This is a genomic window from Sphingomonas adhaesiva (assembly GCF_036946125.1).
Classification (GTDB): domain Bacteria; phylum Pseudomonadota; class Alphaproteobacteria; order Sphingomonadales; family Sphingomonadaceae; genus Sphingomonas; species Sphingomonas adhaesiva_A.
In genome coordinates, this window is sequence record NZ_JAQIJT010000002.1 from 836,273 (window position 1) to 891,459 (window position 55,187).

Here is a 55,187-nt window from a genome sequence, read left to right on the forward strand (position 1 = left end):
CGCGCGCGCGCCGGGGTAAACCGGGTGCACGGAGCAGGGGAGAGACATGGCGAGCGCCAGCGACACGCATATCGAGGAGCCGAGCGGCGCGGACATCAAGCTGGTGATCTCCGCCTCTGCGCTGGGCACCGTGTTCGAATGGTACGATTTCTTCATCTACGGCACGCTGGCCGCGTCCGGGATCATCGGGCGCGCCTTCTTTCCGGCGGGGAACGAGACGGTGCAGACGCTGCTCGCCTGGGCCGGCTTCGCGGTCGGCTTCGGGTTCCGGCCGCTGGGCGCGGTGCTGTTCGGCTATCTGGGCGACCGGCTGGGGCGCAAATACACGTTCCTGGTGACGATCACGCTGATGGGCATCGCCACCGCGGGCGTCGGGCTGACCCCGACCACGGCCACGATCGGCTTTGCCGCGCCGGCCATCGTGCTGCTGCTGCGCGTGGCGCAGGGGCTGGCGCTGGGCGGCGAGTATGGCGGCGCGGCGGTCTATGTCGCCGAACATTCGCCCAGGAAGCGCGCCGGCTTCTACACCAGCTTCATCCAGGCGGGGGTGGTCGGCGGCTTCCTGCTGAGCCTGGCGGTGATCCTGCTGGTGAAGGCGATCATGCCGGCGGACATGTGGGCGGCCTGGGGCTGGCGCGTGCCGTTCGTCTTCTCGATCGTGCTGCTCGCGATCTCGCTGTGGATGCGGCTCAAGCTGTCGGAAAGCCCGGTCTTCCAGAAGATGCGCGCCGCGGGCGAGCGCGAGGCGAACCCGATCAAGGCGAGCTTCACCTATCCCGGCAACCTGAAGCGGATGATCGTCGCGCTGTTCGGCATCGCCGCGGGGCTGACCGTGATCTGGTACACCGCGATGTTCACGGTGCTGTCTTTCCTGCAGACGACGATGCGGGTGGAGGAGACGCTGGCGCAGGTCATCACGGGCGTGGGCGTGGCGGCGGGCGTCGGCTGGTTCCTGCTGTTCGGGCACCTGTCGGACAAGGTCGGGCGAAAGAAGCCGATCGTGGTCGGCTATGTGCTGACGCTGGTCTTCCTCTTCCCGATCTTCTGGCTGATGGGCAGCGCGGCCAACCCCGGGCTGGCGCGCGCGGCGGAGACGCAGCCGGTCGTGGTGCACGGCACGGCGTGCACCTACAGCCCGTTCGACAAGGTTCAGGCGACGCCGTGCGGCCAGCTGCTCGATCATCTGTCGAAGAAGGGCGTGCCCTATTCGGTGGCGGCGGCGCCCGATACCTATGTGACGATCGGATCGGGCGGCGAGCGGGTCACCACGGCCGAGGCGCTGGACGCGGCGCTGGCGCGGGCGGGCTACGACCTGGCCCCGGTGGTGCCGCCGGCGCGCAACATCGCGCTGATCCTGGTCGCGATCGTCGCGATGTCGCTGCTGTCGGGGATCACCTATGGCCCCGTCGCGGCGCTGCTGAGCGAGATGTTTCCGCCCGCGATCCGCTATTCCTCGCTGTCGATCCCCTATCATCTGGGGACGGGGTATTTCGGCGGGTTCCTGCCCTTCATCAGCCAGTATATCGTGGCAAAGACGGGCGATCCCTATGCCGGGCTGTGGTACACGTGGTGGGTGGTGGTGCTGGCGCTGGTCGTGACGGCCATCGGGCTGACGGAGGATCGCTACGGCGCCGCGGTGGCGTGACGCCGCGTGACGCGCTAACCGCGGGGGCATGTACGACGCCCCCAACTGCCTTCGCCTTTCGACCGATGCGCTGACCGGGAACTGGCGCGCGCTTGCCGCGATGAGCGGGCGCGCGGCGTGCGGCGCGGCGGTGAAGGCCGACGGTTACGGACTGGGCGCGCGCGAGGTGGCGACGCGGCTGATCGCGGCGGGGTGTCGCGACCTGTTCGTCGCGACCTGGGCCGAGGCGGCGGTGGTGGCGGGGCTGGGCGCGCGGGTGTCGGTCTTGCACGGGGTGCGCGACGACGATGTGTCGCTGATCGGCGTGCCGGATGTGCGGCCGGTGCTTAATACGCCCGCGCAGGTGGCGCGGTGGCGCGGGGTGGGCGCGGGGCGCGCGTGCGATGTGATGGTCGATACCGGCATGAACCGGCTGGGCGTGGCGCCGCGGGACGTGGCGGCGGGGCTGCTCGACGGGCTGACGATCGACACGCTGATGAGCCATCTGGCCTGCGCGGACGAACCCGACAGCGCGATGAATGCGCGGCAATGCGCGGCGTTCGCGGCGCTGGCGGATCGCACCGCGGCGGCGCGGATGAGCCTCGCCAATTCCGCCGGGATCGCGCTGGGGGCGGACTATGCCTTCGACCTGACGCGGCCCGGGCTGGCGGTGTACGGCGGCGTGCCCGTGCCGGCGCTGGCGACCACGCTGCGCCCGGTCGTGACGATTGAGGCGGAGGTGCTGCAACGCCGCGTCGTGCCCGCGGGGGAGACGGTGGGATACAATGCGACGTGGCGCGCGCCGCGCGACACCGCGGTGGCGATCGTCAACCTGGGCTATGCCGACGGCTATTGGCGCGGCTTCTCCGACCGCGGGTGCGCGTTCGCGGGCGATACGGCGCTGCCGGTGATCGGACGCGTGTCGATGGACCTGATCGCGCTGGACGTGAGCAAGGCGGAGGTGGGCGAGGGCGACTGGGTCGCGCTCGACCCCGACCTGCCGCGCGCGTCGGCGGCGAGCGGGATGAGCCAGTACGAGCTGCTGACGGGGCTGGGTACGCGGTTCGCGCGGGTGTGGGGGTAAAAAAAGGGCGGCCGATCGATGACCGGCCGCCCATCGCTTTCGTCTAGCTCAGTATCAGCGCCAGTTGACCTTGAAGCCGGCGAAGAACTGACGTCCGAAGATGTCGTAGAACGCCGGGATAGTATCCAGCGCCTGCGTACCCGCGGTGCTCGTCGGGAAGAACGGCGGCTTGCTGTCCGCGATGTTGTTCACGCCGAAGTAGAACTGGTACTGCTTGTCGACATTATAGACGATCCGCGCATTGTGATAGAAGCGGTCGCCGATCGTCGGATAGGTCGCAGGCGCGAACGGGCTGGTCCGTGCCTTGCCGATGTAGCGCAGGTTGTAGTTGATGCCGAAGCCGTCCTCTTCCTGCCAGCCGACATTGGCCGCTCCGGTGAACTTGACGAAGCCCTGATCCGACGTCGAACCACCGGCGAAGCCGAGCAGGTCGGTCGACGGCTGGCCCGGCAGTGCGGTCTGCGTTGCCTTGTCGTACAGCGTGCCGATGCCCTGCAGCGAGAGGCGGCCGTTCAGCAGCGGACGGTTGTACCGCAGCTCGAAGTCGATGCCCCGGATGTCGAGGGCGGCGACGTTGATGAGCTGATCGTTGACCGCGGTCAGGACGTAGTTCGCGCCCGGCACGTTCGGGTTGGTGCTGCGCGTCAGGTCACCGCAGAACAGCCGCGACGTGGTGTCGTAGCACTGGTTCGCCTTCAGCTGACGGCCGACCGTGTTGATGACGTCGGTCAGCTTGATCTCGAACCGATCGACCGTGATCGACAGGCCTGGGATGAAGCTGGGCTCGAACGCCAGGCCATAGGTCAGCGTCGTCGCACGCTCCGGTGCCAGGTTCGGGTTGCCGCCGACGAAGCCGGCGACCGACTGCTGGACGTTTAGCGGCGGGTCGTACGTGGCCGGCACCCCATCCGCGGTGCAGTTCGCGGCGCGGGTCGCATTGGCGCTGCGATTGGTGACCGTGCAGGGATCGTTGACGGTACCGAACGTCTGGCCGACACCCGACAGCTCGCCCGGCGTGGGCGCACGAACCGCACGCGCGCGCATCACGCGGAAGCGCAGACCCCCCACCGGCTCCCAGGTGCCGCCGTAGCGCCACGTGCTGTAATTGCCACCGTTGCTGGGATCGGAGATGCGATATGCGCCCTCCAGCGTAAGGCGACGGATGAACGGCAGGTCGGCCAAGACCGGCGCGATCAACTCGCCATAGGCTTCCTTTGTGATGGTCTTGCTCAGCGTCACGTCGCCGATCTGGTTGCCCGTTACTTCGGCATTGTTGATCGGGGCATCATAGTCGAGGAAACCGGAGAACGTGCGGTACTCGCCACCGACCGCGAAGGCCAACGGGCCGCCCGGAAGGTTGAACAGCTCACCCGAGACGAACGCCTGCGCGTCGTTCAGGATGCTCTCGCCGCTCTGACCCGCATCGATGCTGAGCGCGCGACGCTGCGCATCGGTATAGGGCAGAAACGGGTTGATCGGAACGCACCCGGTGGCGCGCGCACCCGCATCGGCGCACTGCAGCGTGCCATTCGCGGTCAGTTCGGTACGCAGACCATAGTACAACTGGCGCGTGCTCACCAGACCGCGCGTCAGGCTGTCCAGCTTCGTGCGGCCGTAGACGTAATTGACTTCCCAGTTCCAGTTCTTGTCGCCCATCACCGTGAAGTCGCCGCGCACACCGGCGACCGCACGGACGGTCGTGCGATCGTTGGTGGCACCGCGGCTGTCGAACGCGCTGAAACGCTGCTGCCAGTTGATCGTCGTCTGGCCGCGCGCCACCGCCGCATTGTAGACCGCGGTCGGGATGATCGGGTTCGCGACGCTCGTCGTCACACCACCGACCGTCTGGTTGATGTTGACCGGAATGCTCGCCTGCAGGCCGGTCACGCCGGGGCCGCCGCCGAACAGGCTGCCGGCCGCGGTCGACTGGAACGGATGACCCTCGAAATCGGCGTCGGTGCGCGACGAGCCGTAGTTCAGTTCGGTGAAGACGCTGACGCTATCCGAGATCGGATAGGAGGCGTCCACGGCGAATAGCAGGCGCTTCGTGGGCTGCGCCAGCGTGCGGGCGCCGTTGCGGTTGAAGCCGTCGCGCGAGGTGACGAACGGGATCAGGTTGCCGTTGGAGTCCGTGTAGCTGGTCGAGCTGCCGACGCGCGTGGCGGAAATCGCGCCCAGTCCGCTGCCGGTCGGGCCGGCGTTGAGGAAGAAGGTGCCGTTGACGCCGACGGCCGAATAGGCGGCCGGACCGCGGATGGCGGCGGCGGGCGGGAACCAGGCGAAGTCCTGCGAGCAGACGTCGCGCGTGGCGCAGGACACCTCGCCCTGGAAATCGGCCTGCACGGTCGCCATGATGTGACCGCCATCGCCGAACTTGCTGCCGAACATCAGGTAGCCGCTGGGGTTCTCGTTATCGCCCCGCTCGGAAATGCCGTAGCTTCCGCCGACTTCCAGCCCTTCGAAGTTCGTCTTGGTGATGATGTTCACCACGCCCGCGACCGCATCGGCGCCGTAGATCGCCGAGGCACCGCCGGTGACGACCTCGATCCGCTCGATATTGGCGGTCGGCACGGTGTTGAAGTCGACCGCGGTGCCGGTGGTGGTGCCGCCGGGCATGCGGCGACCGTTGGTCAGCGTCAGCGTGCGTCCGCCGCCCAGGTTGCGCAGGTTGATGAGGTTCAGACCGGAGGACGCGGCGCCCGAGAAGGTCGACTGCGTACGCGAGGTGCCGAACGACGGCGCGAACTGCGGCAGTTGCGTCGCCAGGTCCGCGACGTTGCGGAAGCCGCGCTGTTCCAGCGCCTCGACGCCGATCTGCAGCGTGGGCACGCTGGTATCGACGCCCGTGCGCGCGATGCGCGACCCGGTGACGACGATGTCCTGCGGCGCGTCGGACGCGGCGTCGGTCGGGCCTTCCTGCGGCAGTTGCGGAGCCTCCACCTGAGCCGCGGCAGGCATGGAGAGCAGGCCCGCTCCCAGCATCATCGACGATGCGAGCAGACGAAGACGAACGGTAGATTTCATGTTTCAGACCCCCATACGAGCGCATGCTGTGCACGTTCGCCCGCGTTGCTACGGCGCTCCTCGACGCCATGGGGCAAGCCTACAATCGAGCCGCGCGTAGGCAACGGCCGACCTGATCCATGTGTGCGTTTATGACCAAAGTGTAATCAATACGCCACAGTTGAAACATTCCGTTGCAATCCGGACACGTTGATTCGTGCGTGCGTAGCGCTGACCCATTCCATCAGCGGATCCCACAGCTGCGCGCGCGCGCGGCCGCCGACGATCATGCCGACGTGCCCCGCGCCCAGGTCGCGGCGGTCGGGCAGGCCGATGGCGGTGGCGGCGGGGACGATGCGGTCGGTGAGGGAGACGTATTCGATCGTGGGGCAGGACAGCGCCGGCGGGTCAATCGTGCGGCCGGCCACCTGCCAGCGGCCGGCGCCGGGACGATCCTCCGCCAGCAGCGTGTCGAACATGTCGACGCCCGCGGCATAGGTCATCGGCGCGCCCGCGTTGGCCCAGTCCTCCAGCGCGACGAAGAGCGGGACCGCAGCGTCGGCGGCGGTCGCGAACGCCTCGTACTTGGCGATGGTGCGCGCGGGATCGAGGCGCCAGAAGGCGGTCTGGAGCACCTCCATCGGCAACATGCCCATCGCGCGGCAGGCGGGCTCGGCCTGCTCCCACAGCGATGCCATCGCGGCGCGCGCCTCGTCGCCGTACCCCGTGAAGCGCCAGGGCGCGGCGATGGTGGCGACGCCGGCGACCTTGTCGTCCAGCAACGTCGCGGCGGCGAGGGCGAGCGTCCCGCCGAGGCAATAGCCGACCAGCACGACGGGGCCGTCCAGCCTGCGCACCATCGGCACCAGGCGCTCGGCGACGTGGCCGGCGAGATCGAGCGCGGCGTCCTGTGCGCGCGGCGTGCCCCAGTCGACCAGCCAGGTGTGGAAGCCGGCCCGCGCCGCGTGCTCGACGAGCGAGCGCCCGGGGGCGAGGTCGAGCACGAACGGCGGGTTGATGAGCGAGGGGACGAAGACGATGTGGGGGCCGGTGCCGCCGTGATCGCGCAGCCGCGCCGCGCCCTTGCGGAAGCGCGCCGGCCTCATGCGGCGGGGCGGGCGGGTGGCCTCCTGATAGCGGCGCAGGCCGGCGAGCGCGGCGGCCTGCCGCTGCGGCGATGCTGCGGTTTCGCTGCGCAACATGTCCATGAAGAGGGGCAGCGGGCGGGGCCCGTGTTGCGGCGCGGAATTTTGTGCGATACCGCATGGATGATCGGTCATGGGGAACTCGCGCGATGAAGAAGCAGGCCAGTGGCGACGGGGCGGTGGTCATCAAGAAATACGCCAATCGCCGGCTCTATAACACCGAAAGCTCGTCCTACATCACGCTGGAGCATCTGGCCGCGATGACGCGCGAGGGGCGCGAGTTCCGCGTCGTGGACGCCAAGACCGACGAGGACATCACGCACAACGTCCTGACGCAGATCATCATGGAGGAGGAAAGCCGCGGGCAGACGATGCTGCCGGTCGGCTTCCTGCGCCAGCTGATCGCGCTGTACGGCGATTCGATGCAGGCGATGGTGCCGGGTTATCTCGACGCGTCGATGAACAGCTTTCGCGACAATCAGGCGCAGTTCAAGAATGCGGTCGAGGGGGCCTTTGCGGGCTCGCCGTTCGCGGAACTGGCGAAGCACAATATGGCGATGTTCGAGGCGGCGGCGGCTGCCTTCAAGACGGCGGCCCCCGGCGCAGGTGCTGCACCCGCCGCGCCGCCCGCGGCGACGGCCGGGGGGAGCAAGGACAGCGAGATCGCGGCGCTGAAGGCGGAGCTGGCGCGGCTGCGTGACAAGGTCGACAAGCTGGGGGAGTGACCCCGCGCGTCACCCCGGAGCACCTCCGGGGTGACGGAGCGTCGTGCCTTACCGCGGCTTGACGAAGCGCAGCGTCATGCGGTCGCTTTCACCGATCGCGGCATAGGTCGCGCGGTCCTGATCGCCCAGCGCATAGGTCGGGGGCAGGGTCCACACGCCCTTGGGATGGTCGTGCGTATCCCGGGGGTTGGCGTTGACGTCGCTGCCGGCGGCGAGCGTGAACCCGGCCTGTTCGGCGAGGCGGCGCACGGTGGAGGCTTTCAGATAACCGCTGTCCTTCTCTTTCGCGGTGTCCGCCGTCTCGGGCAGGCGATGCTCGACGATGCCGAGCGTGCCGCCGGGGCGCAGCATCGCGAACCACGCCGCGAACACCTTCGCCGCGGTGTCGCCGCCGCCCATCGTCAGATTGTGGATATTGCGGAAGGTGAGGACGACGTCCTGGCTGCCGGCGGGCACGTCGCTGGTGCCGGTCGCGGCGTCGATCGTGGCGACGGCGCCCTTCAGCCCCCTGTCGGTCAGCATCTTGCGCGCGCCCTCGGCACCCCTGGCCGGAACGAGCGCGGTGTAGCTGCCCTTGCCCGCGGGGATGCGCGCCAGGATCGCGGTGTACCAGCCGCCGCCGGGGGAGAATTCAACCACCCTCGACGCGGGCGTGACGCCGAAGAAGGCGAGCGTTTCGGCCGGGTGGCGATAGCGGTCGCGGGCGCGCTCCGCCGCCGTACGCTCGGGCGCGGCGATGGCGCGGGCGAGCGCCGGATCTCGGGCGGGCGCCGCCTGGACAAGCGTGGCGACGCCGAGCGACGCCACGGCGAGTGCGGAGAGGGGACGGAATAGCGACATGCGGAAAGGGACTCCTGTGGCGTGGTGGGACGAGGCTGGCGGAGCGATGAGCGCCGCGCAAGTGCTGTTGGCGGCGGGGGCGGTGCTGGCGCTGGCCGTGGCGGTGTTCGCCGGCTGGCGCGACGCGCGGCGGCGACGGCGCGCCGAGGTCGACGCGGTCGGCTGGATCGACTGGACGACGGTGCAGATAGCGGCGCTGATCGCGCTGGCGGTATTGGGGCTGCTGGCGGCGAAGGGTTAGGCCGGATCGACATTCAGCCCTGACGGCCTGCGAATTACCGTATTCGGCGCATCATCTTCTGATCCTAGTTCCCTGACTCAGAAGTTGGGCTCACCGATACCGTCACCCCGGGCTTGACCCGGGGTCCCGCTTCGTTCGCACGGTAGCGGAGCAAAAGCGGGATCCCGGGTCGAGCCCGGGATGACGGTAAGGAACCGAACCGAACCTCTGTTCCACCAGACCAGGCCGGAAGCTAGTAGAAGCGCTGGAGCGTCAGCGTCCGGTGCGTGCCGTCGCACATCCGCAGCGTCACCGTCGTGCCCGGGGTGCCGGTGGTCCAGCGGGCGGCGGGGGTGGCGAGCCAGGCGCGCGACACGGGCGTGCCGTCCACCGCGCAGATCGCCTCGTCCACCCGCCATCCGGCCGCCGCCGCGGGGCTGGCGCGCATGACGTGGAGCACCGACAGGCGGTCCCCGGTGAAGGCCAGCAGAAGCCCGCTGGTCGACCGCTCCTGCACCGTCGGGGGCAGTGCGCGCAGCAGCATGTGCCCGGCGCCGGGGTCCAGCAGGACGCGGAACCGCTGCAACAGCCCGGAGCCGATCCGCCCGGCGACGCCGATCGTGTCGGAAAAGCCGCCGGCGGCCTCGCGCCGTACCTCGACCTCGCTGGCGGTGGCGGTGCCGAGCGCCAGTTGCGGGACGATCGACAATTCGCTCTCCACCGCGCCGGCGAGGCCGTAGGAGATGGCGGTGGTGGCGGGCGTGCCGAGATTCGCGGTGCGCCAGCCGGCGGCGGACAGCGTGACCGCGGCCCCGTCGCCGGTATCGACCACGACCGGCGCGACCCGGTGGCCGGCGATGGTCAACGCGCTCATGTAGAGCTGGCGGTCGGGGGCGATCGACAGGGGGGCGGCGGCGCCGGTGAAGGGCATCCGCCCGCTGCGCAACAGGCGGAAGCGGCGCGCCTGATAGTCGATGTCGAGTGCCCATGGCGCGGTCAGGTCGCGCCCGACGAGCATGTCGACCCCGTTGCGGTCGCCGCTGTCGCCGCGGGTGGCGGCGGCGGGCAGGTCGGCCACGACGAGGCTGCCGCCGCGGCGCGTCAGCCCGCCGATGGCGAGCGTGCGCGTATCGGCGCGGCCGACGTCGAGCGAGCCGCCGATGACGTCGGCGCGCCCCTCCTGCCGGACGGGGACGCGGTGACGCTGCGCATAGTCGCGCGAGAGGACCGAGACGCTGACCCCGGTGTCGAGGATCGCGGTGACGGGGCGATCGTCGAGCGACATCGTGAAGCGGATCTGGTTGCCCGGCGTGAGGTCGAAGGGAACCCAGCGGGCCTCGGCATCGGGCGCGAGCGTGGCGACGGGCGCGGCGCGGGGCGTGGCGGGGGCGGCGGTGGCCACGGTGGCGAGGAGAAGGGCGAGGATCACGGAAAGGGGGTGTAGCGGGTTTGTGCCGCGGGAGTGAGGGGGCGCCGTGCGGGCGGCTTCCGCGATGCCGGGACCTTCGCAAAGTCTTCGTTCCCCGGCGAAGGCGGGACCTTTGCGAAAGGCTACGTCGTGCTCCTGCGCAGGCAGGAGCCCGGAGCCCAGCAGATCAACGCCTGATGGGACCTGCAACTCTGGGCTCCTGCCTGCGCAGGAGCACGGTATCGCCTTTTGCAAACGTCCCGCGAAGGCCGGAGCCGGTTGGGGCCCGGTTTCCAGCATCTTGCGAGCGTGCCGTTGCTGGGCCCCCGCCTTCGCCGGGGAACAGGGGAGTAACGTCTGGAGAGGTGTCGAGCGGTGCTGCGGGACGGGAAGCGGGCCGGTGGCCTTCTTACAGGCAGGCCTCCAGATACGCCTGGTCGAAGCCGAACTGCTTGGCCTTGTCGAGCGTGTAGGGGCGCAGGCCCATCGAGCGGTATTCGCCGATGATCTTGCCGTCGGCGCTTTCGTCGAGATACTCGAACTTGAAGAGCTCCTGCGTCACGATCACCGGGCCCTCCATCCCGATCACCTCGGTGATGTTGGTCACGCGGCGGCTGCCGTCGCGCAGGCGCTTGACCTGGATAATCATGTCGACCGAGTCGGCGATCTGGCGGCTGATCGCTTCCTTGGGCACCTTGATGTCGGACATCATGACCATGTTCTCCATCCGCGCCAGCGCCTCGCGCGGGGAGTTGGAGTGGAGCGTGCACATCGAGCCGTCGTGGCCGGTGTTCATCGCGGCGAGCATGTCGAAACACTCCGACCCGCGGATTTCGCCCAGGATGATCCGGTCCGGGCGCATACGCAGCGCGTTCTTGACCAGGTCGCGGATGCTGATCTCGCCCTGACCCTCCAGATTGGCGGGGCGCGTCTCCAGCGGCAGCCAGTGCGGCTGCTGGAGGCGCAGTTCCGCCGCGTCCTCGATCGTCAGCACGCGCTCGCCCGGGTCGATCATCTTCGACAGCGCGTTGAGCATCGTGGTCTTGCCCGAGCCGGTGCCGCCCGAGATGACGACGTTGAACCGGCACGCGCCCGCGATCTTCAGCGCGGTCGCCATCTTCTGCGACATGCTGCCGAAGCCGGCCATCATGTCGAGCGTGATCGGCTTGGCGGAGAATTTGCGGATCGAGATGGCGGTGCCGCGCAAGCTGAGCGGCGGGACGATGACGTTGACGCGGCTGCCGTCCTTCAGCCGGGCGTCGGCGAGCGGGGTCGTCTGGTCGACGCGGCGGCCGACCGAATTGCAGATGCGCTGCGCGATCTGGAACAGATGCTCCTCGTCGCGGAAGTTGATCTGCGCCAGCTCCAGCTTGCCCTTGCGCTCGACGAAGGTCTGGTCGGGGCCGTTGACCATGATGTCGGAGATGTCGGCATCGGCCAGCAGCTCCTCCAGCGGGCCCAGGCCGAGCAGCTCGTCGACCAGCACCTTTTCCAGCGCGAACTGTTCGCGGCGGTTGAGCGTCAGCTTCAGCTCGGCGAGCACCTCGCCGATGATCGGGCGGAATTCCTCCGCCAGCTCGTCCTTGCCCAGCGTCGCCGCGGCCTCGGGATCGACGCGCTCCAGCAGGCGGGGGAGCACCTGTTCCTTGATCTTGTGGATCGACGCCTCGAACCCCTCGACGCGGCTGTTGCCGGCCTCGCCGCTGGCGTTCTGGCGATCGGACAGGCGCTGCATCGCATCGACCTGCGACTGCGGCGTGGTGTTGGCGATGTCGATCGCCTCCGGATCGGCGACCGTGAGCGTGTCGAGCGGGGGGAATTGCTCGCCCGGCATCGGGCCGGCGTCGTTGCGCTGGACGCCGCCCTGAAACCCGGCGTGCATCGGCCGCGCCACGCCGAAGCCGCCGCCCCGCGCGCCGCCGCTGCCGCCCGCCATACCGTTGTTGCGACGCCCGAACGCGCTCATCGACTATCCCGTCCCTTCCTGGGTTCGGGTGTCGAAGTAGGCGAGAAGCCTTACAATTTGTCTAACCATCCGCGACCGAGCGCCGCGAGGAAGGCGATGCGCAGGATGGCGCGCGGGAGGGCGGTGTCGCGCGGCACCGCCTCCGCCGCGGCGACGGCGTCGCCCGGCACCGCGCCGGACAGGATCGTGGCGGCAGGGAAGCGGCAAGCGAGCGCGTCGGCATCCTCGTCGAAGGCGGCGTGGACCAGCCCGGTGCCGCGGGCGGCGATCATCAACGGGCCGAGCGAAGTGGGGACGATCATGAGGCGGATCGTGGCGCCCTCGCCGCCGCGCGCGCGCGCAGCCGGCGGCAGGGCGACCCGTTCCGCCGCGGCGTAGAAGCGGCTGGGGGCGGCATAACCGGCGGCGTAGATCGCCGCGGTCACGGTGCCGCCGTCGGCCAGCGCATCGGCGGCGCGCATCTCTCGCACCTGACGCGCGAACGCGGCGGGGGTGGTGCCGGTCGCGCGGACGAACAGGCGGTGGAAATGATGCGGCGCATAGCCGGCGTGCGCGGCCAGCGTCGCGAGCGGGATCGCGGCGTCGGCGCTCATGATCGCCTCCGCCGCCGCGGTCACCGCGGTGCGGTCGCGCGCGGCCGCATCGGGCAGGCAGCGACGGCAGGCGCGATAGCCAGCGGCGCGCGCGGCGGCATTGTCGGGCAGGATCTCGACATGGCTGCGCGACGGGCGGCGCGCGGCGCAGCTGGGCTTGCAGTAGATGCCGGTGGTGCGCACCGCGACGACGAAGCGGCCGTCATAGGCACGGTCGCGGCGGGCGAACGCCTGCCACGCCTGTTCGGGATCGATCATCTGGATGGCGTCGCGCATGCGGCTGTTCTACGCGCATCGCACGGCGCCGGCATCCCGCGGCTTGCGCTCAAACGGCAGGGGAGGGATTGGCGATGGACGACACGGTCCTGGTCGAGCGGCACGACGACGGCGTCGCGGTAGTGACGCTGAACCGCCCGCAGGCGATGAACGCGCTGTCGGTCGCGCTGCGCGCGCGGCTCTGCGAGGCGATGATCGAACTGGACGGCGACGATTCCATGCGCTGCGTCGTGCTGACCGGCGCAGGCGAGCGGGCGTTCACCGCCGGGCTCGACCTGAAGGAACTGGGGTCGCAGGCCGGCGCGCTGGGCGCGGCCAATGCCGAGGATGCGGCGCAAAATCCGGTCAAGGCGATCGAGACATGCCGCAAGCCGGTGATCGGGGCGATCAACGGCGTCGCGATCACCGGCGGGTTCGAGGTGGCACTGGCGTGTGACATATTGATCGCGTCCACCCACGCGCGCTTCGCCGATACGCATGCGCGCGTCGGGGTGGTGCCGGGCTGGGGGCTGAGCCAGAAGCTGTCGCGGATGATCGGCCCCTCGCGCGCGAAGGAACTGTCGCTGTCGGGCAACTTCCTGGATGCGGCGACGGCGGAACGCTGGGGACTGGTCAATCGCGTCGTCGCCCCCGACGAGCTGCTGCCGGCGGCGCGGCGGCTGGCGGCGGACATCGCGTCGGCGGATGCGGCGTTCATCGCGGGCTACAAGCGGCTGATCGACGACGGCTATGCGCTGCCGTTCGGGGAGGGGATGGCGCTGGAGCACCGGCGCTCGTCGGCGGCCAACCGCGCGGTCACTCCCGAATCGGTCGAGGCACGGCGCGCCGCGGTCCAGGCGCGCGGCCGCGCGCAATGAACGCGTCGATGAACGGGGGGCGAATGGAGTCAGCGCTGCGGTTGCATCCCCCGGTTCCCTTTGCTACGCGCCCGCCATCCCAAGCGAGGCGCGTGTCCCATGCGCCATCCTTTCGCATGGGCCGACACCTCTTGGGTATGATGCGAGGAAAGTGAATCGCGTGGAGAGTTCCAGCGGTAATCAAGGCAGCAGCATCCAGGCCAGCCTGGGCGGTCGCTATGCCAGTGCGCTGTTCGACCTGGCGGTCGAGGCGAAGGCGGTCGATCGCGTCGAGCAGAGCCTGGCGGCGGTGCGCGATGCGCTGGCCGAATCGGCCGATTTCCGTCAGCTGACGGCGTCGCCGGTGATCGCGCGCGGCGCGGCGGTGAAGGCGGTGCTGGCCACCGCCGACCAGCTGGGCGTGGACGCGACGACGAAGAGCTTCCTGGGCGTGCTGGCGGAGAACCGCCGGCTGTCGCAGCTGCCCGCGGTGATCCGCGCCTTCCGCCAGCTGGCCGCGCGCCACCGCGGCGAGACGACCGCCGAGGTGACGAGCGCGCATCCGCTGACCCCCGAGCAGGTCGACGAGCTGAAGCAGCAGCTGCGCCGCCGCGTCGGGCGCGAGGTGTCGGTCGACCTGTCGGTCGATCCGTCGATCCTGGGCGGGCTGGTCGTCCGCATCGGTTCCCAGATGATCGACTCGTCGATCCGTACCCGTTTGAATGCGCTTGCCAGCGCGATGAAGGGCTGAAGACAATGGACATTCGCGCCGCAGAAATCTCGAAGGTCATCAAGGACCAGATCGCCAATTTCGGCACCGAGGCCCAGGTTTCCGAAACCGGCCAGGTGCTGTCGGTCGGTGACGGCATCGCCCGCATCTATGGCCTCGACAACGTCCAGGCGGGCGAGATGGTCGAGTTCGCCAACGGCGTGCAGGGCATGGCGCTGAACCTGGAGGCCGACAATGTCGGCGTCGTGATCTTCGGCTCCGACGCGGAGATCAAGGAAGGCGACACCGTCAAGCGCACCGGCACCATCGTGGACGTGCCGGTCGGCAAGGGCCTGCTGGGGCGCGTGGTCGACGGCCTGGGCAACCCGATCGACGGCAAGGGCCCGATCGTCGCGGAGAAGCGCAGCCGTGTCGAGGTGAAGGCGCCGGGCATCATCCCGCGCAAGTCGGTGCACGAGCCGGTGCAGACCGGGCTGAAGGCGATCGACGCGCTGGTGCCGGTCGGCCGCGGCCAGCGCGAGCTCATCATCGGCGACCGCCAGACCGGCAAGACCGCCGTCGCGCTCGACACCTTCATCAACCAGAAGCAGGTCAACGCCGGCGACGACGAAAGCAAGAAGCTCTATTGCATCTATGTCGCGGTGGGCCAGAAGCGCTCGACCGTGGCGCAGATCGTGCGCCAGCTGGAAGAGAATGGCGCGATGGAATATTCCATCGTCGTCGCCGCGACCGCGTCCGAGCCGGCGCCGCTCCAGTTCCTGGCGCCCTACACCGGCTGCGCGATGGGCGAATATTTCCGCGACAACGGCATGCACGCGGTCATCGTCTACGACGATCTGTCGAAGCAGGCGGTCGCCTATCGCCAGATGTCGCTGCTGCTGCGCCGTCCGCCGGGCCGCGAGGCGTATCCGGGCGACGTGTTCTATCTCCACTCGCGCCTGCTGGAACGCGCGGCGAAGATGAACGAGGACAATGGCGCGGGCTCGCTGACCGCGCTGCCGATCATCGAGACGCAGGCGGGCGACGTGTCGGCCTATATCCCGACCAACGTGATCTCGATCACCGACGGCCAGATCTTCCTCGAGACCGACCTGTTCTTCGCGGGCATCCGCCCGGCGATCAACGTCGGCCTGTCGGTCAGCCGCGTCGGTGGCGCCGCGCAGACCAAGGCGATGAAGAAGGTGTCGGGCTCGATCAAGCTGGAGCTGGCGCAATACCGCGAGATGGCGGCGTTCGCGCAGTTCGGCTCGGACCTCGACGCCTCGACGCAGCGCCTGCTGAACCGCGGCGCGCGGCTGACCGAGCTGCTGAAGCAGGCCCAGTTTAACCCGATGCCGTTCGAGGAGCAGACCGCGTCGATCTACGCCGGCACCAACGGCTATATCGACAAGGTGCCGGTCGCCGATGTGACCCGCTACGAATCGGCGATGCTGGCGTTCCTGCGCGACAAGCACCCGGGCGTGCTGGGCACGATTCGCGACTCGCGCGAGCTGGGCAAGGACACCGAGGCGAAGCTGAAGGCGGCGCTGGACGAGTTCGCGAAGTCGTTCGCGTAAGATCATGGCGCTGACGTATCTGGCCACGATCCGGCTCAAGCCGGAGCATTTCCAGACCGCCTGCGAGGCGGTCGCGGGGATCGTCGCCAGGACGCGTCAGGAGGCAGGCTGCGAGCGTTTCGATCCGCATCCTGCTGCCGATGGCAGTCCCACGCTCTACATCTACGAGCGTTGGGCCGACCGGAGCGGCTATGACGAGCACCATGCGAAGGACTACACCCGCGCGGTGTTCAAGAGCTACGAGCAATGGCTGGCCGGGCCGGTAGAGATGACCGAGCTGGCGGACGGATTGGAATAGAATGGCTTCTCTCAAGGCCCTCAAGATCCGCATCGGCTCGGTGAAGTCGACGCAGAAGATCACCAAGGCGATGAAGATGGTCGCCGCCGCCAAGCTGCGCCGCGCGCAGGAGGCGGCGGTCGCCGGGCGTCCCTATGCCGAGCGGCTGGAGGCGGTGGTCGCCAGCCTGGCGAGGAACGTCGGCGTCGGCGCGTCGCCGCTGATGGCGGGAACCGGCAAGGACCAGGTCCATCTGCTGGTGGTCGCCACCTCCGAGCGCGGGCTGGCGGGCGCGTTCAACACCAACATCGTCCGCGCCGCGCGCCGCAAGGCGGAGGAGCTGGAGGCGCAGGGCAAGACCGTGCGCTTCTATCTGGCGGGCAAGAAGGGGCGCGTGCTGCGCCGCTTCTACCCGACGGGCGTGGTCGCGGACCATGACCTGTCGACGCTGAAGACCGCCTCGTTCGACGCCGCCAAGGAGATCGCGGACGACCTGATCCGCCGTTTCGAGGCGGGCGAGTTCGACGTGGCGCACCTGTTCTACGCCCGCTTCCAGTCGGCGCTGGTGCAGGAGCCGGTGGGCGCGCAGATCATCCCGGTCGCGATCCCCGTCAGCGCCGAGCCGAAGCTGGCGAACAGCGGCGATGCGACGGTGGAATACGAGCCGAGCGAGGAAGCGATCCTGAACGATCTGTTGCCGCGCAACGTCGCGATCCAGATCTTCCGCGCGATGCTGGAGAATGCCGCGTCGGAGCAGGGCAGCCGCATGACCGCGATGGACAATGCGACCCGCAACGCGGGCGACATGATCAAGCGGTTGAGCATCCAGTACAACCGCGCGCGCCAGGCGGCGATCACGACCGAGCTGGTCGAGATCATCTCGGGCGCGGAGGCGTTGTAAGACACAAATACCCCCGGCACGCCGCCGGGACCACGTAACGCAGGTCCGATGCTGGACCCCGGCCTTCGCCGGGGAACAAGAAGGAAGAAGAAATGGCAACCGCCGCTGAAGACATCCGCCCGGCCATCGTGTCCGGCAGCAACAATGTGGGCCGCATCAGCCAGGTGATCGGCGCGGTCGTCGACGTGCAGTTCGACACGCACCTGCCCGCGATCCTCTCCGCGCTGGAGACCGACAACAACGGCCAGCGGCTGGTACTCGAGGTCGCGCAGCATCTGGGCGAGAACACCGTCCGCACGATCGCGATGGACGCGACCGAGGGGCTGACCCGCGGGCAGAACGTGACCGACACAGGCGCGCAGATCCAGATGCCGGTCGGCCCGGCGACGCTGGGGCGCATCATGAACGTCATCGGCGAGCCGATCGACGAGCGCGGCCCGATCCAGACCGACCTGCGCGGCCCGATCCACGCCAAGGCGCCGGACTTCATCGACCAGTCGACCGAGAGCGCGATCCTCGTCACCGGCATCAAGGTCATCGACCTGCTCGCGCCCTATGCGAAGGGCGGCAAGATCGGCCTGTTCGGCGGCGCCGGCGTCGGCAAGACCGTGCTGATCCAGGAGCTCATCAACAACATCGCGAAGGGCCATGGCGGCACCTCGGTGTTCGCGGGCGTGGGTGAGCGCACGCGCGAGGGCAACGACCTGTATCACGAGTTCCTCGACGCGGGCGTCATCGCCAAGGACGCCGATGGCAATGCCATCAGCGAGGGGTCTAAGGTCGCGCTGGTCTATGGCCAGATGAACGAGCCGCCGGGCGCCCGCGCCCGCGTCGCTCTCTCCGGCCTTGCGATCGCGGAATATTTCCGCGACCAGGAAGGGCAGGACGTGCTGTTCTTCGTCGACAACATCTTCCGCTTCACGCAGGCGGGCGCGGAAGTGTCGGCGCTGCTGGGCCGTATTCCGTCGGCGGTGGGCTATCAGCCGACGCTGTCGACCGACATGGGCGCGCTGCAGGAGCGCATCACCTCCACCAACAAGGGGTCGATCACCTCGGTGCAGGCGGTGTACGTGCCCGCGGACGACCTGACCGATCCGGCGCCGGCGACCTCGTTCGCGCACCTGGACGCGACGACCGTGCTGAACCGCGCGATCTCCGAGCTGGGCATCTATCCGGCGGTCGATCCGCTCGATTCGACCAGCCGCGTGCTGGAGCCGCGCACGGTGGGTCAGGATCACTATGAGACGGCGCGTGCGGTGCAGGCGACGTTGCAGAAGTACAAGTCGCTGCAGGACATCATCGCGATCCTGGGGATGGACGAGCTGTCGGAAGAGGACAAGCTGACCGTCAGCCGCGCGCGCAAGATCCAGCGCTTCCTGTCGCAGCCGTTCCACGTCGCGGAGGTGTTCACCAACATCCCGGGCAAGTTCGTCCAGCTCGACGATACGATCCGCAGCTTCAAGGCGGTGGTGAACGGCGAATACGACCATCTGCCCGAGGCCGCCTTCTACATGGTCGGCGGGATCGACGAGGCGGTCGCCAAGGCCGAGAAGCTGGCGCAGGAGGCGTAAGCCTTCGCGCGTACAGGAGCCTCCTTCCGGGGTTGGTGCAAACGTCATGGCGCCCCCGGCGGAGGCCGGGGTCCAGTGGCGAACCGCGGCCGGGATAACGCGGCGTTGGTGTAACCGCATCCCGGCCTTCGCCGGGAAGCGGCTTCGCCAGGGGGCGTCGAACGCTTGCAACGATCCCTTCCGGAAGGGCTTTGAGGTAGAGATATGCTGCATTTCGAACTCGTCACGCCCGAGCGCCTGGTCCGCAGCGACGAGGTGTATATGGTGACCGTGCCCGGCACCGACGGCGATTTCGCGGTGCTGGAGGGCCATGCGCCGTTCATGTCGACGATCCGCGACGGCAACGTGCTGGTCCAGAAGAGCGAGAATGCCGCGCCCGAGACGATCGCGATCCGCGGCGGCTTCGCCGAGGTGAATGCGCGCGGGCTGACGGTGCTGGCCGAGCACGCGGGCTGAGGCGGACGTACCCGCGGGCGTCGCGCAGGGTGAGGGTGCGCGGTTGAAGCGGTGGCAGGACGCGTCGTCGCGATCCTGCCCGACGCGAGGTCTCGGCGGCGGCGCCTTTGGGCTTCCCGGCCTTTGCGCGACCTGCGGAACCGTGCCGCGGTCAGGACGTGCTCCTGCGCAGGCAGGAGCGCAGAGTCACGCAAAGCAACGCCTGATGAGACCGACAACCCTGGGCTCCTGCCTGCGCAGGAGCACCGGAACGCTTCGCTGGGGCCTTGCCCCAAGGCTTGGCGCCGTGCGTCGATCGCCATGGGCGAATCGGACGCGTTCCGGCGTCGGCGTCCGCCGGTGTATTGTCGCGGCTGGCGGATCGCCGCCTGGACCGCTTCGGCATAGGTAGGGCGACGGAACCGGGTGCCGCTGCGGGCCGCAATCGTTCACGACTGGTCGTCCGCTTCCTCCGTCGCGTCGGAAGCGTTGGTGAGTGCGGCGGCTGCGCCCTTCGCATCGTTCGCGTCGAGCAGCGCCAGCACCTTGGTCGCCGCCGCGGCCATCCCGCCGCCGTGCGGATCATAGGCGACGGTGCGCAGTGCCTTGCGCGCCTCCGCCAGGTCGTTGCGCTGTAACTGGATCATCGCCGCGGTCAGCGCGACGCCGCGATCGTAGCGCGCCGCCACATGCGCGGCGAGCAGGCCGTCCTCCGCGTTTCTGGGCGGCGCGATCCCCTGCGCGCGATAGTTGAAGTAGAAGGCGACCAACGGCCAGGGATCGTCATGGTCGACGGCATTGACACGGGTGAACCAGCGGCGGATCAGGCGCCAGCGCTCCGGATCGGCCACCTTGTCGCGCGCGGCCATCGCCTGCTGCGCCATGCCGCGGTACATCATCGCGCGCGTCATCTTCGGGTCGAGCGTCAGCGCGCGCGCGGCGGCGTCGTCCGCCTCCTGAAAGCGGCCGCAGTCGTATTCGGCCTCCGCCAGGACGACCTGCACGCGGGCGTCGTCGGGATAGCTTGCCGCGACCTTGCGCGCGGCGACCGCGACACCGGGCGCGCTCTTCGCATCGACGCCGCGGGTCGAGCGGATGCGGACCGGCATGCTCGCGGCCTCGCCGGCGGTCAGCGGACGCAGCGTCACCGGCTTGATGTCCAGCCTGTCGAGCGGGATGCCGGCCGCAGCGAGCCGGCGCTGCCTGACGTATCGATCGAGATCGTTGTCCAGCTTTCGCAGGTCGCCGAACACCGCGGCCGCTTCCGTCGCGCTCTTCCCGTTGTTCAGCGCCGCGAGATATCGGTCGAGCAGACCCGCGCGGTCGCGGTCGAACGACAGATAATGCGTCAGCAGCCAGGCGCGGCCGTAGAAGGTCTGCGTTTTCTGGTCGGTCATCCGGTCGTCGTCCGGGGAGCGGGTCAGCAGTTCCTTCATCGGCAGGGACGCGGTGTCGAGAATGCCGTAGGCGCGGTAGAGCGGCGGTGCGCCGACCGTCATCTTGTCGCCCGTCAGGCGGGTGGGTGCGTTGAACTCGGCGAAGCCCTCCACGAACCAGGTCGGCAGGACCGCGCCGCCCCACGTATCGAACATGAAATGATGCGCATATTCGTGCTGGAGAATCGCGGTGGCCGACAGTTCGGTCTGGCCGCCGTCCGATCCGGAACGGGGCACGAAGGCGACGGAGCCCTGCACGCGCGGCACGTAGAAGCCGGCGACGTTGGACGACCCGGCCAGCTTCGCCACCGCGCCGATGTTGCGCACGACATAGACCGTGACGCGTTGCGCGGGCGTCGTCACGTCGGGCACCTGCCGCAGATAGCGCATGGTGCGGTCGAACCGCTCCAGATTGGTGGTGAAGTCGGTCAGGCGCTCCACCGTATCGTCGGAATAGACGACGAAGTGGGTCGAGGTGGCTTCATGCCATTCCGCCGCCGCCGGGGACGCGGCGAATGCAGCGGCCAACGCCAATACCCAACCATGTTTCTTCACGACTCGGCCCCCGCCCCTTGATCCAGGTGAGGCTAGATCATGCGAGCCGGGTCGCGCCACCACGAACGCCGGCGACTGCCGTCAGCGCGGCGTGGGATGCGGCGGTCAGCGCCTGGCGATCGCGCTCAGCGTCGTGGCGGGGGTGATCTGCTCCACGTCGGTCTTGCAGTGGAGCAGGCGCACGCCGCTTTCCGCCATCGCGCGTTCGAGCGCCGGGGCGAATTGCGCGGTGGTCTCGACCGTCTCCGCCCAGCCGCCGAAAGCGCGGGCGAGCGCCGCGAAATCCGGATTGGCGAGGCGGGTGGCGGAGGGGCGGCCGGGAAACTCGCGTTCCTGATGCATGCGGATCGTGCCGTAGGTGCCGTTGTCCACCAGGATGACGAGCATGTCCGCGCCGTGCTGGACCGCGGTGGCGAGCTCCTGTCCGTTCATCAGGAAGTCGCCGTCGCCCGCCACCGCGACGACGCTGCGGCCGGGGCGGCGCAGCGCGGCGGCGACCGCGGCGGGGACGCCGTAGCCCATCGCGCCAGCGGTCGGGGCCAGCTGCGTCCCCGGTCCGGCGTACCGCCAGTAGCGGTGCCACCAGCCCGAGAAATTGCCCGCGCCGTTGCAGATGATGGTGTCTGCGGGCAGGCGCGCGCGCATCGCCGCGACGCACGGCCCCAGATCGAGCGCGACGCCGTCGCGCGGTCGCACGGTCGTCCAGTCGTGGTAAGCGGCGTTCGCCTCCGCGATCGAGGGCGTCACCGGGCCGTCGATCGGCAGCAGCGCCTCCGCGAATTCCGCCATGCCCGCGCAGATCGCGAGATCGGTGGCATAGGTGCGGTGGAGCTCGGCGGGGTCGGGATGAACGTGAACCAGCCGCTGGCCGGGATGGTCGGGCGTGATGAGCGTATAGCCATCGGTCGTCGCCTCGCCCAGTCGGGCGCCCACGACCAGCAGCAGGTCGGCCTGTCGCACGCGCTCCAGCAAGGCAGGGTTGGGGCCGTAGCCGAGATTGCCGGCATAGGCCGGGCAGTCGTTCGGCACTGCATCCTGGCGGCGGAAGGCGGCGACGATCGGCACGCCAGCTTGCGTCGCCCAGACGGCGAAGGCGCCCGACGCGGCCTCGTCCCAGCCGGCGCCGCCGATGATCGCGAGCGGGCGTTCCGCGGTGACGAGCAGGTCGCGCAGGTGATCGAGCGCATCGGCGTCCGCCGGCTGCGCCACCGGCTCGACACGGGCGCGGTCCTGCGCGGCGACCTGGTCGAGCAGCATGTCCTCCGGCAGCGCCAGCACGACCGGGCCGGGGCGGCCGTTCATCGCCACGGCATAGGCGCGCGCGACATATTCGGGGATGCGGCGCGCATCGTCGATCCGCGCCGCCCATTTGGCGAGGGGGGCGAACATCGCCTGGAAATCGACCTCCTGAAACGCCTCGCGGTCGCGGGTGCCGCGGTCGATGTCGCCGATGAAGAGGATCATCGGCTGCGAGTCCTGCATCGCCACGTGCACGCCGATCGACGCGTTGGTGGCGCCGGGGCCGCGGGTGACGAAGGCGACGCCGGGGCGGTGCGTCAGCGTGCCGTCGGCGCAGGCCATGAAGGTCACGCCGCCCTCCTGCCGGCACGTCACCACGTCGATCGCGGGGGTGTCGTGCAACGCGTCGAGCACCGCGAGGAAGCTCTCCCCCGGCACGGTGAAGATCCGGTCGCAGCCCTGTGCGACGAGGTTGTCGACCAGGATCCGGCCGCCGGTGCGTGTGCTCTCCATGCCCGGGGGTGTAGCGGCACGCACCGGACTTGCGAAGGCCTCGCGGTTCGTCGATCCTGGGGTGAGAAGAAGACGAAGAAGACGAAGGAGAGGATGATGGCGGAGTTCGAGCTGGTCGCCGATGGCCTGCGCTTTCCCGAAGGCCCGGTGGCGATGCCCGACGGCAGCATCGTGCTGGTGGAGATCGAGCCGGGCCGGATCACGCGGGTGTGGCCGAACGGGCGCAAGGAGACGGTGGCCGAGCCGGGTGGCGGCCCCAACGGACTCGCCATGGGTCCCGACGGGAAGCTGTACTGCTGCAACAACGGCGGGTTCGACTGGAACGAGAGCAACGGGATGCTGGCGCCGCACGGTATCGCCAGCGATTATACGGGCGGGCGGATCGAGCGGATCGATCCCGACACGGGCGCGGTCGAGATACTGTACCAGTCGGGCGACCACGGCGTGACGCTGCGCGGCCCCAACGACATCGTGTTCGATGCGCATGGCGGCTTCTGGTTCACCGATCACGGGAAGGTGGATTACGACAAGCGCTGCCACGACGTGGTCGGCATCTTCTACGCCAAGGCGGACGGCAGCTTCATCGAGGAGGTGGTGTTCCCGTCGAACAATCCCAACGGCGTCGGCCTGTCGCCGGACGGCAGCGCGCTCTATGCGGCCGAGACCTATACCTGCCGGCTGATGAAGTTCAACGTCACCGCGCCGGGCAAGGTGGCGCCGGATGCGGGACCGGGCGGGCCGGGCATCCCGCTGTATCGCCCGGCGGGATACAAATTCTTCGATTCGCTGGGGATGGAGGAAAGCGGCAACATCTGTGTCGCGACGATCGGCGAAAGCGGGATCAGCGTCATCTCGCCGACGGGCGAGCTGGTGGAGTTCGTGGCGACGCCGGACATCTTCACCACCAACATCTGCTTCGGGGGCGAGGACATGCGCGACGCGTACATCACGCTGTCGGGCACGGGGAAGCTGGTGAAGACGCGCTGGGCGCGACCGGGGCTGAAGCTGCAATATTGAGACACGCGTCACCCCGGGCTTGACCCGGGGTCCCGCTTCTTCTCTGCGCTACGGTGAACGGCGGGACCCCGGCTCAAGGCCGGGGTGACGACGATGGGTTGAGGAAAGCCAGGGGGCCTGCATGCGCGATACCGTGATTTTCGACTTCGGCGGCGTCATTACCTCGTCGCCGTTCGAGGCGTTCAACCGGATGGAGCGCGAGCGCGGGCTGCCGCACGACCTGGTGCGACGGATCAACGCGAGCAATCCCGATACGAACGCCTGGGCACGGTTCGAACGCGCCGAGATCGATGCGGCGGGATTTGACGAAACCTTCGCGGAGGAGGCGCGTGCGCTGGGGCACGAACTGCGCGGCGAGGATGTGCTCGCGCTGCTGTCGGGCGACATCCGCCCGCGGATGGTGCACGCGCTCGATTGGCTGAAGGCGAACGGCTATCGGCTGGGCTGCATCACCAACAACGTGCCCGCGGGCGAGGGGGCGGGCATGTCGCGTACCGCGGAGAAGGCGGCGGCGGTGGCGGCGATCCTGGCGCGGTTCGACCATGTGATCGAATCGAGCAAGGTCGGCATCCGCAAGCCCGATCCGCGCATCTACCGGATGATGTGCGACACGCTGGGCCGTGCGCCGGAGCGGTGCGTGTACCTCGACGACCTGGGTATCAACTGCAAGCCGGCGGCGGCGCTGGGGATGACCGCGATCAAGGTGACGGGCGAGGCGCAGGCGCTGGACGCGCTGGTCGAGGCGCTGGAGATCGACGCCGGGCATTTCTGACGCCCGGCGGCGGCTTGCCCGCTCCCTACGCCGCGGCTAGTCCTCCGCCAGGTATCGAGAGAGGGTCTTGCGCATGAAGAAGCTCTACGCCGACGCGGCCGCCGCGCTGGACGGGCTGCTGTTCGACGGGATGACGATCTGTGCCGGCGGGTTCGGGCTGTGCGGCATTCCGGAGCGGCTGATCGATGCGATCCAGGCGGCGGGAACCAAAGACCTGACGATCGCCAGCAACAACGCCGGGATCGACGGCGAGGGGCTGGGCAAGCTGCTGCGCACGCGTCAGGTGAAGAAGATGATCTCCAGCTACGTCGGCGAGAACAAGGAGTTCGAGCGCCAGTATCTGAGCGGCGAGCTGGAGGTGGAATTCTGTCCGCAGGGGACGCTCGCCGAGCGCTGCCGCGCGGGCGGGGCGGGGATCCCCGGCTTCTATACGAAGACCGGCGTCGGCACTTTGGTGGCCGAGGGCAAGGAAGTGAAGACCTTCGACGGGGAGGATTACATCCTGGAGCGCGGCATCCGCGCCGATCTGTCGATCATCAAGGGCTGGAAGGCGGACGAGAGCGGCAACCTGATCTTCCGCAAGACCGCGCGCAACTTCAACCAGCCGATGGCGACCGCGGGCAGGGTGTGCGTCGCGGAGGTGGAGGAGGTCGTGCCGGTCGGCGCGCTCGACCCCGACCATATCCATCTGCCGGGCATCTACGTGAAGCGGCTGATCGTCGGCGTGCCTTATGACAAGAAGATCGAGTTCCGGCTGACGCGCGCGCGCCCGGAGGCTGCGTGACCGCTCCCCTCCCTCACGGGGAGGGGCCGGGGGTGGGTCGAGGCCCGACGCTACGGCGTCCATCCACCCGGCCTTTCCGTATCGCCTGGACCCGACCCATCCCCAACCCCTCCCTCCCACGTAGGGGGGCCTTGGCGGCGCTCCTGCTGCTGACGGGGTGCGCGACGAACGCTGTCCCCGCGCCCGAACCCGTTGCCGCGCGGATCCCGACCGATACCGTCCCGCCGGCGATGGCCTATCTCTACGGCTCGGCGGAAGCGGCGGCGCTCAGCGAGCAGGCGTATAATGCGCTGACCGGCTACGTCCGCGCCACGCTCGACAAGGCGCGCGATGCGCGCGGGCGGCTGCCGCATCAGCGCGCCGAAGGAACGAGCCCGCGCTGGCCGCGCTCGGCCGTGCTGGCGCCGGGAGCGACCGCGGCCACCGCGGAGACGCTGCGCTGCGGCGTCCTGCCGCCCGCGGTGGTGCTCGACATGGACGAAACCGCGGTGCTGAACCTGGGCTATGAATATAACGATGCCCGCACCGGCGCCGTCTACGACGGCAAGCGGTGGGAGCGGTGGGAGACGGGCGGCGCGGACCGGGTCGTGGCGGTGCCCGGCGCGGTGGCGGCGTTCCGTGCGCTGCGGGCGATGGGGGTGACGGTGGTCATCAACACCAACCGTTCCGCCGCGCATGCCGCGGATACCGCGCGCGCGCTGGCCGACGCCGGACTGGGCGAGTTCCGCCACGGCGAGACGCTGTTCCTGAAGGGCGACGTCGACGGCAGGTCGGGCAAGGACGGACGGCGGCAGGCGATCGCGGCGAGATATTGCGTGCTGGCGCTGGTCGGCGATCAGCTGGGCGACTTCGCCGATCTGTTCAACCCGCCGGGACCCGCACCGGCGCGGGGGCGGCGGATGCTGCCGAGCGTCGCGGCGCTGCGCGACCGCTGGGGTGCCGGATGGTTCGTGCTGCCCAACCCGGTCTATGGCACCGGGCTGGGCGCGGGGTGGGACGATACGTTCCCGGAAGGCAAGCGCTGGAGCGACGACGCTCCGGTCGAAGGAGCGAAATGATGGCGTGGGATCGCAACGGCATGGCGGCACGCGCGGCGAAGGAGCTGCGCGACGGCTATTACGTCAACCTGGGCATCGGTATCCCGACCCTGGTGGCGAACAACATCCCCGAGGGCATGACCGTGACGCTCCAGTCGGAGAACGGGATGCTCGGCATCGGGCCGTTCCCCTATGAGGACGAGGTCGACGCCGATCTCATCAACGCCGGCAAGCAGACGATCAGCGAACTGCCGCAGAGCGCCTATTTCGGCAGCGAGCAGAGCTTCGCGATGATCCGCGGCGGGCACATCGACCTGACCGTGCTGGGCGCGATGGAGGTGGCCGAGAACGGCGACATCGCCAACTGGATGATCCCCGGCAAGATGATCAAGGGGATGGGCGGCGCGATGGACCTGGTCGCGGGCGTCAGGAAGATCATCGTCGTGATGGAGCATACGTCCAAGGACGGGTCGCCCAAGTTCATCCCCGAATGCACGCTGCCGCTGACGGGCAAGAACGTGGTCGACATGATCGTCACCGACCTGGCGGTGTTCCAGCGCGCGGATCACCAGTCGCCGTTCCGGCTGATCGAGCTGGCGCCGGGCGTGACCGCGGACGAGGTGAAGGCGAAGACGACCGCGCACTACGAGGCGTAGGTGGCCTATACGCTCGTCACCGCCAACCGGAACTATTCCAGCTGGTCGCTGCGCCCGTGGCTGCTGATGCGGGCGCTGGGCGTCGCGTTCGAGGATCGCGTCGAACCGTTCGTCAGCCTCGACAATCACGCCGCCTTCCGTGCGTTCTCGCCCACGGGGCAGGTGCCGGTGCTGCTGGACGGCGAGCGGACGGTGTGGGACTCGCTCGGCATCGCGCTGTATCTCGCCGAGCGGCACGCGGGTGTGTGGCCGGCGGACGAGGCGGCGCGCGGCTGGGCGATGTGTGCGGTGGCGGAGATGCACGGCGGGTTCGGTGCGCTGCGACGCGAGCGGACGATGACGGTGGGGCAGCGGGTGACGCCGACGCGCGAATCTGAGGCGCTGGCGCGCGACGTGGCGCGGATCGCGGAGCTGTGGGCGGAGGGGCTGGCGCGCTTCGGCGGTCCGTGGCTGGCGGGCGAGGCGTTCGGCGCGGTCGATGCCTTCTACGCCCCGGTCGCGTTCCGGGTGCGGAGCTGGGGGATCGATGTTGGCGATGTCGGCGCGCGATGGGTGCAGGCGGTGCTGGCGCATCCCGCGATGCTCGAATGGGAGCGTGCCGCCCTGGCCGAGACGTTCCGCGAGGACGGGCACGAGGCGGAGGTAGCGGCCCATGGCACGGTGACGCGCGACGATCGCGCGGCGTGACGCCGGCGGCCTAGCCCGCCGTCTCCGGCATCATCACGACGTACAGTGCCAGCCCCGCACCCGCGATCGCCGCCAGCGTCAGGAAGGCGAGGTGGTAGCCGCCGGTGACGATCAGCCAGCCGGCGAGCGAGGCGCTGAGCGCGCCGCCCAGTCCCTGCACCGTCGCCACCGCGCCCTGCGCCACGTTGAAGCGGCCGCTGCCGCGCGTCAGCGAGGCGACCACCACCGGGAACAGCGCGCCGAAGATGCCGGCGCCGACGCCGTCGAGCAACTGGACCGCCAGCAGCCACGGGGCGGCATCCGACAGCGTGTACAGGACGCCGCGCGCCGCGAGTACCGCGAAGGCGGCGAGGAAGATCGGCTTGTGCCCCCAGCGATCGGCATGGCGCCCGACGACCATCGCGACCGGCACCATCACCAGTTGCGCCCCGACGATGCAGGCGGACATGAGCGAGGTCGCCGCGCCGCCGCCGACGCGGTGGGCGAGGAGCTGGCCGACCGAGGGCAGCATCGCGGCATTGGCGAGATGGAAGGTGAAGGCCGCGCCGGCGAACGCCGCCAGCCCGCGGGTGTGGCGCAGCACGTGCCACATTGATTGCGGCGCGGCGTCGCAAGCCTCGCCGTCCTCATCCGCGCACAGCCCGCGCGCGACGTCGTGATCGATGCGGCCGCCGGGGATGGCGAGCGTCGCCGCGATCGAGGCGGCGGCGAGCAGCGCCATCAGCCAGAAGACGACCTGCGGTCCCAGTTTCCACGCCAGCAATCCCGCCAGCGCGGCGGAGACGGCGTTGCCGGCGTGGTTGAACGCCTCGTTCCGGCCCACGCGCGCCGTGAACGCCCGCGCGCCCACGATGCCGAGCGTGATGCCGGTGATGGCAGGGGCGAAGGCGGCCCCGGCGATGGCGGCCAGCGCCTGCGTCGCGGCGACCGCGGTGAAGCCGGAGACGAACGGCAGCGCCAGCGAGGCGAGCGTGACCGCCAGCGCGGCGACCACCAGCAGCGCGCGCTTGGCGCGGAGGCGGTCGACCAGCGCGCCCGCGGGGGCGGTGGCGGCCAGCCCGGCGAGGCCCGCGATGGTCATCACCATGCCCGTCGTCGCCTCGTTCCAGCCGTGCGTCGGCCCGCGCACGGAGACGAGGTAGATCGCCAGATACGGCCCCAGCCCGTCGCGGACGTCGGCCAGGAAGAAATTGACCCAGTCCAGCGCCCGCGCGGCGGAGTCGGCCGCGGGGGACGGCGGGGCGGCATGCGGGCGCGGCGGGTGGGCGGAAGCGACGGATGCCATGGTAGAACTCCGGTCGACGCGGAGCCGCGCCGGCGGCCTCAACGTCGGCTGGCGGGGTTGGTGCCCGGCCGGCTGCGCGCTTTTCGGGTTCGCGACGGCGCGTAACTGGGTTAACGCGGGCGCATCATGTCGAAGACGCCGCGCACATTGTACGAAAAGGTCTGGGACGCCCATGTCGTGGAGCGTCGGGACGATGGCTCCTGCCTGATCTATATCGACCGCCACCTCGTCCACGAGGTCACCAGCCCGCAGGCGTTCGAGGGGCTTCGCGCGGCGGGGCGTCGCGTGCGCCGTCCCGACCTGACGCTGGCGGTGCCCGACCACAATCTGCCCACCACCGCGCGCGTCGATGCGCAGGGCCGCGAGCTGCCGATCGCGGATCGCGAGAGCGCGGAGCAGCTGGGCGCGCTGCGCCAGAACGTGGCCGAGTTCGGCGTCCCCTATATCGATGCGCTGTCGGCGCGGCAGGGGATCGTCCATGTCGTGGGGCCGGAACAGGGCTTCACGCTGCCGGGCGCGACGATGGTGTGCGGCGACAGCCACACCTCGGCGCACGGGGCGCTGGGCGCGCTCGCCTTCGGGATCGGCACGAGCGAGGTGGAGCATGTGCTCGCAACGCAGACGCTGATCCTGTCGCCGTCGAAGACGATGGAGGTCCGCGTCGACGGTACGCTGGGTTACGGCGTCAGCGCGAAGGACGTGGTGCTGGCGATCATCGGCAGGATCGGCGCGGCGGGCGGAACCGGCCATGTCATCGAATTCACCGGCGAGGTGATCCGCAACCTGTCGGTCGAGGGGCGGCTGACGGTCGCCAACATGTCGATCGAGGGCGGGGCGCGCGCGGGGATGATCGCACCGGACGAGGCGACCTTCGCCTATCTGAAGGGGCGGCCGATGGCGCCCAGGGGCGCGGACTGGGACAAGGCCGTCGCATGGTGGCGCACGCTGCCCAGCGACGCCGGCGCGCGCTACGACAGGACGGTGGTGCTGGACGCCGCCGATATCGCGCCCTCGCTCACCTGGGGCACCAGCCCGGAGGACGTCGTGCCGATCACCGGCGTGGTGCCCGAACCCGACAGCTTCGCCGATCCGTCGAAGCGCGAGGCGGCACGCAAGTCGCTGGATTACATGGGTCTGGCGCCGGGGACGCGGATGCAGGATGTGCCGGTGCAGCATGTCTTCATCGGCAGCTGCACCAACAGCCGGATCGAGGACCTGCGCGCCGCCGCGTCGGTGGCGAGCGGGCGGCATGTCGCGGACGGCGTGCGCGCGATGGTGGTCCCCGGATCGGGGCTGGTGAAGCGGCAGGCGGAGGCGGAGGGGCTCGACCGCGTCTTCGTGCAGGCGGGGTTCGAATGGCGCGAGCCGGGTTGCTCTATGTGCCTGGCGATGAACCCGGACAAGGTGCCCGCGGGGGAGCGCTGCGCCTCGACCAGCAACAGGAATTTCGTGGGACGTCAGGGACCTGGCGCGCGTACCCATTTGTTGTCGCCGGCCATGGCGGCCGCGGCGGCGGTGACCGGGCGGCTGGCCGACGTGCGCGAATTGATGGGCTGACTGGACGACGGATTTCGAAGGGGACGGACGATGAAGAAGGTGCTGGTGTTCCTGATCGCGGGATCGGTGTTGAGCGGCGTGGCGGCCTATGCCGCGATCGCGCGTCCCGCCATGCCCGCCAGCCGCCCGGCGCGCTGACGCGATGGAGCCGGTCCGCGAGGTTTCGGGCACCGCCTATCCCTGGGGTGCCAAGAATATCGACACCGACGTCATCATCCCTGCGCACTGGCTGAAGACGATCAAGCGATCGGGGCTGGGCAAGGGCGCGTTCGAGACGGTGCGCGCGCAGCCCGGCAACATCTTCGACGATCCGCGCTATGCCGGCGCCCCGATCCTGATCGCGGGCGACAATTTCGGCTGCGGGTCGAGCCGCGAGCATGCCGCCTGGGCGCTGGCGGACATGGGCGTGAAGGCGGTGATCGCGCCGAGCTTCTCCGACATCTTCTCCGGCAATGCGTTCAAGAACGGGATCGTCCCCGTCGTGCTGCCGCAAGAGCAGGTCGACCGCCTGCTGGAGGTCGCTCAACAAAGTCCGGGGGACCAGCCCGTCACCGTCGATCTGGAGACGATGACGGTGACCACCCCGTATCAGGACCGCTTCGCCTTCGAACTCGACCCGTTCCGCCGGCGCTGCCTGATGGAGGGGCTGGACGAAGTCGGCCTGACGCTGGCAAAGGATACCGCGATTTCGAAATTCGAGGAGCGGCTCGACAGCGAGCGGCCCTGGATCAAGGGAGAGAGCGGTTATGAAGGGCTTGTTGTCGAGGGCGCCGGGCGGACCTGAAACTCTGGAGATCGGCGAGCTGCCCGAACCCGCGGCGGGCGCGGGCGAGGTGGTCGTCGCGGTCAAGGCGTGCGCGATCAACTATCCCGACGTCCTCATCATCGAGGACAAGTACCAGTTCAAGCCGCAGCGCCCGTTCGCGCCGGGCGGTGAGTTCGCCGGCGTGGTCGACAGCGTGGGCGAGGGCGTCACGCGCTTCAAGGTGGGCGACCGCGTGATGGGCAACAGCGGCAACGGCGCGCTGGTCGAGAAATTCGTCGCGAAGGCCGACAACGTCTATCCGGTCCCGGAAGAGCGGTCGTTCGAGGAAGGCGCGTCGATGCTGCTGACCTATGGCACGACGATCCATGCGCTGGTCGACCGCGGCCATATCAAGGAAGGCGACAACCTGCTGGTGCTGGGCGCGGCGGGCGGCGTGGGGCTGGCCGCGGTCGAGCTGGGCAAGGCGTTCGGCGCGCGCGTCGTCGGTGCCGTCTCCAGCGAGGAAAAGGCGCAGGCGGTGCGCGACGCGGGCGCCGACGACGTCATCATCTACGGCCGTGCCCCGTTTTCGAAGGACGAGAGCAAGGCGCTGGCCGACCAGTTCAAGGAAAAGGGCGGCAAGGCCGGGTTCCAGCTGGTCTATGACGCGGTCGGCGGGGATTATGCCGAGCCGGCGCTGCGCTCGATCGGATGGGAGGGGCGCTACCTGGTGGTCGGCTTCCCCGCCGGCATCCCCAAGCTGCCGCTCAACCTGACGCTGCTGAAGAGCTGCGACGTGGCGGGCGTGTTCTGGGGCGCGTTCGCGGCGCGCGAGCCGGAGCGCAATCGTGCCAACATCCAGCAGCTGTTCGACATGTGGGCGGCGGGCAAGATCGCGCCGCGCGTGACCGAGGTGTTCCCGTTCGAAAAGGGGGGCGACGCGATCGCGAAGATGGCCGCGCGCGGCGCGATCGGGAAGCTGGTGGTACGGGTCGCGGAGTAGGCGCCGAGATCGTCATCCCCGCCGGCGCGGGGATGACGGTTGGGCGGCGGGGGCATGTTGCGCCTCGCCTCCGGCCGCTCTAAGCCCGACCGCAACTGCACAACGGGAGCCACCATGACCACGTTCGAGGACCGGGAACGCGCCTTCGAAGCCAAGTTCGCCCGCGACGAGGAAGTCGCGTTCCGCATTACCGCGCGCCGCAACCGGCTGACCGCGCAATGGGCGGCCGAGCTGATGGGGCTGACCCCGGCGGAAACCGACGCCTATGCCAAGGCGGTCGTCCAGGCGGATTTCGAGGAAGCCGGCGACGAGGACGTGGTGCGCAAGCTGTTCGGCGACCTGACCGCCGCCGGGCTGGACGTCGACGAGGCCACGGTGCGTCAGGTGCTGGACGAGAAGACCGTCGAGGCGCGCCGCCAGCTGATGCAGTCGGAGTAGGCCGCGGTGCCGATGGCGGGCGAGGAGATCGTCGCACTCATCAAGGCCGGCATCCCCGATGCGGAGGTCGAGATGACCGACCTGGCCGGCGACAACGATCACTGGGCGGCGCGCGTCACCGCGGCGTCGTTCGCGGGGATGCCGCGGGTGAAGCAGCATCAGGCGGTCTATGCGGCGCTCGGCGGGCGGATGGGGGGCGTGCTCCACGCCTTGCAGTTGACCACCGCCGTCCCGAAGTAAGTGCGCATGATTTCTGAGGATCAGACGATGACCGACGATTCCCACGCCCGCATCGATGCGGTGGTGAAGAACAACGACGTGGTGCTGTTCATGAAGGGAACGCCGCTGTTCCCGCAGTGCGGCTTCTCCAGCCGCGCCGTCGCGATCCTGGAGCGGCTGGGCGCGGAGTTCGAGAGCGTCGACGTGCTGCAGGACCAGGGCGTGCGACAGGGGATCAAGGCCTATTCGGACTGGCCGACGATCCCGCAGCTGTACGTGAAGGGTGAATTCGTCGGCGGGTCGGACATCATGATGGAGATGTACGAATCGGGCGAGCTGGCGGAGCTGTTCGCGACGGCGAAATGAGCGTCGGTTTCCGCTGACGCTGGTGGCGGCGCGTCCGGGAGGGCGCGCCGTCTTTTTTGCATGACGCTGCCCCCCATGGTCCGTCACCCCGGCCGTGTCCGAGACCTCTGCGAATCTCGGTTCCTTGTTCCCCGGCGAAGGCCGGGGTCCAGCTGGGGGACGGTGGTAACAGACGGAAAAGCCACGCCAACTGGGCCCCGGCCTGCGCCGGGGAACGGCGGAAGCATCGAGCGATCCACGACGTTCGCAGAGGTCTCGATCAAGTCCGGCATGACGGCGGGGGGGGGGGGGGCGGCGGCACCGGGTGCGGGCGGGGGTCGCGAGATCGAAGAGCGACACCCCGCCCGGCTGAAGCGTGTCCACGCTCGGTGCGCCATACCCGTAGCAGGAGGCGTGCCAGCGCCGCGCGATGCGAGGAACGCCGCGGGATGCGATGGTTAAGCGCGGCCTGGGCACCGTACCGTTTGTAAGGAAGACCGACACTCACCTGAACCGGCCTATTGACTACGGACGTAATCGAGACGATTACAAGCGTAGTTGATGAGAGGGTCGAGTCGTGGCGGAACGGATCAGCGATGCCGAGCATGCGGTCATGGAGGTGCTGTGGGACGACAGCCCGCTCACCGCGCAGGACGTGGCGGAGCGGGTCGACCCCGCGCGCGGCTGGAGCGGGGCGACGGTCAAGACGCTGCTGGGGCGGCTGCTCGCCAAGCAGGCGGTCGCGCACGAGGTCGATGGCCGGCGCTACCTGTACCGCCCCGCGGTCGCGCGCGAGGATTATGTCGCGGGCGAGTCGCGGCGGTTGATCGACCGGCTGTTCGGCGGCAGACTGACCCCGCTGGTGGCGCATCTGGCGGAACGCGACGCGCTGACCGATCAGGATATTTCCGAGATCGAGGCGCTGCTGAAGGCGTTGAAACAATGAGCGCCTGGGCGATGGAGGCGGTGCTTGCCTCCGCGCTGCTGATGGCGGCGGTGCTGGTGGTGCGGGTGCCGGTGCGGCGCGCCTTCGGGGCGCAGGTGGCCTATGCGCTGTGGGCGATCCCGGTCGCGCGGATGCTGTTGCCGCCGCTGCCCGAGGGGTGGCGGGGCGAGGCGCTGCCGGTATTGCCCGCGGCCGAGCCGCTGACGCTGTACCTGGGCGCGCCGGTGGTGACGCTGCCGCCGGTCGCCGACGCCGCGGTGCCGATCGGCTGGGCGGAGGCGGCGGTGCTGCTGTGGAGCGCGGGCGCGGTGGCGCTGATGGCGTGGCAGGTCGTCGGATACTGGCGGTTCCGCTGGCGGGTGCTGCATCACGGCGTGGCGGTGGACCGGGTGAAGTCGGTCACGATCGTGCAGAGCGCGGCGGCGAACGGGCCGCTGGCGTTCGGGGTGATCGACCGCGTCGTGGCCTTTCCGCGCGACTTTGCGGCGCGGTTCGACGCGCATGAGCGCGCGCTGACGCTGGAGCATGAGCTGGGGCATCATGCGCGCGGCGACCTGATCGCGAACTGGGTCGCGCTGGCGATGCTGGCGCTCCACTGGTTCAACCCGCTCGCCTGGATCGCCTTTCGCGCATTCCGTGCCGATCAGGAGCTGGCCAACGATGCGCATGTGCTGGCGCGCTGCGGGGCGGCGGCGCGGCATGCCTATGGCTGCGCGGTCGTGAAGGCTGCGCACGGCCGCGCGGTATCGCCGACGTGCCATCTGAACACCGTCAAGGATCTGAAAGGGAGATTGAGGATGCTGGGCAACAAGGGCGTGTCGCGCCGCCGCGTGGCGGCGGGGGGCGGCGCGATCGCGGCGCTGGCGCTGACCGCGCTGGGGGCGACCGCCTCCGGGACGCAGGCCGCCGAGCGCGTGCGCACGACCGTCGAGGAGACGACCGGGGTGGATATCGCCGCGCTGAAGCCGGTGTCCGCGCTGCATACGATCGCGGCACCGGCGGTGCCCGCGACCCCCGGGCTGCCGCAGCCGCCCGCCGCGCCTGCGGTGCCGGAGGGCGGCCAGGGCCGGCACACGCGGATCGTCGTGGTGAAGAACGGCGAGACGCGCACCTACGAGGGGGCGGAGGCCGCGCGCTATCTTGCCGCGCATCCGCTGCCGGTGCCGCCGGCGCCGCCGGTGCCGCCCGTGCCCGGCGACGTGGCGCCGCCCGCGCCCCCGGCACCCCCGGCTCCCCCGGCGGCGTGGGACGAGGCCGCCTTCGCGCGCGACATGGAGCGTCATGCGCGCGACATCGAGCGCCAGACCCGCGACATCGAGCGCCAGACGCGCGGTGTCGAGCGTCAGGCGCACAGCGCCGCGGCGCTGGCGGCACGCGCGCCGACGGTGGTGCAGCGCTCCTGCGGCGAGGGCGAGGGGCATAGCGTCCGCCAGACCGTCATCAGCGCGCGCGACGGCGAGCGCCGGGTGATGATCGTCTGCACCAACCGGATCGATGCGATGAGCCGGCAGGCGGCGGCGCAGGCGCGCGTCGCGCAGCGCGTGTCGCTGGTCTCGCTGCAGCGTGCGCGCCAGAGCGTGCTCGCCACGCACGGCCTGAGCGACGAACAGCGCCGCCACGCGCTCGACAGCATCGATCGCTCGATCGACGAGATGAAGGCCCAGCCGTCGCAGGACGACTGACGCCTTCCGCCGGCCGTGCATGACCCCCGGGGCGACCCGGTGCACGGCCGGCGTCAGACCCTGCGCCCGCGATGATCAAGAGTGCCAAAGCCTTGCGCCGCCCCCGGCGCTTCGCCATGTCGGGGGGGATGGCAGAGGACATTCCCACCGGCGTACCGATGACGCTGGAGCCGCTGGTGACGCGGGTGCTGGCGCCCAATGCGTCGCCCTATACCTATACCGGCACCCAGACGCATGTCGTCGGCGAGCGCGACGTGGCGATCGTCGATCCGGGGCCCGCGGATGCGGCGCATCACGACACGCTGTTGCGGCTGGTGGCGGGGCGGCCCGTGGTGGCGATCGTCGTCACCCATCACCACCGCGACCATTCGCCCGGCGCGATCCGGCTGCGCAGCGAGACGGGCGCGCCGATCGTGGGCGCGGCACCCTTCGCGCTGACGGACGAGGGGCCGCGCGCCGACGATGCGTTCGATCCCGATTACGCCCCGGACCGCGTGCTGGCGGAGGGCGACACCGTGGGCGGCGCAGGCTGGACCCTGCAGGCGATCGCGACGCCCGGCCATACGAAGAACCACCTCGCCTTCGCGCTGCCGGAGACACGCGCGCTCTTTTCGGGCGACCATGTCATGGGCTGGTCGACCAGCGTCGTCTCCCCGCCCGACGGCGACATGACCGATTACATGGCGAGCCTGGAGAAGCTGATGGGGCGCGAGGACCGCGTCTTCTACCCCGGACACGGTCAGGAGATCGACCGTCCGGAACGGCTGGTGCGCGGCATGCTGGGACATCGCCGCCAGCGGGAGGGACAGATATTGCGGCTGCTGGCGGAGGCGCCGCGCGCGATCCCGGCGATGGTCGAGAAGATGTACGTCGGCCTCGATCCGCGACTGTTCGGGGCGGCGGAGCGATCGGTGCTGGCGCATCTGATCGACCTGGAGCGGCGCGGAATGGTCGCGGCGGCGGGGGACGCGTGGCGGGTGATCGCTTGACCGGCATCGGGCGCAGCGCGCTGGCCATCGCGCTGGCGGTGGTGATCGTCGTCGCGGCGCTGATCGGCTATCGGCGCTATACGCAGGATTATACCGTCGCCACCGACGACAACGGGCTGGCGGTGGCGCGGGTGGTCGCAGGGCGGCTGTACGGCAGCAGCGACCTGCGCGTCAGCCGGCTGTCGGGCACGGTGCAGGCGACGGCGGCGAGCAGCCGGTGGTGGGGGTGGCTGAAGGCGTCGCGGGTGGTGAAGGCGCCGTACGAGGTCGATTATTTCGTCGACCTGCGCCCGCTGGATCCCGGCGATTTCCGCTACGATGCGAAGGGGCGGACGCTGCTGGTCGAGGTGCCGGACGTGGTCGTCGGCCGGCCCAACGTGGACGAGGCGCATGTGACGGTCGACCAGACCTCCGGGCTGTTCGTCGGGCGCGACGCGATGGCGCAGATGCAGAAGCGGGTGTCCGATACCGCGACGCAGGTGGTCGCCGCCAAGGCGCGCGAGCCGCAGAACATCGCCAGGGCGCGCGAGAACGGGCGCGCCGCACTGGAACGGCTGTTCGCGGGCACGCTCTCCGCGGCGGGGCTGCCGGTGACGGTGAAGGTGCGCTTCGCGGGCGAGCCGCGGCGGGGCGACGATCCGCAATGGGATCTGACGCGGTCGTTGCAGGAGGTGCTGGGCACGGACGCGATGGGGAACGCGCGTTGACGAACCCGTCAGCATCCGCTTGATCCCGCCGCCGATGCGGGCCATCTGGCTGGCATGGAACAGCCGACCAACCTTCGGGGCCTCGACCTGCGTGCGGAGATCGAGCGACTGCGCAAGGAGCGCAACGCCGTCATCCTCGCGCATTATTACCAGAAGCCCGAGATACAGGATCTGGCCGATTTCGTCGGCGACAGCCTGGACCTCAGCCGCAAGGCGCAGGCGACCGATGCGGACGTGATCGCGTTCTGCGGCGTGCGGTTCATGGCGGAGACGGCGAAGATCCTGTCGCCCGAGAAGACGGTGATCCTGCCCGACATGGATGCCGGCTGCTCGCTGGAGGACAGCTGCCCGCCGGAGCAATTCGCGGCGTTCCGCGCGCAGCATCCGGATGCGATCGCGCTGACCTACATCAACTGTTCCGCGGCGGTGAAGGGGCTGTCCGACGTCATCGTCACCTCGTCGTCCGCCGAAAAGATCCTGAGCCAGATCCCGGCGGATCAGAAGATCATCTTCGGCCCCGACCGCAATCTGGGCGGGTATCTGGCGCGCAAGACCGGGCGCGACCTGATCCTGTGGCCGGGCGTCTGCATCGTCCACGAGGCGTTCAGCGAAACCGAGCTGATGAAGCTGAAGGCGCAGCATCCGGCCGCGCCGGTCGCGGCGCATCCGGAATGTCCGGCCGTCATCCTGGACCATGCCGATTACGTCGGCTCGACCCGCGGCATCCTGGAATATGCGCAGGCGATGCCGGGCGATACGCTGATCGTCGCGACCGAGCCGCACATCATCCACCAGATGGAAAAGGCGATGCCCGGCAAGACCTTCATCGGTGCGCCGGGCGCGGACGGCAACTGCAACTGCAACATCTGCCCTTACATGGCGCTCAACACGATGGAGAAGCTGTACGTGGCGCTGCGCGACCTGACGCCGCGGATCGAGATCGACGAGGACCTGCGCGTGCGGGCGAAGAAGAGCCTGGATGCGATGCTGTCGATGGCGGCGGGCAGCGTGGGGCAGGGCGACCTGGGCCCGGCGAAGGTGACGGGGGATTGAGCTCGGTTTCCCCGCAGGTCGATCCTTGTGACCCAATGACATCGTCACCCCGGGCTTGACCCGGGGTCCCGCTTCTTGACGGGCGGCACACGAAGAGGCGGGACCCCGGCTCAAGGCCGGGGTGACGGATGGCGATAACCTACTTCGCCAGCCGCTCCGCCGTCGTCGGATCGTAGGCGAACAGCACCTCCGCATCGGGCGCGGGAATGTCGGCGGCGATATTCTCCGGCGCCAGCGTGTGAAGCAGATGGCGGATGACCACGCGGTGGGCGCGCTTCTTGTGATCGGCGAGCACGCACGTCCATGGCGCGATCGGCGTCGAGGTACGCGCCAGCATCGTGTCGCGCGCGGCGGAATAGCCCTTCCATTTGTCCTGCGCGACGAGGTCGAGATCGGACACCTTGAGCGCCTTGAGCGGATCGGTGCGACGCTTTTCCAGTCGCTCGGCCTGCTCGTCGCGGTCGATGTCGAGCCACAGCTTGACCAGCCGGATGCCGTTTTCGACCAGCATCCGCTCGAAATCGGGGACGTCGCGCAGGAATTGCGCCTGCTCGGTCGCGGTGGAGAAGCCGTTGACCACCTCCACGCCGGCGCGGTTGTACCAGCTGCGGTTGAAGATCACGAGCTCGCCCGCGGCGGGCAGGTGCGCGACGTAGCGCTGGAAATACCACTCGGTCCGCTCGCGGTCGTTGGGCTTGGGCAGCGCGACGACGCGGGTGTTGCGGACCGACAGATGCTTCGTGATCGCCTTGATGGTGCCGTCCTTGCCCGCGGCATCGCGCCCCTCCAGCACGACGACGGCGCGGTCGCCGCTCTTCGCCATCGCCGCCTGCATGCGGACCAGCCCGAGCTGGAGGGTATCGTCATCATGCTCGCCGCTGGCCATCCGCGTCTCCGTTCGATAATCGCTGCGGGAATGAAAGCCCTGCTGTCGTCCGCGTTCCTTCCCGTCCTGCTCGCCGCCGCGCCGGCGGTCGATCCGTATCGCTGGCTGGAGGATGTGGAAGGCGCGCGCGCGCTGCGTCAGGTTGCGGCATGGAATGCGGAGACCGAGGCGGCGCTGACGCGGACGCCGCGGTTCGAGCAGGACCGCGCGCGGGCGAAGGCGATCCTGGACGACGAGGCGCAGATCGCGCAGCCCGACGACGTCATCGGGAACCGCGTGCTGAACCTGTGGCGCGACGCGGCGCACCCGCGCGGACTGTGGCGCGTCGCGGCGCTCGACGGCTATGCCGCGGGCACGCCGCAGTGGCGCACGCTGATCGACGTGGACGCGCTGGGCAAGGCGGAGGGCCAGAGCTGGGTCTGGCACGGCGCGGACTGTCTGGAGCCGGACTATGCGCGCTGTCTGGTGCGGCTGAGCCCCGGCGGGACCGATGCGCAGGTGGTGCGCGAGTTCGACGTGGCGCGCGGGACGTTCGTCGCGGACGGCTTCGCGATGCCGGCGGCGAAGGGTGATGCGGTCTGGGTCGATCGTGACACGTTGCTGGTGGCGACGGATTGGGGCGCGGGGTCGCTGACGACGTCGGGCTATCCGCGGATCGCCAAATTGTGGAAGCGGGGCACGCCGCTGGCGGCCGCACGGGTGGTGCAGGAAAGTCCGGCATCGGTCGTCCAGGTCGATGTCGGCGCGTTCGTCGACCGGCGGCGCCGCTGGCCGATGGTCACGGTGGGGCGGTCGTTCTTCGACCGGGCGCGGTCGCTGGTGATGGCGGACGGGCGGCTGGTGCCGTTGGGGCTGCCGCCGGGGGCGGATGTCCAGACCGTGATCGACGGGCGCGCGGTGGCGCGGCTGAATCGCGCGGTGGACGGGTTTCCGGTCGGTGCGCTGGTCGCGTGGTCGCTGAGCGACATCGCCGCGGGGCGGACGCCCAGGGGCGAGCTGGTGATGGCGCCGGGCGCGTCGCAGGCGACCGAGGAAGTGACGGCCAGCGACGATGTGCTGTGGGTGAAGGTGCTGGACGACGTTTCGGGCCGGTTGCTGGCGCTGCGGCGCGGGGCGGATGCGCGCTGGACGGCGACGCCGGTGCCGCTGCCGGCGAACAGCACGCTGCACCTGGGCGCGACGGTGGGGGCGCGGGACGCGGCGTTCGTGACGGTGGAGGGGATGCTGACCCCGCCGACGCTGTATCTGGTCGATGCCGAGGGCGCGCCGCGCACGGTGCAATCGCTGCCGGCGCGGTTCGATGCCGCGCAGTTCGACGTGGTGCAGCGGTTCGCGACGTCGAAGGACGGGACGCGCGTACCCTATTTCCTGGTGACGAAGAAGGGCGCGAAGGGGCCGATGCCCGTGCTGATCCACGCCTATGGCGGGTTCCGCAACGCGCAGACGCCGACGTACCTGACCGACCAGCCGTATCGCGCCGGGCCGCTGGCGCTGTTCTGGGTCGAGGAAGGCGGCGCCTATGTGCTCGCGAACCTGCGCGGCGGGGGCGAGTACGGGCCGACATGGCATCAGGCGGGGCTGCGCGAGAAACGGCAGAATGTCTTCGACGATCTGCATGCCGTGGCGGAGGATCTGGTGCGCAGCGGCGTGTCGGCGCCGAAGAGGATCGGGATTTCGGGGCGTTCGAACGGCGGGTTGCTGGTCGGGGTGGCGATGCAGCAGCGCCCCGATCTGTACGGTGCGGTGATCGCGGGGTCGCCGCTGGAGGATATGCAGCGCTACACGCATCTGTCCGCGGGCGCGTCGTGGATCGACGAATTTGGCGACCCGGACAAGCCCGCGGACTGGGCGTTCATCCGTCCATATTCGCCGTATCAGAACGTGAAGCCGGGCGTCGCCTACCCGCCGGCGTTCTTCTATCTGTCGACGAAGGACGATCGCGTGCATCCGGGACATGCGCGCAAGCTGGCGGCGCTGCTGAAGGCGAACGGCAACCGGGTCTATTACCGCGAATATCTGGAGGGCGGGCATTCGGTGGGCGCGGATCATGCCGAGGATGCGCGGCGGGCGGCGATCCTGAACGCGTTTCTGCGCAAGGAATTGATGGGATCGCCGCCACCCCGGCCCTGAGCGAGACCTTTGCAAAAGGCTGTATCGTGCTCCTGCGCAGGCTGGCGCCCGGGGTTGCACGTCCCACACGGCGTTGTTCTGCCTGGCGCTGGGCTCCTGCCTGCGCAGGAGCACGGCGTGGGCCCGGTGCTGCGGCAACCGTTTTGCAACGGTCCCGCCGTGAGCCCGGGTCACGCCCGGGGTGACGGGAGGAGGTGCGCCCAAGGCAGGTCGGGGCCGACGGGCACGATCCCGCACGGGTTCAGGTCGCGGTGGCTGGCGTAATAATGCGTCTTGATGTGGTCGAGGTGGACGGTCGCGGCGATGCGGTGATCGGCGAGCATCCGCTCGAGCAGCGATTCCAGCGCGGGATAGTCCTGGATGCGCCGTACGTTGCACTTGAAATGGCCGTGATAGACGGCGTCGAACCGCACCAATGTCGTGAAGAGGCGGATGTCGGCCTCGGTCATGGCATCGCCGACGAGCCAGTCGCGTGAGGCGAGGCGGCGTTCCAGCCGGTCGAGCGTGGCGAACAGCGGGCGGACGGCATCCTCATACGCCTGCTGCGTGGTGGCGAAGCCGGCCTTGTAGACGCCGTTGTTGACCGTGTCGTAGACATCGGCGTTGATCGCATCGATCTCGGCACGGTGATCGGCGGGGTAATAGTCGCCCGGCGCGCCGCCGAGATGGTCGAAGGCGGTGTTGAGGATGCGGATAATCTCCGCCGATTCGTTGTTGACGATGGTGTCGGTGTCGCGGTCCCACAGGACGGGGACGGTGACCTTGCCGGAGTAGCCGGGGCGGGCGCGGGCGTAGAGCTGCCAGAGGAAGTCGCTGCCGTGAAGCGGATCGCCGGTGCCGCCCCGATCGGTGGCGAAGGTCCAGCCGTCGTCGAGCATCACCGGATCGACCACCGAGACGGCGATCGCGTCCTCCAGCCCCTTCAACGCGCGCAGGATCAGCGCGCGATGCGCCCAGGGGCAGGCATAGCTGACGTAGAGATGGTAGCGGCCGGGCGCGGCCGGGCGGGCGGACTGGCCGTCGGGGCCGGGGCTGCCGTCTGCGGTGATCCAGTCGCGGAAGCCCGAATCCTGGCGCTTGAAGCTGCCGTCGGCGGAATCCTCGGTCACCTTGCCGGCGTGCCAGACGCCGTCGATCATCTTGCCCATGCGTGTCCCTCGCGTTGTTCGGGGGCAGTACGCGCAGGGATAGGGAAGGGTTCGTACCGGGGGACCGTTCCCTGGGGAAGGCAGGACCTTTGCGAAACGGGTGCAACAGCACCGAGTTCACACCGTGCTCCTGCCTGCGCAGGAGCACGGTGTCGCCCGTGCAAAGGTTTCGCCTTCACCGGGGCGCGGCCACGGAAGGCGGTCAGTCGACCAGTTCGACCGCCAGCGCGGTGGCTTCGCCGCCGCCGATGCACAGCGAGGCGACGCCGCGCTTCTTGCCGTGCTTCTTCAGCGCGGCGATCAGCGTGGTGACGATGCGCGCGCCCGAGGCGCCGATCGGGTGGCCGAGCGCGGTGGCGCCGCCGTGGACATTGATCTTTTCGTGCGGGATGCCGAGGTCGCGCATCGCGAACATCGCGACGCAGGCGAACGCCTCGTTCACCTCGAACAGGTCGACGTCCTCGACCGACCAGCCGGCCTTCTTCAGCACCTTCTCGATCGCCCCCCGGGGCGCGGTGGTGAAGGCGGACGGCTCCTGCGCGTGGGCGGCGTGTGCGACGATGCGCGCGACGGGCTTCTGCCCCTTCGCCGTCGCGACGCTCTCACGCGCCAGCACCAGCGCGGCGGCGCCGTCGCTGATCGAGCTGCTGGTCGCGGCGGTGATCGTGCCGTCCTTCGCGAAGGCGGGCTTCAGCGTCGGGATCTTGTCGGGCATGCCCTTGCCGGGCGCCTCGTCGGTGTCGATCGTGACGTCGCCCTTGCGGGTCTTCACGGTGACGGGAACGATCTCGTCGGCGAAGGCGCCGGTCCTGATCGCCTCCTGCGCGCGGCGCAGCGACTCGATCGAATAATCGTCCTGCGCCTGACGGGTGAGCTGATATTCGTCGGCGGTGTCCTGCGCGAAGGTGCCCATCGCGCGGCCCGGCTCGTACGCATCCTCCAGCCCGTCGAGGAACATATGGTCATAGGCGGTGTCGTGGCCGATGCGCGCGCCCGAGCGGTGCTTCTTGAGCAGATACGGGGCGTTGGTCATGCTCTCCATGCCGCCCGCGACGATCAGGTCGGCGGAGCCCGCCGCGATCGCCTCGGCGCCCATGATGACGGTCTGCATACCCGAGCCGCACACCTTGTTGACGGTGGTCGCCTGCACCGACTTCGGCAGCCCCGCCTTGATCGCGGCCTGACGCGCCGGCGCCTGGCCCAGGCCACCGGGGAGGACGCAGCCCATGTAGATCCGCTCGACATCGGCGCCGTCGACGCCCGCGCGCTCGACCGCCGCCTTCACCGCGGTCGCGCCGAGGTCCGTCGCGGAGACGTCGGACAGCGAACCCTGCATCGCGCCCATCGGCGTGCGGGCATAGGACAGGATGACGACGGGATCGGTGGCCATGGTGCAGGATTCCTCTCGATGATCGATCGCGATGTTGCGCTGCACATAAGGCCTCCGCGGCAGCAACACAACGCAACCTGCGTCAACGCCGGGCGGGTCCGGCGGCGGCTAGGCTCGCGAGATGATCGATATCCTCAAATGGTATGCGGCGACGAGCGGCGTGGCGGCGGCGTTCATGGTATCGCTCGATTCGGGACGGCGCGTGACGGGATGGGGGATGGCCCTGTTCGTCACCTCCTCGATCGCGTGGATCGGGGGCGCGGTGCTGTCGCGGGACGAGCCGCTGGGGGCGCAGAACATGGTGTTGCTGGGGATCAATTCGTTCGGCGTGTACCGCTACCTGATCCGCCGGCGTGGCTGAGGCGGCGGTGTGGGCGATGCTGCTCGGGGTGCTGGGGGCGATCGCGGGCAGTTTCCTGGCGACGATCGCGGTGCGCTGGCCGCAGGAGCGGTCGGTCCTGCGCGGGCGATCGGCGTGCGACGGGTGCGCCCGGACGCTGCGCGCGCGCGATCTGGTGCCGCTGCTCAGCTGGGCGGTGGCGCGCGGGCGATGCCGCGCGTGCGGCACGCGGATCGATGCGCGGCATCCGGGAATCGAGGCGGGGTGCGCGGCGATCGGGGTGGCGAGCGCGCTGGCGGCACCGGGGCCGGCGGGCATGGCGGGGGCGGTGTTCGGCTGGCTGCTGCTGACGCTGGCGGTGATGGATGCGCGCGATTTCTGGCTGCCGGATGCGCTGACGCTGGCGCTGGGGCTGGGGGGCGTGGCGTCGAGCCTGATCGCGCCGCCGGAGCCGACCGACCGGCTGATCGGCGGGGTGGCGGGCTTCGCGCTGCTGTGGCTGGTCGCGGCGGGCTATCGCGCGTGGCGCGGTGCGGAGGGCATGGGCGGGGGCGATCCCAAGCTGTTCGGCGGCATCGGGCTGTGGTTGGGATGGCGGATGCTGCCCCCGGTGCTGCTGGTGGCGGGGCTGGTCGGGCTGGGCTGGACGCTGTGGCGGCGATGGCGCGGCGAGGCGGTCGCGCGGGACGACATGATGCCGCTGGGCACGCTGATGGCGATCGCGGCTTACCCGGCGTGGCTGGTCATGGTACGTCACGGACCATGACGATCGCGCTCCTTCTCGCGCTGGTTCAGGCGGCGGCGCTGCCCGCCGCCTCGATCGACGGGCTGCCGCTCGGGGCGCTGCCGCAACAGGCGCTGCCGGCGAAGGGATGCGCGGCGTATCTGTTCACCACCGGGGAGACGCGCGTGCTGGCGGCGATGGTCACCGCCGACCCCGGCAGCCTGCGCGTCGCGCTGGATGGGAAGGTCGCGGACTATCCGCGCATCGACGGCACCGACGGGCGCGCGGCGACGCTGGGATTCACCCCGGAGGCGCGCTTCGCCGCCGGCGATGTCAGCGCCACGCTGGACATGCGGGTCGAGCAGCGCGCGACGCTGGGACAGGGGGCGGCGGTGCCGACCGCGACGTTGCGGATCGATCGCGCGGGGCGGGACACGATCGTGGTGCCGATGGCGGGACTGGTGGGGTGTTCGAACTAAAAAGATAACGGTCAACGGGAGAGCGCGATGAAGCAGATACTGGAGGCACAGCGCCGCGCATTCATGGCCGCGCTGCCGGAGCCGCTGTCGGTTCGCAAGGACCGGCTGCGCCGCGCCGCGGCGATGATCGCGGATCATGCCGACCGCTTCTGCGATGCGCTGAGCGAGGATTTCGGGCACCGCAGCCGCGACCAGTCGATGCTGACCGATATCGGCGGCTCGATCGCGCCGATCACGCATGCGATGAAACACGTCGACCGCTGGGCGAGGACCGAGAAGCGCAAGGTGCAGTTCCCGCTGGGGCTGCTGGGGGCGAAGGCGGCGGTGGAATACCAGCCCAAGGGCGTCGTCGGCGTGATCGCGCCGTGGAATTTTCCGGTCAATCTGGTGATGTCGCCGCTGGCGGGCATCTTCGCCGCGGGCAATCGCGCGATGGTGAAGACCAGCGAGTTCACGCCCGCGACCTCGGCTGTGTTCGAGGAGGTGGCGGCGCGCTATTTCCCGCCCGAGGAGCTGGCGTTCGTGACCGGCGGGCCGGAGGTGGGCAAGGCCTTCGCCGAGCTGCCGTTCGACCATCTGATCTTCACCGGGGCGACGGGGATCGCGAAGCACATCCTGCATGCCGCGGCCGACCATCTGGTCCCGGTCACGCTGGAGCTGGGCGGCAAGTCGCCGGTGATCGTCGGCAAGGGCGCGGACATCGCGCGCACGACCGAGCGGGTGGCGCTGGGCAAGATGCTGAACGCCGGGCAGATCTGCCTGGCGCCCGATTACATGCTGGTGCCCGCCGAGCAGGAGGGCGCGGTGGTCGAGGGGCTGAAGACCGCGGCCACGGCGATGTATCCGACCGTGCTGTCGAACCCGGACTATACCTCCATCATCAACGACCGGCATCATCAGCGGCTGACCGACTGGATCGAGGATGCGCGCGCCAAGGGCGCGACGATCGAGACGGTGAACCCCGCGGGCGAGGATTTCGCCGCGTCGAACAGCCGGAAGATGCCGCTGCATATCGTGCGCGACGTGACCGACGACATGACGCTGATGCAGGAGGAGATCTTCGGCCCCGTCCTGCCGATCCGCCGCTATTCCGGCGGCGTCGACGGCGCGATCGGGGCGGTCAATGCGCGCGACCGGCCGCTGGCGGTCTATTATTTCGGGCAGGACGAGGCCGAGCAGCGCCGCGTGCTGGATCGCACCATCTCGGGCGGGGCGACGATCAACGACGTGATCTTCCACGTGTCGATGGAGGACCTGCCCTTCGGCGGCGTCGGGCCATCGGGGATGGGGGCGTATCACGGCCAGGACGGCTTCAGGACGTTCAGCCATGCCAAGGCGGTGTACCGCCAGCCGAAGATCGACGTGGCGAAGCTCGCCGGCCTCAAGCCGCCCTATGGCAGCGCGACGCGGCGCGCGGTGGCCGGGCAGATGAAGCGCTGACGCACGAGGCGGCGCTGGTCGCGCTGCTGGCGGCGGATGCCGGGCGGGGCGCGGCGCTGACGGCGGTGCGCGCGCTGGCGCTGCCGGACGCGTGGATCGGCGCGGGCTTCGTGCGCGATGCGGTCTGGGATGCGCTGCATGGCCGCGCGGGGGCGCCCCCGGCGGGGGACGTGGATGTCGTCTGGCACGATCCCGTCCGGTGCGACGCGGCGACCGACCGGCAGCTCGAAGGCGTATTGCGCGACGGGCTGCCCGCGTACGATTGGTCGGTGAAGAACCAGGCGCGGATGCACGAGCGCAACGGCGATGCGCGTTACCGCGATGTCGCCGAGGCGATGCGGGCGTGGCCGGAGACGGCGACCGCGGTGGCGGTGCGGCTGAACGGTGACGATCGCATCGAGATCAATGCGCCGTACGGGCTGGACGACCTGTTCGCTCTGGTGCTGCGGCCGACGGCGGGGTTCGTCACCGCCAAGCGTGGGGTCTTCGATGCGCGCGTGGCCGGGAAGGCGTGGCTGACGCGTTATCCGCGGTTGCGGGTGGAATCAAAAAGCCCGGCGGAACCGTCCGCCGGGCCGTGTCGCCCCGGGGGCGTGGGCGCCTAGTGACTTGAGGCGATCTCTTCCTTGAGCCTGAGCTTCTGCTTCTTCAGTTCCGCGATCGCCACCGTATCCGGCATGGGACGCTGCGACTCGGCGACGATACGCTGGTCGAGGTTCGCATGCTTGGCCTCGAGGGCCGAGATGTGCGCGGTCTGCATGGCAGTAGCCTCCTTCGTGGTTGAACCAACAGTCCCGGATTGAACCACGAACCGCCGACAAAGTCGCGTCAATTTTCGTTGCTTTCGACCGATCGCGGCAGATGTGCGACGACGTGCGATTCGGGGATGACAGCCGCCGGGTCGCTTACGCTAAGGGGAGGCAGGCGCGCTGTTGGGGGATGCGATGGACGACAGGCTGGACGATGGTGAGGCGATCGCGCGGCTGAACCTGCTGCGGATCGAGCATCGCGACCTGGACGCCGCGATCGTCGCGCTGGCGGCAGGCGGCGGCCCCGATCAACTGCAGATGATGCGGCTGAAGAAGCGCAAGCTGCGGCTGCGCGACGAGATCGCCGCGCTGGAGGATCAGCTGATCCCCGACATCATCGCCTGATACGGCGAAAATGAGACGAACGGCGCGGCGTTTAGCATAAGCATCGCTTGGCCGCGGTGCGGCGTTCGTGGCACAGCACGGGGATGGCCGAGTTCCTGACCGACCCACTGATGCACCGCCGCCTGATCGACTCCTTCTACACGGAGGCGATGCTGCTGGCGGACGAGGCACGCAGCTATTTCGACGAGGGCGGGCGGGCCGAGCGCGAGGCGCTGTCGCCGATGGACCGCGTCGCGTTCAGCTGCGAATCGCTGAAGGTGACGACGCGGCTGATGCATGTGATCGCCTGGCTGCTGACGCAGCGCGCGGTGATCGCGGGCGAGCTGACGCCGGGGCAGGCGTTGCAGCAGCAGCGGCGGCTGGGCAGCGCACCCGTGAGCGACGCGACCGTACTGGACACAATGCCGGTCCCGGCCCGCGGCATGATCGTGGCGAGCATCGACCTGCATCGACGGGTCGCGCGGCTGGACGAGGCACAGGAGGTGGAGGCGCCGGTGGTGAGCCCGGCGCGGACGATGCTGGACCGGCTGGCGACGTCGTTCTGAGGGGACGGCCGCGCGGGTGAAGGTAGTCGCCCCTCGCCTAGCGGGGGAGCACGGGGAAGGAAGGATGGCGGAAGCCTGCGCCTCAGGCCACCAGCTTGAGGCGTTCCTTTGCCGCCCGATATTCGCGCTCCATGCGGTCGATGCGGTCCGCGACCGACTCGACCTGGTCGATGACGCCGATGCCCTGGCCCGAGCCCCAGATGTCGCGCCATGCCTTCGCCTTGGGCGCGCCGTCGTTGCCGCCGCTGCCGAAGTCCATCGTCTTGTAATCCCCCTTGGGCAGATTGTCCGGGTCCAGCCCGGCATTGACGATCGAGCCGCGCAGGTAGTTGCCGTGCACGCCGGTGAAGAGGTCGGAATAGACGATGTCGGCGGCGCGGCTGTCGACGATGCCCTGCTTGTAGCGATCGTCCGCGTTCGCTTCCTCGGTCGCGATGAAGGCCGAGCCGATATAGGCGAAGTCGGCGCCCATCGCCTGCGCGGACAGCACCGCGGCGCCGCTGGCGATCGAGCCGGACAGCGCCAGCGGGCCGTCGAACCACTGGCGGATTTCCTGGATCAGCGCGAAGGGCGAGGTGCGTCCGGCGTGCCCGCCGGCACCCGCGGCGACCGCGATGAGGCCGTCGGCGCCCTTCTCCACCGCCTTGCGGGCGAAGCGGTCGTCGATGACGTCGTGCAGCGTGATCCCGCCCCAGCCGTGCACGGCCTGGTTCAGCTCCTCGCGCGCGCCCAGCGAGGTGATGGTGATCGGGACCTGCCACTTCTCGCAGGTGGCGAGGTCCTGCTCCAGCCGGTCGTTGGACTTGTGGACGATCTGGTTCACCGCGAAGGGCGCGGCGGGGCGATCGGGGTTCTGGCGGTTGTGCGCGGCCAGTTCCTCGGTGATGCGGTGGAGCCATTCGTCGAGCAGCGTCTGCGGGCGCGCGTTGAGCGCCGGGAACGATCCCACGATCCCCGCCTTGCACTGGGCGATCACCAGTTCCGGGCCGGAGATGATGAACAGCGGCGACCCGATGACGGGCAGGCGCAGGCGGGACATGATGCTCGGGATCGACATAACGCGGGTTATGTCGGGGGGCGGGGGGGATGGCAAGTGCGGTATCCAGCTCTCCCCCCGGCCTTCGCCGGGGAACGTTGGGAAGGAGCGGGACCCCCGGGTCGAGCCCGGGGTGACGAGGTTCGCCTACTCCACCCGCTCCAGCCCCGATGCCGCTTCGCGAGCGTTGCGGACGTAGTGCGCCGCGGAGATCTTCAGCCCGGCGACCGCGGCGTCGTCCAGCTCGCGCACCGCCTTCGCCGGGCTGCCGATGATGAGGCTGCGCGGCGGGAAGGTCTTGCCCTCCGTCACCAGCGCGCCCGCGCCGATCAGGCAGTCGTCGGGGATGACCGCGTTGTTGAGCACGGTGGCGCCCATCCCGATCAGCACGCGGTTGCCGATGGTGCAGCCGTGGAGGATGGCGTGATGGCCGACCGTGCAATCCTCCCCCACCGTCAGCGGACTGCCCGGGTCGGAGTGGAGCATCGCGCCTTCCTGCACGTTGCTGCGCGCGCCGATCGGGATCGTGGTGTTGTCGCCGCGGATCACCGCCCCGAACCAGACGCCGACCTCCTCGCCGAGCACCACGTCGCCGATCACGTCGGCGCTGGGGGCGACCCAGGCGGTGGGATGGCGGGTGGGGCGCTTCCCCCTGAAGGCGTAGAGCGGCATCCTTGTCTCTCCTCGGGATCGTCCCGTTACGGGATAGGGGTTAACTGTTCGGCGGCATGGGCCAAATCGTCAATGAAACGTTACGATCCGATGATGGAACGCCGACTCGTCCTGACCCATGAAGCCGCCCGGCATCCGTTTCGCCGGACGCTGCCGCCGCCCGTGGTGGAGGCGGTGCCGGCGCGGCGCGACGATCAGGACTGGAAACTGTTCGTGCTGAGCTTCGTCGCGTTCTTCATCTGCTTCTACACGCTGATCGCCTGACGCTCAGTCGCAGGCGCGGTGGAGGCGCTGGGCGATCCAAGCGGATATGCCGCACATCGCGACGACCAGCAGCAGCAGCTGCGACGGGGTGACGCCCAGCGCGGTGATGCCCGCGACCGCGACCGAGCCGATCGTCATCGCACCGGCATTGACCACGTTGTTGGCGGCGACCGTGCGGGCGGTCTGGTCCTTCGTCACGGTGGTGGTGAGGAAGGCGTAGAGCGGGACGACGAACATGCCCCCGAAGACCGCGACGCCGAGCAGCGCCGCCAGTACCACGATCGCGTGCGGCTGCCCCAGGAACCCGGCCATGTCGTAGAGCGTGCCGGCGCGCGCCGGCTCCCACCCCTCCACCGCGAAGCGGAAGCCCAGCACCGCGACGCCCATGGCGAGGACCGAGGCGGGCGAGAAGCGCGCCGAAATCTGTCCGCGCAGCAGCAGGTTGATGACGACCGAGCCGATCGCGACCCCGATCGAGAAGACCGCCAGCACCAGGCTGGCGACGCTGGCGTCGGCGGTCAGCACGTTCTTCACCAGCGGCGGGAAGATGATGATGAGGACCGAGCCGATGGTCCAGAAGAAGCTGATCGCGCAGATGGCGAGGAACAGCCGCGGGATGTGCATCGTCCCCGACACCAGTCGCCACGAGGCGCGGATCGGGTTCCAGTCCAGCGTCAGCTTCGGCCCCAGCCGGGGCGCGGGCGGCACGCGGCGCGCGGTCAGCCAACCGGCCACCGCCACCAGGAAGGTGAGCGCGGCGACCAACGTGGTCGAGTGATAGACGAAACCGGCGACGATCGTGCCGAGCAGGATCGACAGATAGGTTCCCGCCTCCACCAGCCCGGTGCCGCCCAGCACGTCGTCCTCGTCGAGATGCTGCGGCAGGATCGCATATTTGATCGGGCCGAAGAAGGTGGAATGGATGCCGAGCCCGACGACCGCGGTCAGCATCAGCACGATCGGCAGCGTGACCGCCCCCGCGCGCGCCAGCATCAGCCCGGCGGCGCCCACGCCCATGATGCCGATCTCCGCGGTCTTCACGATGCGGATGATGCGCGACTTGTCGACGCTGTCGGCCAGCTGCCCGGCAAGCGCGGACAGCAGGAAGAACGGCAGGATGAAGAGCGCCGCGGCGAGCGCGTTGAAGAAGCTTTCCTGCGTTTCGTCGGCGAAGATCTCATAGGTGGCGAAGAGGACCATCGCCGTCTTGAAGAGATTGTCATTGAACGCGCCGAGGAACTGGGTGGTGAACAGCGGCAGGAATCGTCGCCGCTTCAGGAGCCCGAGGGCATTTATCATGACGCCGGACCGGCCCCCGTCTGTTGCTACCCGGCGGGGACATAGCGATTGCGGTCGCACGATCCAAACCCTGATTTTCACGGCCTCCGGATCGACCGCGGGGGTTGCGCGGAGCGCGCGGGCGGTCCACGTCCGGCCCATGTTGTCGCTGCCCAATTTGTTGACCCTGTCGCGGATCGTGATGGTGCCGCTGCTGGTGGCGTTCCTGTGGTGGCCCAGCTGGCAGGCGGGCTTCGGGATCGCCTTCGCGCTCTACTGCCTGATGGGGATCACCGATTATTTCGACGGCTATCTGGCGCGCGCGCAGGGGACGGTGTCGAAGCTGGGCGTGTTCCTGGACCCGATCGCGGACAAGATCATGGTCGCGGCGGTCATCCTGATGCTGGTCGGCACGCGGCACAACGACGTCGCGGCGATCACCGGCATCCACATCATCGCTGCGCTGGTGATCCTGCTGCGCGAGATCGCGGTCAGCGGGCTGCGCGAGTTCCTGGCGGGGCTGCAGGTGTCGCTGCCGGTGTCGAAGCTGGCGAAGTGGAAAACGACGTTGCAGCTGGTGTCGCTGGGCGCGCTGATCCTGTCGGGTGCGCTGCCGGACGAGGCGTGGATCAAGGTGATCGGGCTCGCCAGCCTGTGGGGCGCGGCGGCGCTGACGGTGGTGACGGGGTGGGATTATCTGCGCGTCGGCCTGAAGCATATGGATTGAGGGTGCACGGGCGCGACATCCGTTCGGCCTGAGCGTAGGCGAAGGCTATGCACGGGTGGCTGTGCTTCGACTTCGCTCAGCACGAACGGAGGGTTCGGCACGATGGGGGATAGCGTGAAAATTCTCTATTTCGCCTGGGTGCGGGAGCGGGTCGGCGTGGCGGAGGAGGATGTGTCGCCGCCAACGGGCGTCGATACGGTCGCCGCGCTGATCGAATGGCTCGCCGCGCGGAGCGACGCGCATGCGGCGGCCTTCGCCGAGCGGCACCGGCTGCGCGCGGCGGTGGATCAGGCGTTCGTGCCGCTGGGCAGCCCGATCGCGGGTGCGCGCGAGGTCGCGATCTTTCCCCCGGTGACGGGCGGATGATCCGCGTCCTGGTATCCCCCGAAGCGATCGACGCCGCCGCGGAGATGGCGGCGCTGGAAGCGGACGGCGGCGCGGTGGCGACCTTCACCGGGCTGGTGCGTGCCGACGACGGGGTCAGCGTGCTGGAGCTGGAACATTATCCGGGCGCGACCGAGGCGGCGCTGATGCGGCTGGTGGAGGAGGCGCGGGCGCGCTGGGGGCTGACGGCGGCGACGATCGTCCACCGCGTCGGCCCGATGCGGCCGGGCGAGCGGATCGTGTTCGTCGGAACCGCCTCCGCCCACCGCGCCGCGGCGCTGGAGGCGTGCGCCTATCTGATCGACCGGCTGAAGACCGATGCGCCGTTCTGGAAGCGCGAGACGGTCGGCGACGAGACACGCTGGGTCGAGGCGCGCGCGCATGACGAGGCCGCGGCGCAGCGCTGGCGCGACGGATGACCGGCTATCCGCGCGGCAAGCAAATCTTTCATACTCCCCTCCATCGGTAGGATATGATCGCGCCCACGGAGGTGAGCGATGATCCCCAGGCTGGTTGATGCGCAGGACGATGCCGTGGTCTCGCCGATCGGCGAGGCGGTCGCGGCGCTGCGGCGGGCGCGGCAGGACTGGCGCGCGCGGCACGACGTGGGGCGGCGTCCGGCGAGCTTCCCCGCGCGCGGCGCGATCGAGGGGGCGGTGGAGCTGCTGTCCGCGGCGCTGTATCCGCGCCGGCTGGGGCAGTTCCGCGGTACGGAGGGCGAGGAAGACCGCTTCGTCGCGGCCAAGCTGCTGACCGCGGCGACGATGCTGGAGCGCGAGATCGCGGCGGAGCTCGGCTATTGGGAGGCCGAGGCGCGCAGCGGTGCGTTCGAGCGCGATCAGGCGGCGACGATCGTGCGGCTGTTCGTCGCCGAGCTGGGCGACATCCGCCAGCTGATCGACAGCGACGTCGAGGCGGCGTTCCTGGGCGATCCCGCCGCGCGCAGCGTCGACGAGATCCTGGTGTGCTACCCCGGGGCGATCGCCAGCCTTCATCACCGTATCGCGCACCGGCTGTACGCGCTGGGAGCGCCGATCGCCGCGCGGATGGTGTCCGAGCTGGCGAACGAGCGCACCGGGATCGACATCCATCCGGGGGCGACGATCGGCGCGTCCTTCTTCATCGACCATGGCACCGGCGTCGTCGTCGGCGAGACCGCGATCATCGGCGCGCGGGTGCGGCTGTACCAGCATGTCACGCTGGGCGCGCGCACGCCGCTGGCGGATGCCGCGCCGGGGCCGCGCGACCGCTTCGCGCGGCATCCGATCGTCGAGGACGACGTCGTCATCTATGCCGGATCGACGATCCTGGGGCGCGTCACGATCGGCGCGGGCGCGGTGATCGGCGGCAACGTCTGGTTGCTGGAGGATGTCGCGCCGGGCGCGACGGTGGTCCAGCCTGCGGCGCGCATCCTGCCGCGCGGCGAGGGCGATGCGGTACGCGAGGTGCTGCTGGATGGCTGACACCGCACGCAGGCCGGTGATCGGGGTGCTGTGCTGCAACGAGGTGGCGCAGCGCCCGATCCAGTCGGTGGCGACCCGCTTCGTCGCGCCGCTGGCGCGCTGGTCGGGGGCGACGGTGCTGCTGGTGCCGGCGGTGATCGAAACCAGCGACGCGGCGGCGCTGACCGCGGTGCTGGACGGGGTGCTGCTGACGGGATCGCGCTCCAACGTGGCGCCGGCGCGCTATGGCAGCGATGCGGCGGAGGCGGCGCTCGACCCGGCGCGCGACGAAG

58 protein-coding genes (1 of these 58 cut by a window edge) are annotated in these 55,187 nt (G+C 69.6%); 42 read left to right on the forward strand and 16 right to left on the reverse strand.

Annotation, left to right across the window (positions count from 1 at the left end):
• The first annotated feature begins 46 nt into the window (after positions 1 to 46).
• Together PGN23_RS10240 and alr are read left to right on the forward strand one after the other, a co-directional pair.
• Positions 47 to 1,645, forward strand: coding sequence for an MFS transporter (locus PGN23_RS10240; protein WP_335302774.1), 1,599 nt, complete (start codon positions 47 to 49; stop codon positions 1,643 to 1,645).
• 28 nt (positions 1,646 to 1,673) lie between these two features.
• Positions 1,674 to 2,708, forward strand: a complete 1,035-nt coding sequence (alr, locus tag PGN23_RS10245) for an alanine racemase (protein WP_335302775.1) — start codon at positions 1,674 to 1,676, stop codon at positions 2,706 to 2,708.
• 54 nt (positions 2,709 to 2,762) lie between these two features.
• Here the strand turns inward: alr and PGN23_RS10250 are convergent, their stop codons facing one another.
• Entirely contained in the window at positions 2,763 to 5,732 is a 2,970-nt protein-coding gene (locus PGN23_RS10250) for a TonB-dependent receptor domain-containing protein (RefSeq protein ID WP_335302776.1), read from the reverse strand.
• Between the two features lie 146 nt (positions 5,733 to 5,878).
• A complete protein-coding gene (locus PGN23_RS10255; RefSeq protein WP_335302777.1) occupies positions 5,879 to 6,919 on the reverse strand; it encodes an alpha/beta fold hydrolase in 1,041 nt (346 codons plus the stop codon).
• An 86-nt stretch (positions 6,920 to 7,005) separates the two neighbouring features.
• Between PGN23_RS10255 and phaR the strand changes: the two genes are divergently transcribed.
• Positions 7,006 to 7,581: a polyhydroxyalkanoate synthesis repressor PhaR gene (gene phaR, locus PGN23_RS10260; protein WP_335302778.1), complete on the forward strand. Its 576-nt coding sequence runs from the start codon at positions 7,006 to 7,008 to the stop codon at positions 7,579 to 7,581.
• Positions 7,582 to 7,629: 48 nt separating this feature from the next.
• Here phaR and PGN23_RS10265 read toward each other — a convergent pair whose 3' ends face one another.
• Positions 7,630 to 8,421 carry a class I SAM-dependent methyltransferase gene (locus PGN23_RS10265; RefSeq protein WP_335302779.1) on the reverse strand — a complete coding sequence of 264 codons (792 nt, stop codon included), beginning with the start codon at positions 8,419 to 8,421 and terminating at the stop codon, positions 7,630 to 7,632.
• 46 nt (positions 8,422 to 8,467) lie between these two features.
• On the opposite strand from PGN23_RS10265, the gene PGN23_RS10270 reads away from it, so the two are divergent.
• Positions 8,468 to 8,662, forward strand: coding sequence for a hypothetical protein (locus PGN23_RS10270; RefSeq protein WP_335302780.1), 195 nt, complete (start codon positions 8,468 to 8,470; stop codon positions 8,660 to 8,662).
• Between the two features lie 232 nt (positions 8,663 to 8,894).
• Here the strand turns inward: PGN23_RS10270 and PGN23_RS10275 are convergent, their stop codons facing one another.
• From PGN23_RS10275 to PGN23_RS10285, 3 genes are all read right to left on the reverse strand, one after another.
• A complete protein-coding gene (locus PGN23_RS10275; RefSeq protein WP_335302781.1) occupies positions 8,895 to 10,070 on the reverse strand; it encodes an aspartyl protease family protein in 1,176 nt (391 codons plus the stop codon).
• A 388-nt stretch (positions 10,071 to 10,458) separates the two neighbouring features.
• Positions 10,459 to 12,015, reverse strand: coding sequence for a CpaF family protein (locus tag PGN23_RS10280; protein WP_335302782.1), 1,557 nt, complete (start codon positions 12,013 to 12,015; stop codon positions 10,459 to 10,461).
• Between the two features lie 50 nt (positions 12,016 to 12,065).
• On the reverse strand, positions 12,066 to 12,884 hold the full coding sequence (locus tag PGN23_RS10285) for an Ada metal-binding domain-containing protein (protein WP_335302783.1): 819 nt from the start codon (positions 12,882 to 12,884) through the stop codon (positions 12,066 to 12,068).
• A gap of 74 nt (positions 12,885 to 12,958) precedes the next feature.
• Between PGN23_RS10285 and PGN23_RS10290 the strand changes: the two genes are divergently transcribed.
• From PGN23_RS10290 to PGN23_RS10320, 7 genes are all read left to right on the forward strand, one after another.
• The gene (locus PGN23_RS10290) at positions 12,959 to 13,741 is read left to right on the forward strand and encodes an enoyl-CoA hydratase (protein ID WP_335302784.1); all 783 of its coding nucleotides are present in this window, start codon (positions 12,959 to 12,961) and stop codon (positions 13,739 to 13,741) included.
• Between the two features lie 160 nt (positions 13,742 to 13,901).
• Entirely contained in the window at positions 13,902 to 14,471 is a 570-nt protein-coding gene (locus PGN23_RS10295) for a F0F1 ATP synthase subunit delta (protein ID WP_335302785.1), read from the forward strand.
• 5 nt (positions 14,472 to 14,476) lie between these two features.
• Entirely contained in the window at positions 14,477 to 16,006 is a 1,530-nt protein-coding gene (atpA, locus tag PGN23_RS10300; RefSeq protein WP_335302786.1) for a F0F1 ATP synthase subunit alpha, read from the forward strand.
• 4 nt (positions 16,007 to 16,010) lie between these two features.
• Entirely contained in the window at positions 16,011 to 16,304 is a 294-nt protein-coding gene (locus tag PGN23_RS10305; protein ID WP_335302787.1) for a putative quinol monooxygenase, read from the forward strand.
• A 1-nt stretch (position 16,305) separates the two neighbouring features.
• A complete protein-coding gene (locus PGN23_RS10310) occupies positions 16,306 to 17,184 on the forward strand; it encodes a F0F1 ATP synthase subunit gamma (RefSeq protein ID WP_335302788.1) in 879 nt (292 codons plus the stop codon).
• A gap of 92 nt (positions 17,185 to 17,276) precedes the next feature.
• On the forward strand, positions 17,277 to 18,755 hold the full coding sequence (gene atpD, locus PGN23_RS10315) for a F0F1 ATP synthase subunit beta (protein WP_335302789.1): 1,479 nt from the start codon (positions 17,277 to 17,279) through the stop codon (positions 18,753 to 18,755).
• A 204-nt stretch (positions 18,756 to 18,959) separates the two neighbouring features.
• Positions 18,960 to 19,211, forward strand: a complete 252-nt coding sequence (locus tag PGN23_RS10320; RefSeq protein ID WP_335302790.1) for an ATP synthase F1 subunit epsilon — start codon at positions 18,960 to 18,962, stop codon at positions 19,209 to 19,211.
• 428 nt (positions 19,212 to 19,639) lie between these two features.
• Here PGN23_RS10320 and PGN23_RS10325 read toward each other — a convergent pair whose 3' ends face one another.
• Positions 19,640 to 21,154, reverse strand: coding sequence for a hypothetical protein (locus PGN23_RS10325; RefSeq protein ID WP_335302791.1), 1,515 nt, complete (start codon positions 21,152 to 21,154; stop codon positions 19,640 to 19,642).
• Positions 21,155 to 21,286: 132 nt separating this feature from the next.
• Positions 21,287 to 22,933 carry a thiamine pyrophosphate-binding protein gene (locus PGN23_RS10330; protein WP_335302792.1) on the reverse strand — a complete coding sequence of 549 codons (1,647 nt, stop codon included), beginning with the start codon at positions 22,931 to 22,933 and terminating at the stop codon, positions 21,287 to 21,289.
• Positions 22,934 to 23,029: 96 nt separating this feature from the next.
• On the opposite strand from PGN23_RS10330, the gene PGN23_RS10335 reads away from it, so the two are divergent.
• The 6 genes from PGN23_RS10335 to PGN23_RS10360 all read left to right on the forward strand — a co-directional run bounded on the left by PGN23_RS10335 (position 23,030) and on the right by PGN23_RS10360 (position 27,886).
• Positions 23,030 to 23,950: an SMP-30/gluconolactonase/LRE family protein gene (locus PGN23_RS10335; protein WP_335304573.1), complete on the forward strand. Its 921-nt coding sequence runs from the start codon at positions 23,030 to 23,032 to the stop codon at positions 23,948 to 23,950.
• 121 nt (positions 23,951 to 24,071) lie between these two features.
• Positions 24,072 to 24,722 carry an HAD-IA family hydrolase gene (locus PGN23_RS10340; RefSeq protein WP_335302793.1) on the forward strand — a complete coding sequence of 217 codons (651 nt, stop codon included), beginning with the start codon at positions 24,072 to 24,074 and terminating at the stop codon, positions 24,720 to 24,722.
• A gap of 73 nt (positions 24,723 to 24,795) precedes the next feature.
• Positions 24,796 to 25,506, forward strand: coding sequence for a CoA transferase subunit A (locus tag PGN23_RS10345; RefSeq protein ID WP_335302794.1), 711 nt, complete (start codon positions 24,796 to 24,798; stop codon positions 25,504 to 25,506).
• A 131-nt stretch (positions 25,507 to 25,637) separates the two neighbouring features.
• On the forward strand, positions 25,638 to 26,564 hold the full coding sequence (locus PGN23_RS10350; RefSeq protein ID WP_335302795.1) for an HAD family acid phosphatase: 927 nt from the start codon (positions 25,638 to 25,640) through the stop codon (positions 26,562 to 26,564).
• On the forward strand, positions 26,564 to 27,199 hold the full coding sequence (locus tag PGN23_RS10355; RefSeq protein ID WP_335304574.1) for a CoA transferase subunit B: 636 nt from the start codon (positions 26,564 to 26,566) through the stop codon (positions 27,197 to 27,199). The genes PGN23_RS10350 and PGN23_RS10355 overlap by 1 nt, the downstream gene beginning before the upstream one ends.
• Positions 27,200 to 27,886: a glutathione S-transferase family protein gene (locus tag PGN23_RS10360; RefSeq protein WP_335302796.1), complete on the forward strand. Its 687-nt coding sequence runs from the start codon at positions 27,200 to 27,202 to the stop codon at positions 27,884 to 27,886.
• A gap of 10 nt (positions 27,887 to 27,896) precedes the next feature.
• On the opposite strand, the gene PGN23_RS10365 is transcribed toward PGN23_RS10360, so the two are convergent.
• The gene (locus PGN23_RS10365) at positions 27,897 to 29,171 is read right to left on the reverse strand and encodes an MFS transporter (RefSeq protein ID WP_335302797.1); all 1,275 of its coding nucleotides are present in this window, start codon (positions 29,169 to 29,171) and stop codon (positions 27,897 to 27,899) included.
• Positions 29,172 to 29,297: 126 nt separating this feature from the next.
• Here PGN23_RS10365 and leuC point away from each other — a divergent pair, with 126 nt between their 5' ends.
• The 11 genes from leuC (at position 29,298) to nadA (ending at position 38,855) form a co-directional block, all read left to right on the forward strand.
• A complete protein-coding gene (gene leuC, locus PGN23_RS10370; protein WP_335302798.1) occupies positions 29,298 to 30,728 on the forward strand; it encodes a 3-isopropylmalate dehydratase large subunit in 1,431 nt (476 codons plus the stop codon).
• Between the two features lie 142 nt (positions 30,729 to 30,870).
• A complete protein-coding gene (gene leuD, locus PGN23_RS10375; RefSeq protein WP_335302799.1) occupies positions 30,871 to 31,512 on the forward strand; it encodes a 3-isopropylmalate dehydratase small subunit in 642 nt (213 codons plus the stop codon).
• A complete protein-coding gene (locus tag PGN23_RS10380; RefSeq protein WP_335302800.1) occupies positions 31,475 to 32,476 on the forward strand; it encodes an NADPH:quinone oxidoreductase family protein in 1,002 nt (333 codons plus the stop codon). The genes leuD and PGN23_RS10380 overlap by 38 nt, the downstream gene beginning before the upstream one ends.
• Before the next feature lie 114 nt (positions 32,477 to 32,590).
• Positions 32,591 to 32,914, forward strand: a complete 324-nt coding sequence (locus tag PGN23_RS10385; RefSeq protein ID WP_335302801.1) for a DUF1476 domain-containing protein — start codon at positions 32,591 to 32,593, stop codon at positions 32,912 to 32,914.
• Between the two features lie 6 nt (positions 32,915 to 32,920).
• Positions 32,921 to 33,154 (forward strand): BolA/IbaG family iron-sulfur metabolism protein, encoded by a 234-nt coding sequence (locus tag PGN23_RS10390; RefSeq protein WP_335302802.1) that lies wholly within the window; start codon positions 32,921 to 32,923, stop codon positions 33,152 to 33,154.
• Positions 33,155 to 33,181: 27 nt separating this feature from the next.
• Positions 33,182 to 33,499 carry a Grx4 family monothiol glutaredoxin gene (grxD, locus tag PGN23_RS10395; RefSeq protein WP_335302803.1) on the forward strand — a complete coding sequence of 106 codons (318 nt, stop codon included), beginning with the start codon at positions 33,182 to 33,184 and terminating at the stop codon, positions 33,497 to 33,499.
• A gap of 556 nt (positions 33,500 to 34,055) precedes the next feature.
• The gene (locus PGN23_RS10400) at positions 34,056 to 34,424 is read left to right on the forward strand and encodes a BlaI/MecI/CopY family transcriptional regulator (RefSeq protein WP_335302804.1); all 369 of its coding nucleotides are present in this window, start codon (positions 34,056 to 34,058) and stop codon (positions 34,422 to 34,424) included.
• Positions 34,421 to 36,106, forward strand: a complete 1,686-nt coding sequence (locus PGN23_RS10405; RefSeq protein WP_335302805.1) for a M56 family metallopeptidase — start codon at positions 34,421 to 34,423, stop codon at positions 36,104 to 36,106. Before PGN23_RS10400 ends, PGN23_RS10405 begins: the two co-directional genes overlap by 4 nt.
• Before the next feature lie 128 nt (positions 36,107 to 36,234).
• On the forward strand, positions 36,235 to 37,095 hold the full coding sequence (locus tag PGN23_RS10410) for an MBL fold metallo-hydrolase (protein WP_335302806.1): 861 nt from the start codon (positions 36,235 to 36,237) through the stop codon (positions 37,093 to 37,095).
• Positions 37,077 to 37,802 (forward strand): DUF4230 domain-containing protein, encoded by a 726-nt coding sequence (locus PGN23_RS10415; RefSeq protein WP_335302807.1) that lies wholly within the window; start codon positions 37,077 to 37,079, stop codon positions 37,800 to 37,802. The genes PGN23_RS10410 and PGN23_RS10415 overlap by 19 nt, the downstream gene beginning before the upstream one ends.
• 54 nt (positions 37,803 to 37,856) lie before the next feature.
• Positions 37,857 to 38,855 carry a quinolinate synthase NadA gene (gene nadA, locus PGN23_RS10420; RefSeq protein WP_335302808.1) on the forward strand — a complete coding sequence of 333 codons (999 nt, stop codon included), beginning with the start codon at positions 37,857 to 37,859 and terminating at the stop codon, positions 38,853 to 38,855.
• Positions 38,856 to 38,994: 139 nt separating this feature from the next.
• Here the strand turns inward: nadA and ppk2 are convergent, their stop codons facing one another.
• Positions 38,995 to 39,741 (reverse strand): polyphosphate kinase 2, encoded by a 747-nt coding sequence (gene ppk2 / locus PGN23_RS10425; RefSeq protein ID WP_335302809.1) that lies wholly within the window; start codon positions 39,739 to 39,741, stop codon positions 38,995 to 38,997.
• Positions 39,742 to 39,771: 30 nt separating this feature from the next.
• Between ppk2 and PGN23_RS10430 the strand changes: the two genes are divergently transcribed.
• Positions 39,772 to 41,871 carry a prolyl oligopeptidase family serine peptidase gene (locus tag PGN23_RS10430; protein ID WP_335302810.1) on the forward strand — a complete coding sequence of 700 codons (2,100 nt, stop codon included), beginning with the start codon at positions 39,772 to 39,774 and terminating at the stop codon, positions 41,869 to 41,871.
• Between the two features lie 170 nt (positions 41,872 to 42,041).
• Here the strand turns inward: PGN23_RS10430 and PGN23_RS10435 are convergent, their stop codons facing one another.
• Both PGN23_RS10435 and PGN23_RS10440 read right to left on the reverse strand, forming a co-directional pair.
• A complete protein-coding gene (locus tag PGN23_RS10435) occupies positions 42,042 to 43,019 on the reverse strand; it encodes a glutathione S-transferase family protein (protein WP_335302811.1) in 978 nt (325 codons plus the stop codon).
• Between the two features lie 202 nt (positions 43,020 to 43,221).
• Complete coding sequence (locus PGN23_RS10440; RefSeq protein WP_335302812.1) at positions 43,222 to 44,409, reverse strand: thiolase family protein; 1,188 nt, start codon at positions 44,407 to 44,409, stop codon at positions 43,222 to 43,224.
• 121 nt (positions 44,410 to 44,530) lie between these two features.
• Between PGN23_RS10440 and PGN23_RS10445 the strand changes: the two genes are divergently transcribed.
• From PGN23_RS10445 to PGN23_RS10465, 5 genes are all read left to right on the forward strand, one after another.
• A complete protein-coding gene (locus tag PGN23_RS10445) occupies positions 44,531 to 44,770 on the forward strand; it encodes a hypothetical protein (RefSeq protein ID WP_335302813.1) in 240 nt (79 codons plus the stop codon).
• 16 nt (positions 44,771 to 44,786) lie between these two features.
• On the forward strand, positions 44,787 to 45,515 hold the full coding sequence (locus PGN23_RS10450; RefSeq protein WP_443019810.1) for a prepilin peptidase: 729 nt from the start codon (positions 44,787 to 44,789) through the stop codon (positions 45,513 to 45,515).
• Positions 45,512 to 45,952: a hypothetical protein gene (locus tag PGN23_RS10455; RefSeq protein ID WP_335302815.1), complete on the forward strand. Its 441-nt coding sequence runs from the start codon at positions 45,512 to 45,514 to the stop codon at positions 45,950 to 45,952. The genes PGN23_RS10450 and PGN23_RS10455 overlap by 4 nt, the downstream gene beginning before the upstream one ends.
• A 27-nt stretch (positions 45,953 to 45,979) precedes the next feature.
• Entirely contained in the window at positions 45,980 to 47,392 is a 1,413-nt protein-coding gene (locus PGN23_RS10460) for a coniferyl aldehyde dehydrogenase (protein ID WP_335302816.1), read from the forward strand.
• A 65-nt stretch (positions 47,393 to 47,457) separates the two neighbouring features.
• Positions 47,458 to 47,997, forward strand: a complete 540-nt coding sequence (locus tag PGN23_RS10465) for a nucleotidyltransferase family protein (RefSeq protein WP_335302817.1) — start codon at positions 47,458 to 47,460, stop codon at positions 47,995 to 47,997.
• Here PGN23_RS10465 and PGN23_RS10470 read toward each other — a convergent pair.
• Entirely contained in the window at positions 47,994 to 48,152 is a 159-nt protein-coding gene (locus tag PGN23_RS10470; protein WP_335302818.1) for a YdcH family protein, read from the reverse strand. The genes PGN23_RS10465 and PGN23_RS10470 overlap by 4 nt on opposite strands.
• 184 nt (positions 48,153 to 48,336) lie before the next feature.
• Between PGN23_RS10470 and PGN23_RS10475 the strand changes: the two genes are divergently transcribed.
• Together PGN23_RS10475 and PGN23_RS10480 are read left to right on the forward strand one after the other, a co-directional pair.
• Positions 48,337 to 48,546 (forward strand): YdcH family protein, encoded by a 210-nt coding sequence (locus PGN23_RS10475; RefSeq protein ID WP_335302819.1) that lies wholly within the window; start codon positions 48,337 to 48,339, stop codon positions 48,544 to 48,546.
• Between the two features lie 83 nt (positions 48,547 to 48,629).
• Positions 48,630 to 49,091, forward strand: a complete 462-nt coding sequence (locus PGN23_RS10480; protein ID WP_335302820.1) for a DUF1465 family protein — start codon at positions 48,630 to 48,632, stop codon at positions 49,089 to 49,091.
• Between the two features lie 82 nt (positions 49,092 to 49,173).
• Here the strand turns inward: PGN23_RS10480 and PGN23_RS10485 are convergent, their stop codons facing one another.
• Positions 49,174 to 50,148 (reverse strand): NAD(P)H-dependent flavin oxidoreductase, encoded by a 975-nt coding sequence (locus tag PGN23_RS10485; RefSeq protein WP_335302821.1) that lies wholly within the window; start codon positions 50,146 to 50,148, stop codon positions 49,174 to 49,176.
• A gap of 126 nt (positions 50,149 to 50,274) precedes the next feature.
• Positions 50,275 to 50,799: a gamma carbonic anhydrase family protein gene (locus tag PGN23_RS10490; RefSeq protein ID WP_335302822.1), complete on the reverse strand. Its 525-nt coding sequence runs from the start codon at positions 50,797 to 50,799 to the stop codon at positions 50,275 to 50,277.
• Between the two features lie 72 nt (positions 50,800 to 50,871).
• On the opposite strand from PGN23_RS10490, the gene PGN23_RS10495 reads away from it, so the two are divergent.
• The gene (locus PGN23_RS10495) at positions 50,872 to 51,063 is read left to right on the forward strand and encodes a hypothetical protein (RefSeq protein WP_335304654.1); all 192 of its coding nucleotides are present in this window, start codon (positions 50,872 to 50,874) and stop codon (positions 51,061 to 51,063) included.
• A gap of 3 nt (positions 51,064 to 51,066) precedes the next feature.
• Here PGN23_RS10495 and PGN23_RS10500 read toward each other — a convergent pair whose 3' ends face one another.
• The gene (locus tag PGN23_RS10500) at positions 51,067 to 52,362 is read right to left on the reverse strand and encodes an MFS transporter (RefSeq protein WP_335302823.1); all 1,296 of its coding nucleotides are present in this window, start codon (positions 52,360 to 52,362) and stop codon (positions 51,067 to 51,069) included.
• 139 nt (positions 52,363 to 52,501) lie between these two features.
• Between PGN23_RS10500 and pgsA the strand changes: the two genes are divergently transcribed.
• The 5 genes from pgsA to PGN23_RS10525 all read left to right on the forward strand — a co-directional run.
• A complete protein-coding gene (pgsA, locus tag PGN23_RS10505) occupies positions 52,502 to 53,068 on the forward strand; it encodes a CDP-diacylglycerol--glycerol-3-phosphate 3-phosphatidyltransferase (protein ID WP_335302824.1) in 567 nt (188 codons plus the stop codon).
• A 102-nt stretch (positions 53,069 to 53,170) separates the two neighbouring features.
• Positions 53,171 to 53,434 carry a molybdopterin converting factor subunit 1 gene (gene moaD, locus PGN23_RS10510; RefSeq protein ID WP_335302825.1) on the forward strand — a complete coding sequence of 88 codons (264 nt, stop codon included), beginning with the start codon at positions 53,171 to 53,173 and terminating at the stop codon, positions 53,432 to 53,434.
• Entirely contained in the window at positions 53,431 to 53,871 is a 441-nt protein-coding gene (locus PGN23_RS10515) for a molybdenum cofactor biosynthesis protein MoaE (RefSeq protein WP_335302826.1), read from the forward strand. Before moaD ends, PGN23_RS10515 begins: the two co-directional genes overlap by 4 nt.
• A 78-nt stretch (positions 53,872 to 53,949) precedes the next feature.
• A complete protein-coding gene (gene epsC / locus PGN23_RS10520) occupies positions 53,950 to 54,915 on the forward strand; it encodes a serine O-acetyltransferase EpsC (protein WP_335302827.1) in 966 nt (321 codons plus the stop codon).
• On the forward strand, positions 54,908 to 55,187 hold the start of the coding sequence (locus PGN23_RS10525) for a gamma-glutamyl-gamma-aminobutyrate hydrolase family protein (RefSeq protein ID WP_335302828.1). The gene runs 476 nt beyond the window's last position; only the first 280 of its 756 coding nucleotides appear in the window; the start codon lies at positions 54,908 to 54,910; its stop codon lies beyond the right edge, outside the window. Before epsC ends, PGN23_RS10525 begins: the two co-directional genes overlap by 8 nt.

Coding starts and splice junctions, on each gene's coding strand:
- pgsA (WP_335302824.1), top strand. CDS start 52,502: ATGTTGTCGCTGCCCAATTTGTTGACCCTGTCGCGGATCGTGATGGTG.
- PGN23_RS10335 (WP_335304573.1), top strand. CDS start 23,030: ATGGCGGAGTTCGAGCTGGTCGCCGATGGCCTGCGCTTTCCCGAAGGC.
- leuC (WP_335302798.1), top strand. CDS start 29,298: ATGTCGAAGACGCCGCGCACATTGTACGAAAAGGTCTGGGACGCCCAT.
- PGN23_RS10265 (WP_335302779.1), bottom strand. CDS start 8,421: ATGTCGCTATTCCGTCCCCTCTCCGCACTCGCCGTGGCGTCGCTCGGC.
- PGN23_RS10480 (WP_335302820.1), top strand. CDS start 48,630: ATGGCCGAGTTCCTGACCGACCCACTGATGCACCGCCGCCTGATCGAC.
- PGN23_RS10450 (WP_443019810.1), top strand. CDS start 44,787: ATGCTGCTCGGGGTGCTGGGGGCGATCGCGGGCAGTTTCCTGGCGACG.
- PGN23_RS10330 (WP_335302792.1), bottom strand. CDS start 22,933: ATGGAGAGCACACGCACCGGCGGCCGGATCCTGGTCGACAACCTCGTC.
- PGN23_RS10280 (WP_335302782.1), bottom strand. CDS start 12,015: ATGAGCGCGTTCGGGCGTCGCAACAACGGTATGGCGGGCGGCAGCGGC.
- PGN23_RS10440 (WP_335302812.1), bottom strand. CDS start 44,409: ATGGCCACCGATCCCGTCGTCATCCTGTCCTATGCCCGCACGCCGATG.
- nadA (WP_335302808.1), top strand. CDS start 37,857: ATGGAACAGCCGACCAACCTTCGGGGCCTCGACCTGCGTGCGGAGATC.
- PGN23_RS10385 (WP_335302801.1), top strand. CDS start 32,591: ATGACCACGTTCGAGGACCGGGAACGCGCCTTCGAAGCCAAGTTCGCC.
- PGN23_RS10310 (WP_335302788.1), top strand. CDS start 16,306: ATGGCTTCTCTCAAGGCCCTCAAGATCCGCATCGGCTCGGTGAAGTCG.
- epsC (WP_335302827.1), top strand. CDS start 53,950: ATGATCCCCAGGCTGGTTGATGCGCAGGACGATGCCGTGGTCTCGCCG.
- atpA (WP_335302786.1), top strand. CDS start 14,477: ATGGACATTCGCGCCGCAGAAATCTCGAAGGTCATCAAGGACCAGATC.
- PGN23_RS10255 (WP_335302777.1), bottom strand. CDS start 6,919: ATGGACATGTTGCGCAGCGAAACCGCAGCATCGCCGCAGCGGCAGGCC.
- PGN23_RS10305 (WP_335302787.1), top strand. CDS start 16,011: ATGGCGCTGACGTATCTGGCCACGATCCGGCTCAAGCCGGAGCATTTC.
- PGN23_RS10470 (WP_335302818.1), bottom strand. CDS start 48,152: ATGCAGACCGCGCACATCTCGGCCCTCGAGGCCAAGCATGCGAACCTC.
- PGN23_RS10460 (WP_335302816.1), top strand. CDS start 45,980: ATGAAGCAGATACTGGAGGCACAGCGCCGCGCATTCATGGCCGCGCTG.
- PGN23_RS10320 (WP_335302790.1), top strand. CDS start 18,960: ATGCTGCATTTCGAACTCGTCACGCCCGAGCGCCTGGTCCGCAGCGAC.
- PGN23_RS10500 (WP_335302823.1), bottom strand. CDS start 52,362: ATGATAAATGCCCTCGGGCTCCTGAAGCGGCGACGATTCCTGCCGCTG.
- PGN23_RS10365 (WP_335302797.1), bottom strand. CDS start 29,171: ATGGCATCCGTCGCTTCCGCCCACCCGCCGCGCCCGCATGCCGCCCCG.
- PGN23_RS10290 (WP_335302784.1), top strand. CDS start 12,959: ATGGACGACACGGTCCTGGTCGAGCGGCACGACGACGGCGTCGCGGTA.
- PGN23_RS10430 (WP_335302810.1), top strand. CDS start 39,772: ATGAAAGCCCTGCTGTCGTCCGCGTTCCTTCCCGTCCTGCTCGCCGCC.
- PGN23_RS10380 (WP_335302800.1), top strand. CDS start 31,475: ATGAAGGGCTTGTTGTCGAGGGCGCCGGGCGGACCTGAAACTCTGGAG.
- grxD (WP_335302803.1), top strand. CDS start 33,182: ATGACCGACGATTCCCACGCCCGCATCGATGCGGTGGTGAAGAACAAC.
- PGN23_RS10250 (WP_335302776.1), bottom strand. CDS start 5,732: ATGAAATCTACCGTTCGTCTTCGTCTGCTCGCATCGTCGATGATGCTG.
- PGN23_RS10515 (WP_335302826.1), top strand. CDS start 53,431: ATGATCCGCGTCCTGGTATCCCCCGAAGCGATCGACGCCGCCGCGGAG.
- PGN23_RS10355 (WP_335304574.1), top strand. CDS start 26,564: ATGGCGTGGGATCGCAACGGCATGGCGGCACGCGCGGCGAAGGAGCTG.
- alr (WP_335302775.1), top strand. CDS start 1,674: ATGTACGACGCCCCCAACTGCCTTCGCCTTTCGACCGATGCGCTGACC.
- PGN23_RS10410 (WP_335302806.1), top strand. CDS start 36,235: ATGGCAGAGGACATTCCCACCGGCGTACCGATGACGCTGGAGCCGCTG.
- PGN23_RS10435 (WP_335302811.1), bottom strand. CDS start 43,019: ATGGGCAAGATGATCGACGGCGTCTGGCACGCCGGCAAGGTGACCGAG.
- PGN23_RS10445 (WP_335302813.1), top strand. CDS start 44,531: ATGATCGATATCCTCAAATGGTATGCGGCGACGAGCGGCGTGGCGGCG.
- PGN23_RS10475 (WP_335302819.1), top strand. CDS start 48,337: ATGGACGACAGGCTGGACGATGGTGAGGCGATCGCGCGGCTGAACCTG.
- moaD (WP_335302825.1), top strand. CDS start 53,171: ATGGGGGATAGCGTGAAAATTCTCTATTTCGCCTGGGTGCGGGAGCGG.
- atpD (WP_335302789.1), top strand. CDS start 17,277: ATGGCAACCGCCGCTGAAGACATCCGCCCGGCCATCGTGTCCGGCAGC.
- PGN23_RS10490 (WP_335302822.1), bottom strand. CDS start 50,799: ATGCCGCTCTACGCCTTCAGGGGGAAGCGCCCCACCCGCCATCCCACC.
- leuD (WP_335302799.1), top strand. CDS start 30,871: ATGGAGCCGGTCCGCGAGGTTTCGGGCACCGCCTATCCCTGGGGTGCC.
- PGN23_RS10340 (WP_335302793.1), top strand. CDS start 24,072: ATGCGCGATACCGTGATTTTCGACTTCGGCGGCGTCATTACCTCGTCG.
- phaR (WP_335302778.1), top strand. CDS start 7,006: ATGAAGAAGCAGGCCAGTGGCGACGGGGCGGTGGTCATCAAGAAATAC.
- PGN23_RS10270 (WP_335302780.1), top strand. CDS start 8,468: ATGAGCGCCGCGCAAGTGCTGTTGGCGGCGGGGGCGGTGCTGGCGCTG.
- PGN23_RS10455 (WP_335302815.1), top strand. CDS start 45,512: ATGACGATCGCGCTCCTTCTCGCGCTGGTTCAGGCGGCGGCGCTGCCC.
- PGN23_RS10285 (WP_335302783.1), bottom strand. CDS start 12,884: ATGCGCGACGCCATCCAGATGATCGATCCCGAACAGGCGTGGCAGGCG.
- PGN23_RS10240 (WP_335302774.1), top strand. CDS start 47: ATGGCGAGCGCCAGCGACACGCATATCGAGGAGCCGAGCGGCGCGGAC.
- PGN23_RS10345 (WP_335302794.1), top strand. CDS start 24,796: ATGAAGAAGCTCTACGCCGACGCGGCCGCCGCGCTGGACGGGCTGCTG.
- PGN23_RS10405 (WP_335302805.1), top strand. CDS start 34,421: ATGAGCGCCTGGGCGATGGAGGCGGTGCTTGCCTCCGCGCTGCTGATG.
- ppk2 (WP_335302809.1), bottom strand. CDS start 39,741: ATGGCCAGCGGCGAGCATGATGACGATACCCTCCAGCTCGGGCTGGTC.
- PGN23_RS10485 (WP_335302821.1), bottom strand. CDS start 50,148: ATGTCGATCCCGAGCATCATGTCCCGCCTGCGCCTGCCCGTCATCGGG.
- PGN23_RS10495 (WP_335304654.1), top strand. CDS start 50,872: ATGAAACGTTACGATCCGATGATGGAACGCCGACTCGTCCTGACCCAT.